Raw genomic sequence first — 57,671 nt, 5'->3', positions numbered from 1 at the left:
TGTCCTTGGCCATTATGGAAGCTATGGCGTATAAGCGAGCAGTGGTTGCTAGTAAAGTGGGCGGTAATGGAGTACTGGTACAAGAAGATCTAAACGGTTGGTTATTTGATTATGACGATAGCAAAAAACTAGCAGAGATAATTGAAAAAGCCTTAGCTCAGCCAGAGCGCTTAATCGAGTTTGGGCGAGCTGGACGACAACGCGTGTTAGAGGAGTTTTCGCTGCAACGAACTCAGCAGCAATATCAGAAGATTTATGAGGATTTTGGTACCAGCATATAGCATTGGCTCATTTACGCTATTGGCCTAGCTCGATACTATTTTTATTGGAGTTTTTCTAGCAACTTGCTCTGTAGGCTAATGGCTAGGCAAGCTATTTGGTAAGAGCGCGTTTAGCGCCTTTATTTTACAGATTACCCATAAGCAAAATACTGCTGTAGCGAGCAGTGATAAAGCCATGGCCAGTGATTCCCATTAGTTTAGGTTCTCTGAGCTGGGATCTGTATTTGCTATGGCACTGCTGCTAACTAAGCTAGATAAAAGACATAAGCGATTCATAAAGTACCCAAATTAAACGATAATCATTATCATTTGTCTGGGTGCTTTTGTTTTTGTATGCAAGCCTATTAGTTACATATCGCGATGGTGGACTTTAAACATGCGCTTCGCTTCAGTAATCACTAAGTCGCGAAGTGGATTCTCAGGTGTGTCATTACGCCAGACAAATGATAACGACCGTTCAATGTTGAGCTCTGGTACGTTTAGCCTGACCAGCTCACCTAACTCCAGTGCTTTGATTACATCTAGGTAAGGCAGGCAGCTTAAATAGTTATTGTTAGCAACCATAGAGCGCAACACTGGCACGTGTTCGTATTCTCGGTGAACCTTTAGTGAGTCAATAGTGCCCTGAATAGCGCTATCAAATACTCTCCGGGTGCCTGCTCCTTGCTCGCGCAGTACCCAACGAGCTTGCTCGAGCTGGGCAATGCTCACCCGCTCTAACTTTGCGTAAGGGTGGTGGGCGGCGGCCACAATCACTAAGTGGTCGTTACACCATACTTGGTGAGCAATTCGGTCATCGTCACAGCGCCCTTCAATCACTCCTAGTTGGTAATCGTAGTTAATTAAGCCATTAATTACCTCTGCGGTATTTTCTACGGAAAAGCTGATACGTAGCTGGGGAAAGTTATTATCAATATTACTGATGAGATCTGGGATTAAGTGTTCTGCCGCGGTTTGGCTAGCGCAAAGCTGCAGTTCGCCACTTACTAGTTGCTGCTCGGCAAACCCTTCTTCAATTTGCATGGCGTCTAACAATAACTGTTTGGCCTTTGGCCGCAGCCACAGGCCCCACTGGCTTAGTACCATCCGCTTGCCACGCCTATCAAATAGTGGCTTTCCTAATAGTTTTTCAAGTTGAGCCAACGACATGCTCGCGGCAGATTGAGTGAGCGCGAGCTTGTCGGCGGCTGCACTTACGCTGCCGTGGGTTGCAACGGCTTCAAATACGGTAAGTTGCTTTAAAGAATAGCGCATCGCTTACTCCAGAAATGTTTTTAAGAGGCTGTATTAGCTGCTAAGTATAGTAAACATAGGTGCTATAAGAAGTTTTGATATAGCTCATAAAAATTATCCGCTTACCAGCCCAATGCTTTATCGATATTGTAATAACACGTTCAGTCATTAGCGACTCTAGTTGCTTGTTATTACAGGTTTTAGTGTAGATGAATCATATTCAAGTGGAGCGATTGCCAGCTCCTACAGTAGTAAGCAGTGAAAAGCCTAAAGAGAGCCTTTCATCCGCCGCGCTAAGCCCCGATCAAATGACCCAGTTTGCCGAACAGTATGCTTATAAAAAGGCAACTAATACTACTGCTAAAACCTTGAGTTTAGCGCTTAGTGCTGGCGTGTTTATTGGTTTAGCTTTTGTTTTTTACATCACGGTAACTACTGGCTCTTCAGGAGTGGGTTGGGGAGTTAGTCGCCTACTTGGTGGCTTGGCCTTTAGCTTAGGTTTAGTGATGTTGGTGGTATGTGGCGGTGAGCTATTCACTAGTAGCGTGTTGTCAATTATTCCGCGGGCCAATGGGCAGCTTAATACACGCGCCATGCTAGCTAACTGGAGCAAAGTATACCTAGGAAACTTTGTTGGCGCCTTACTGCTAGTACTGGTGGTGAGTGGCGCAAAGCTCTACCAGCTGGATCACGGCCAATGGGGGCTTAATGCTCTATCTATAGCGCAACACAAATTAGAACATGGCTTTATGCAAGCGGTGATGCTGGGCATGTTATGTAACTTATTGGTGTGCTTAGCAGTATGGATGACCTTTAGTGCTAAAACCAGTGCCGCTAAAGCTGCCTTGGTGATATTACCCGTTGCCATGTTTGTTAGTACCGGCTTTGAACACGTAGTGGCAAACATGTTCATGGTACCGCTCGGCATTGCGATTAAAGCCTGGGCTGAACCGACCTTTTGGGCACAGGTTGGCGTTCAAGCAAGTGCATTTGAGCACCTAACTTGGGCAAATTTTGCCTCACACAATTTATTACCAGTCACTATCGGCAACATTATTGGCGGCGCAGTGATTGTAGGCTTGGGCTACTGGTCGGTATATAGCCGCGGTAGTCAGCTTGAGCCGGTACGTCCTAAATTTTCTGTTTTATCAAATCAATATTCTGGTCCTGTTGGAGAACCTACTATGCAAAACTTAAAAACAATTACAGTCGCTGACATCATGTCTCCTGCCGACAATGCACTTAGCCCTGACATGACCATTGCAAGTGCTTGTGACGCGCTGGTAGCTCAAGAGTTATCTGGGGCGGTTGTGGTAAACGAAAACAACGAGCTGCAAGGCTTTGTTTCAGAGTTAGAAATTTTAAGAAAACTGTGGCTAGAAGATTACAGCAAACCAAGTACAACAACCGTAGCAAGCATTATGCAAAAGGATATTATGACCGTGGCACCTAATCACAACTTATTAAAATTAGCTGAGTACATGAGTGTTGATGTTGCCCAAGTTTACCCAGTATCTGAGTCAGGTGTTTTGTTAAGCTCTACTCACCAGCCTTTAGAAGAGCGTTTACGTAACAGTAGTGTTTACCGTCCGAAGATTTTCCCTGTGGTAGATAGTGGCAAACTAGTTGGCGTGGTTACACGTCACCAAGTACTTAAAGCCTTACGCCCAGCTTTAGGCGCTCCGGTAAAGTTAGAAGAGCCACAAGCTGAGGTGGCTGAATCAGTCGCGTAAGCTTTATCGCTAGGCTAGTGATGCTAGCTTGATATAAATTACTCTTATGAGCAGTTGCCCTTACGCAGCTGCTTTTTTTATGGGCGAAAATCAACAAATCTAGCTTTTAGAACAAGCTTTAATCACCATTTTACAGATAGTTAATGCAACTACAGTCCTATACTCATGCTGCTTTGCTTGTAAAGCCTACTTCTTTAATTATCTTTTACAAACTGAGTTATCGCTTACCTAGCTAACAAGTAAGACCTTAAAACTGAATTTGCTATTTTCCAATAGAGGTAACTAAGGAATAGAAGTTATTTTTATTAAAAAAAAGAAGTTTAACTAGATTATGGCTAGCCGGAAAAGCGTGTTTTAGCGAGCTTTGTGGCGATATCAATGTTCGCTAGCTTGGCTGATTGTTTTGAATGTGCTGCCAGGATAGGGCTGTTTATTTCGGTATCATAAAAAATGATGGTATGGCTAAGCTTTTGTTTTTGTGGGGATTGTTTTCTATTTTTCAGGGTGAGACTCTTGGCTTAAGTATTCTCATGTTTGATTGACACAGTGTTTGAGCAAGTGCTGTTTTGCCCTAAGGGCTGCTTTTTCGGTTTAGCTTAGCCCCAAAAAGGGTTTGTTAAGCAACAAATGGGGCGAATTTGGCTGTATCTAAGCAGTTTTAAAATACTTAGCTTGGTTTCAATTAGCTAATAAATGCACTTTTGTTAAGCTTTCGATATCTATCAGATTTATTGATTCAAATGTAGGGTGCTATTTAAGGTGCTTGATGCCACATAGCTGCGAATAGTTTTAACCAAATTTTATCTGCAAAAGACTAAATAAGTGTCTTAAATCTTTGGGCTGTGAGCTACTTAAGTTGAGCTTAAATACATAGCGCTAAAAGTGCTTGCTCAATTAATCGTTGTTTTTGCAAAAATTAACTCATATATGGGTGAATATCATGTAAAATCGGCGTTTGTTTTTTAACATGTCTGGCTCAAGGATGAATCGGCGGATCTCTCTACGTTATATTTTGTTTGTTATTTGCATGTTTGCGGCTTTGCTACCGACCTTAATGGTTAGCTCTTGGGTTCAGCATCAAGTTCAACAAAATGAAACCGCCACAGTGCATGAAAAGCACTTACTTATCGCGCGCAATCTAAGCACTGCACTGGCTCGTTATGCCAACGATACAGCGGCTATTTTTAGCAGTGCTAATCAACAAATCAGCCTTGAACATTTTCATAATGACTTATCACCACTACTTAAAGAAATAAACTTATACGCCTTGTTTGAGTGGCAGCAAGGGCGAGGCCAACGCTTCTTTTATGGCGAATCAACCTTAAGCATTTTCAACAGTGTGCCAGCGCAGGTTCAAGTAGCTATGGAGCAAGCTCGAGCAAACAAAAACCAAGTGTATTTTAGTGGGGTAGTGGTAGAAGGGGTGCCTCAGCCGACCATCTTTTTGGCCGTTTATCAGGGGCAAGATCGTTTCTTGATGGGTGCGTTGGGTACCCAATACCTGCTAGAAAGCCAGTCTGAAGTGCGCTTTGGTGAGCTAGGACATGTGGCGATTTTTGATCAGTATGGGCGAGTTCTCGCTCATCCCAATAAACAATGGAGCATTCGAGCGAAAGATCTTTCTGGCTTAGCTCCAGTTGTGTTGATGCGAGATAACAACTTTGGAGTGAGCGAGTTTTATTCACCCGCATTGCAAGCCGATATGATCGCAGGTTATGCCAAAGTAGAAAACACTGGCTGGGGGATTATTGTTCCTCAACCCCTCACTGAGCTTCAGGCCTACTCGTTAAAACTGCAGCGCTATGCATTTTTTGTCAGCCTGCTTTGTGTATTTGTAGTGGGTGTAATTAGCTGGTATTTGGCCTGTATGATTGTGCGGCCAATTAGCCAAGTAGTAGATACTGCTCAAGGGATTTCTCATGGTGAGATGGGCAAATTTGTAAACCCTAAACGCTGGTTTATACCGGTTGAGATTGCCGCGTTAATTGCCAAGTTTAATGCCATGGCTGGTGAGGTTTATACCAGCAGAACCTTGTTGGAGCAGCGGGTTAAACAGCGTACTGCGGCACTGAGTAAAGAAGTAGCGGTACGTAAAAAGGCCGAAGAACAAGTATGGCAGCAAGCAAACTTTGACCCACTTACCGGCTTACCAAATCGGCGTATGCTCAATCGGCTTCTTAGTGATGCTCTTGCCACGCGTTTAGAAACCGAACGTGTGAGTTTAATGCTGTTGGATTTAGACCAATTTAAAGGCATTAACGATACTCTGGGTCACGACATGGGCGATATGTTGCTGCAAATTGCTGCTCAGCGTATTCAGCATTGTATATTGCAAGGTGAACATGTCGCCCGCTTAGGTGGCGACGAGTTTATTATTTTGCTCAAAGAATCCGGTGACGGTAGCAGGGTAGCAGAACTGGGTGAGGCGGTGCTTAAGACCTTGAGCACCCCGTTCCAGCTGGGCATTGAGCGGGTGTATATTTCAACCAGTATCGGTGTGGCGTTTTCGCCAAATGACGGTGAGAAAATTGATGATCTTCTAAAACATGCCGACCAAGCAATGTATGTGGCCAAACAAGAAGGGCGTAACCGTTTAAGTTACTTCACTGCATCCTTGCAGGAGCAGGCTCAAGTTCGCCGTTTGTTAGCAAACGATTTGCGCCAAGCGGTCGCTAAAAAGCAGCTGCATTTGCACTATCAACCCATTGTGGATTTGAATACCGGAGAGCTGCTTAAGGCAGAAGTCCTGGTTCGCTGGTTACACCCTAGCCAAGGCTGGATTAGCCCTAGTGACTTTATTCATGTTGCTGAAGAAACTGGAGTGGTTGTAGAAATCGGCAATTGGGTATTTAGCACTGCGGTTGCTCAACTAAAAGCCTGGAAAGAACGCGGCTTAAGCCCAATTCAATTGAGTATTAATACTTCTCCCAAACAATATTATGAAGCTGAGTGCGATGTTAATCAGTGGCTAAACGAATTGTCGGAAGCGGGTTTATCTAGCGCTGATGTGGTAATGGAAATTACCGAAGGTTTGCTGATGGAAAACAGCCCAATAGTGAATGAAAAGCTATTAGCCTTTAGCAAGGCTGGCGTTGAGGTAGCCTTAGACGACTTTGGTACCGGCTATTCTTCACTGGCTTACCTGCAAAAATTTGATATTGAATATCTCAAGATTGATCGCATGTTCATTCATAACCTTGAGCAAGACGGTGATGACTTAATTGTGTGTAAAGCGATTGTGGTGATGGCGCACAAACTGGGGATTCATGTTATTGCAGAAGGCATTGAAACAGAGCACCAAGCTAACTTGTTGCGTGAAGCCGGATGTGATTTTGCCCAAGGATACTGGTTTGCTAAACCCTTGCCTCATGATGAGTTTCAACTCATGCTTAGTGAAAACTCCGCTTGTTTGCTGCCACAAAAGCGCTAATTGCCGTTCAACATTTGGTGGCCATTAAGGCTTGATACTTTGGTATTGCCCTTTGCTGCAGTTTGTTACAATGACCACTTCTAGGCGCACAGGCTACTAATAAATTATGCTGGAAATATCTAATACCGTTAGTTTAGGTGAATGGGAAATTGAGCTTAGCGCCATTCGTGCTCAAGGTGCTGGCGGGCAAAATGTAAATAAAGTCTCTAGCGCGGTACATTTACGCTTTGATATTCCCCATTCAAGCTTGCCTGCATTTTATAAAGAGCGCCTGCTTAAGCTCAATGATCAGCGCATAAGCAAAGACGGTGTATTAATCATTAAGGCGCAAAGTCATCGTACTCAAGAGCGCAATAAAGAAGATGCCTTACAACGCTTAAAAGAGTTGATCTTAAGCGCGGCTGTTGTACAAAAAAAACGCCGTCCCACCAAGGCTACTTATGGCTCTCAGCGTCGCCGCATGGACAAAAAAACGCAGCGTGGTCAAACCAAGCAGCTACGTGGGAAAATTTCTTACTAGACGCGCATTTCTGCTATTTCATTTCGTGAGTTTTTTCAGCTCGTGACCTCGCTCGGAAAATCTTGGGAAACTGCCACAATCTTTTCCTTAGCGGCTGACGTCTGCAGTTTTTATGTGTAACGTTATCTAGCCATTTTCAACGAGGACACACTATGCCGCGCTTACTGGCTTTTGGTGAAGTATTGGTGGATTGGATCCCTTTGGAGTTTCAACGCCAAGGTAAAATAGATATTCCTATTTGTGGGCAATATCCTGGTGGCGCGCCAGCCAATGTAGCAGTGGCCGTTGCTGGCTTAGGCCATCAAGCCTTAATGCTAGGGCAGGTGGGAGACGATGCCGCAGGGCACTACCTGCGAGATTGCCTAGTACGCCAAGCGGTAGATTGTGACTACCTGTTAAGCAGCAAACACTACGCCACTCCTATGGCCTTTGTGAGTTTGGACGCAGAAGGGGAGCGCAGCTTTAGCTTTCAACGCAGTGAGACTGCCGATCTAAAAGTGCGCCTAAATGATTTCCCACAACAGGTGCTAGAAGAGGAGGGTATTTTACATGTTTGCTCTAATACCCTTACTGAAAATGATATTGCAGAAACCACCTCTAGTATTTTGTCGGCAGCTAAACAAGCTGGTTTGCTGATAAGCTTTGATGTGAATATACGCTTGCCGCTTTGGGTAAGCACCGAGCAGCTTTTTCAGCGGGTGATAGATACGGCCGCTGCTAGCGATATGCTTAAGCTCAGTCAAGAAGAGTGGGATTACCTTAGCAAACTTGGCCAGGTAGATGATTTAGCAGCATTTCTTTTTGAGCGAGGGGTAAGCCTTATTCTGTTAACCGATGGTGCCGAAGATGTGCAACTTCTAACGGCTAAATGGCAGACAAGCCTTGCTACACCCAAGGTTACTGTGGTGGATACCACTGGGGCAGGGGATGCCTTTACCGGGGCTTGGCTAGCTTCACTTTTGCAGCAAAACATTTGTAAGCGGGAGTCGTTAACTCAGGCTATTGATTCACAAACTCCACTGCTAGATGCCTTACAAGCCGCAGTGGTCGCAGGGGCGCTAGCCGTAACCAAACGCGGTGCATGGAGCGCCTTACCCAGCGCTGCAGACATTCACGCATTCATTCAAAGCAAGGAGTAGTCATGCTTCCGGTTTTTCGTAGTTCTCAGTTTTTAGAGCAGCATGTAAGTGCGCTTAGTCAGTTTTATCAACAGCATGCCATTGACCCGCAAGGGGGATATTTTCAAGCCATTGCCGCTAATGGCGAGGCGCAGGAAAAAGGCCTTAAGCAGTTGGTGAGCTCAACACGACTCGCTTACATATTCGCCCATGTTGGTTTATTGGAAAATAATACCGAGTATTTGCAGCTGGCAGAACATGGCTTTAAGTTTGTTGAGCAACAGCATTTTGACCCGCAACGCCAAGCTTACAATTGGGTACTTGATGGTGATAGCCCAATAGATAAAAGTAACCTTTGTTATGGTTTGGCATTTGTAGTGCTGATGTATTCGGCCGCCGTGAAGCTGGGGCGGGCAGGTGCCAAACAACAGTTAGCCGCTACCTTTGATTTAATGGAGCAACGCTTTTGGCAAGCAGAATGGGGCTTGTACGCCGATGAAGCCAGTGCCGATTGGCGCGAATTAAGCGATTATCGTGGCCAAAATGCCAATATGCATGCTTGTGAAGCGATGATTGCTGCCTATGAGGCTACTCAAGAACAACCTTATTTGCATCGCGCTATCACGATTGCACAAAACATTTGTTTACGCCAAGGCTATATCACAGACGGTTTGATTTGGGAGCATTATCAAGCAGATTGGCAGGTCGATTGGGACTTTAATCGCGACGATCCTAAAAACCTTTATCGCCCTTGGGGCTTCCAGCCTGGCCACCAAACCGAGTGGGCAAAATTGTTGGTGATGTTATCTCGTCATCATAAGGCCGCGTGGTTACTCCCTTGTGCAGAGAAACTGTTTGGCTTTGCCATGGAGAAAGCCTGGGATCACCAATATGGTGGCTTATATTACGGCATAGCCCCAGACGGCAGTGTTTGTGATGATGAAAAATACTTTTGGGTTCAAGCTGAATCATTTGCTGCCGCCGCGCTGTTAGCAACCGCAACCGGTAAGCAGGAATATTGGAGCGCTTATGACAGCCTGTGGAAGTATAGTTGGCAGTTTTTCTGCGAGGCTCAACATAAGCCTTGGTGGCGAGTATTAAGTCGAGAAGGGCAGGTGCAAGATCCACTTGTTGCAAGACCCGGTGCAAAGATTGACTACCACACCATAGGTGCTTGCTTAGAAGTATTACGTGCCATGCAAGCTTAATCTTTAATAGCCAACTAAGTTTGGTTGGCTAATGTTGTTGACTTACTATTTGAACTTTAAGCCTTTTAGTTAAAAATATCGCCTGCCAGCCCAAGATTTGCTGTAATGTGATTAAGCGATAATCAATTGCAGATTCGGCTAAGCTTTCACCTATACTGAAAGAAAGCTTAATTGGCGCTAAGTGCCGTCACTTCAATAGGAACCTCGGGTTTGGAAACGTATTACAGTCTTTGTTATTTGGCCGCCTTGGCGATGCTCATTGCCTATGTAAATAGCAGAGTTGGTTCTATGCAATCAACCATTACCATAACCGCTGCCTCTATTGTTTTGTCACTGATAATGATGGTGTTGGGAACGGCGGGTTTATTAAAAAGCTACCCACATATTATTGAATCAATCTATGCGATTAACTTTAAGAACGTTTTACTGCATGGCATGTTGGGCTTCTTGTTGTTTGCTGGTGGTTTGGGAATTAACTTGAAAAACTTGGCTAGCCAAGGCGCAGAGATTGCCATATTAGCGTTGTTTTCAACGCTGTTATCAAGCTTCTTAGTTGCAACCTTGTTATGGTGGTTATTGCCTTTTATTGGTTTGCCGTTGAACTTTATTTACTGTCTGTTATTTGGTGCGCTAATTTCACCCACCGACCCCATTGCAGTACTCGCCATTGTTAAAAAAATGAATGCCCCAGAGCAAATTGCGATTCAGGTGGAAGGCGAGTCATTATTTAACGATGGGTTTGGTTTGGTGATATTTGTTTCGGTATTCGGTATTGCATTTTCACAGGAAACCATGAGTGCTGCCGCTATTTCGGGATTATTCTTACAAGAAGCTGGCGGTGGAGTGCTTTACGGCCTTGTTTTGGGGCTGGTTGCCAATTATTTGATTAAAAATACAGAGGATGACTCGCTAGAGCTATTAGTTAGCTTGGCTATCCCTACTGCTGGCTTTGTATTTGCTGAGCAATTAGGGGTGTCTGGGGCATTAGCAATGGTTGTGGCAGGTATATTCATAGGCAATATTACTCGAGAACAGCATTTTACCGAAGCCAGTAAACAAGGTTTTGATAATTTATGGCATGTACTTGAAGAGTTTCTAAATAATCTGTTGTTTTTACTGATTGGCTTAGTGTTAATTGGTTTTGTATTTCATCTGGAAGATTTATGGTTGATGTTATTGGCTATTCCTTTGGTATTGCTAAGCCGTTTATTAAGTGTGGCCATCCCATATATAGGGTTTTCTGCGTTTAAAAAATACAATCCTATGTCAGTAGCCATCTTAACTTGGGGGGGATTACGAGGTGGTTTGGCTTTGGCAATGGCTATGTCTGTGCCCGCAGGAGTGATGGTATTACCGGAAAAAAATATTGATGTACGAGAGATTATATTAGTGATGACCTATGCTGTTGTGGTCTTTTCTATTTTGGTGCAGGGGACTAGCATTGTTCCTTTAATTAATAAGTCTAAATCTTATGATGCTTAGTTGTGAAATATCCAGTACAGCTTTTTACTGTGGCTGCAAATAATGCTGTTTGGTTTTTTCAACAAAACCTTCGTCGTGTAAAAGCTGGATCTGAATCGCGATTTGCTGAACCAGTGTGGGGTCTGTTTTTTTTGATGCAGCTAAAAACAACAAATTAGTGACAACAGAATCGCCAATCACTAATTGCCGCTCCGCAAATTGCTGATTCCAATACCAAATAGACTCGGGTGTACCGTTAAACCAAGCGTCAATACGGCCCAATTGAAGCATTTTAGCAACGCTTGGGCCTATTTTTAATTCTACTATTTGGCTATCAGAGAAGTTTTTGTCTTTGAGCCTGCGCCGAGCCTTGGCCCACACCTATTTTTTTCAGCATTTCTCGAGCTTGTTGATAGCTATTAATGCGCTGTTGGGTAGTGGCAAAACTGCGTTCTAAGTCCATAATGTAGGCGACCCAAGTAAAGTGCTCTTCGCGGCTAGGCAATAAAGCTAGCGGCATAATAAATATGTTTTCGCCTTCACTGGTAATGCGTTGGGCACGTTTCCAAGGAGCCTCTTCCAGTAACACGTGATGTCCTAAACGAGTGAACGCTTCTATCACTATATCCCCTACAATACCTGCTTGTTTAGCATTAAGCATGGTTAATGGTGGTGCATCGATGCTGTAAACAGTATAGGTGTCGGCCTGCAGGGCTCGACTTTGCAGCAAATAAAATGATAGTAATAATGCCAACACTAGGCGCATTGATTAGTGTTCCTCAACGATCTAAGATTGTTCATATTAAAATAGCCTATGCTTTTAAAAACAGCGAGTTATTAAGATTTTATGTCTTTGTTTTAGGTGATGAAATCCGTTAATTTTTAGTTGCATGAGTATTGTAAGCTGATTAACTTGAGAAATGGGTTTTATCGATCTTTAATCGCTAAGTTGATGTCTTAATACAACAGGAAGTTACTAATGATGAAAAAGGCTTGCTTAGTACTTGTAGCGTTTATGCTGCAAGCCTGTTCGGCCCAAATTACTGTGCCAGACTATGCAATTAATGATTCATGGACCAGCCAGCAATTAGAGGATAGGCGTTGGCGCGCTGCGGATGAATTAGACCAAGATTACTTAAAGCTCGCTTCAGAAACGGAGTTGCCCAGCCAACCTGCAACAGTTAAAGTCGTTGGCTCTGCTACTGAAGAAGCCATTAAAAGTTTAGCTGTTAAAATTCACCTTATTGAACATGCGCAGCATAGTGTAGATCTTGCTTATTATATTTTCACACCTGACCTGTCTGGTAATGCAATTCTAGGGGCGCTTTGTGAGGCTGTAATGCGTGGTGTTGATGTGCGTATTATGGTCGATAGTTTAGGGTCGCTAAGTATGGAACATGGTGATCTAAAAGGCCTTATTGAATGTGCTAAAAGCGCTGGCTTTGTAAAAGCCCGAAATGGAGAAGTGACAAACAATCGAGCGCGGGTTCAGGCTGTAGTATTTAACGCACTAACCAATGTTAGCTCTGACGCTAACCGTCGCTCGCACGATAAACTGCTGATTGTTGATGGTGCCTATCCTGATAAAGCATGGGTGATGACCGGCGGGCGTAACGTCTCGCTGCATTATTACGGTTTAGATCATCATGGCAAGGTTGATCCTAATGCTTTCAAGGATTTAGAAGTTCTTATTCGCCCTTTAGCTGATGCCAATAAAGATAGCTCTCCAGCACAATTAAGTGAATATTACTATTCGGTACTTTTTTCAAAGCCTGGTAATAAGCGCTTATCGACTCTATTCCCTTATACCGCAAAGATGAAGCAGTCTTTAGATACCCTCGCAAAACTAAAAACAAACACCGAATTTGCCACGGCCTATCAAACTGTTGCTCAATATTTACAGGAAGACTTCTCTCCCGTTGATACGCGTTTCGCTCACGAGCTTGATAACTTAAGTTCAACGGATTTAGTCAGTAATTACAGCACCAATAAAAAAGCCAATGCCAATTCGATTAGTGGCATTTTGGCGCGAGTGGCATTCGGTGACATTGATGTAACCACTATTCGTGTGGTTTCCCCCTATCTGTTCTTACAGTCTGATCTCTTAAAAGAAGAAGGTGTATTAGCTAAGGATGTAAATACAACTTTAGAATGGTTAGAAAAAGACCCTGAGCGTAGGATTGAAGTGATTACTAATTCAGTACTTACTAGTGATAATTTCTTTACTCAAGCGGTTATTGATATGCACACCGTGCCGTCAATGTTAATGAGCAGCGAGATGAGAGAAATCTGGTTAGACTCTGATTTAGATTTACATGAAAATAATTCAGCGTTTATCGAATCTGCTGAATGGCAAGCCTTAGTTAATCACCCTCGGATTTTCTTTTATCAGTTAGGTAAACCTGATGCGGTGTCTCTAGGTGGCAATACCTATTATGGCAAGTTGCATGCGAAATTTATTGTCGTCGACGAGTTTGCTTTTGTGGGAACCACCAATCTTGATTTCCGTTCGTTACTTTACAATAACGAAGTGGGTTTCTTTTTCCAGGGAGAGGCCTTCGTGGGGCGCTTAATTCAAGAGTTTGAAAAACTTAAATCGCAGTCTTCTCGTTGGGGCAGCAGTGAATGGCTTGAGATGCGCGAAAAGCTCCGAGAGCAAGGCGGTATGAAGGGCATTACCACCAATAATCAGCGGAGTATTTATAAGGTATTAGATAAAACTGGGCTGAAATATCAGTTTTAATTGAAATAGAAAACGGCCTTAATAGCCGCTTTTTATATGGGTGTTTATGGCTGCTTAGTAAGAATATAGCGGCCGTCACTGCTTACTACAAAGCCATTGCGTAAGTAGTTCTTACCTAAAATCATGCTATAGCTAAAGTTTTCTCGGTTTTGCAAGTTAACCCGTACTGTCTCTGTTACGTTTCCTAGTTTAACTTCCATCATTACAACCGGACGAGAATCCGCTTTTTCGCCTACCCGCGCCTTAATGGTCATTTCGTCAACCACTTCTCGGGTGAACTTCTGCTCTAGACCGTCGCTATTGCGATAGGTGAACGTCACCATGGGTTTGCCATTTTTATCAAAGCGTTTTACTTGCTCAGCATGCATAGAACTGACATCAGCGCCGGTGTCTAGTTTCACTGGAATTGATAAACCTTCAACAGTGGCTTGCTCGACATAACCGGCGCGAATAAGCGCTCTTTTAGAAAAAATATTATTAGTTCGAGTATTTACCCATAAAGGGCCATCAACAAACTTTTCACCAATTAATAGCCTTTCAGGGTCTTCTTCGGTGGCTAACTCTAGTGCTATATCGGGTTGGTAGTTATTGCCAGCTAATACTATTTGGGGCCTGATTACTGGGCGGGTGACATCGCCTACCACAATGCTCCGGTAAATGGGCTGCTCGAATACATAAACTTGGTTGTGGATGTCACTGGAAGAAAATGCTGCTATTGGTTTTTTAAGTTCACTTCTTTCTAGCGTTCTTAAGCTTTTAACACGCAACAGGGAGGTGTTAACAGCAAAAGAAGGCTCTGCATTAAAGGTCACGTCATTAATCTGAATTTGCTCTTCAGCGCTCATCATTAGTGGTGGATTTGGGGCAAAATCAAGGGCTGACTTAAGTGGTTGGTCTGATAAGTGTTCTGCGCTTAAATCAACTAAGAAGTATTGATTGAGTGCTTCGGTGCCAAGGCGTAATTGGCTAGAGCGTGTAGAACGATCACGCAGCAGTAATTCTATATGTTTTACATCTTGGCCAATGCTGATTGGCATGTTTACCATTGGGTGGTGGTTCTCACCTATTTTTAACATTTTGATTAGTGGCACACTGTAGGCTTTAGATTTACCGTTTTTGTCTATCGCATCAAAGCTAACGGTTTGCTGGCCTTCGTCTATCTTTATATTTGTTGCATTTAAGCTGGTTCGGCGATTGGCCAAAGATACACTCATTGCTAGCGCTAGGTCGTCTAAATAGGCGATTTCCTTATTGCTAATAATTTGTGCTTTTGGCTCTTGTTGCAGGTAATCATAGCTGGAGTCTACCCAAGCTTGCTCTCTCAAAAATGTTTTCCCAATTAAAATAGGGTAGGAAAATGCACTTCGATCGGTAAGGTTTACCGCAGTGTTTACAGTAATGTCACCCGAGGATAAGGCAAGCTCAACTACTGGGCGGTAGAGTATGCCGTGGTCTCCGCGCCCTTGAATACCACTGAGCCTAGCAAGTGGTCGCTCTAATGAAATTGTTTCACCGGTATGCGGGTGAACTAAATCAAACTTTACTGTGGCATTGATGTTGCGCTCAGGTGTATCAAAACTGTCTAACCACCATTCGGTATCTGGGTCTCCAAAGTGCTCTGCGATGCTTTTTAGTAAGGCTTCACCTTGTAGGTCGACAAATTTTGGATTGCTGCTACGAATGCTAATGTTAACAGCGTGAATAGAGGTTGTATCGGCTCCGGTATCGATTTTTGCAGGAATTCCAACTCCCTTCAATGGCGCAATATTGGAGTAGTAAATAAACTCAATCCGCCCCATTACTAGTTTGTTATCTAGGTGGTAATGCGGTCCGTTATTGTAGAAAGGGCTTTGCTCTAGCGAGGTGGCAACGCTGTTAGATTGAGCAGCGATTAAACACAGTAATGAGAGGAGTATTCTGGAGAACAGTTTCATTATTGACCTTTGTTTCAATAAACTTATTAATTGTTATGGTACTAAATGTCTTTAATCATAGCGCCAAGTGATTCATAAGGTGAGATTTTTAACTCAGGTGTTGCACGTTGAGTAAAATTTAGGCTGTAAATTCCATGCTTAAACTGTTGTTCAATGTTGTAACGACTATTCACTGAGGTCTATGTATAGATGACTTTTAGGGCAAGGTTTGGTTGGGGAACTACGGGAATGCAGGTTGAATTGGCTTTGTGCTTGGTTCAATCGAGAGTCAAAAAAACTAACTTGCTCAGCAAGCTTTTCTAAGGGTTTGGGTGGGGCTTGTAGCATGGCTTTTTGTGCATGGTTTATCGCTTGTTGGCTATTGCTAGCGTCAATGCCCATTACTGATACGCCCATTTGGCTTTGCATTGTTCCAATGTTGGCTTGGTCGTTTGGTTTTAACAATTGGCTGATTGCTTGATTTAAGCGTTGTTGAATAAGCTGTAGCTTTTTGGGAACACTTAAGAAACCAGAAATGGCGCCTTTACTCAAAAAACCAATTGATATGGCATGGTTAAGCTTTTTCAAATTATTCAACAATAGCTGCTTAAGCCGCATTGTGGCTTCTTCATCTTGATTCTCTAGCTTAAGTGCAAAGACAATCAGGGTTTCTTGTTTAGACAGTTTTCGTTGCGCTAATGCTAGCTGTTGGGCAAATTTAGCTTCACTATTCCAAACTTGTGGCTGAGGTTCTAGCTCAGCCGCGAGTTGATAAAGGGTAAAGCGTTGCTTAGGAGCGTTAGTGTGGATACTTTTTAAACGAGCATCTAGTGGTATTCGTTGGCCACTAAGACTTTTTATATGGTGTCGAATTTTGCTTTTTTCGACGGAGTCGGAGTGAATAATTTTACTGGCAAGTAACTGGTAGCTGGATTGTTGTAACACGTTACAAGCTGCGTGATTGAGCCAAACAATCATGTCATTTTGGTTGCAAATAATTGCCGGTATACACTCAGAGCTTAGGTGCTCTTGAATTAACGCTCGTTCATCACTTTTGCTCAGCAATGGCAGAATAAATTCGATCGACCCATTAATTTGATTTACTTGTTCTCGCCAAATTAATACTTGGCCAATATAACGCTTTCCTTTGATGCTAAATATAAGGTTGAGTTCTAAGGTTTGTTGCTGGTTTTGGGTATCAAAAATGGCACGTTGTAAATAGCTTACTTGCGCAGCCTCTAAACGGCTAATCAGTTGCCTTAAGCTCAACTGCTGTTGACCCGAGTAGTCTAAAGCATCAATTAACGTTCTATCGCAATATATTTGGTTGCTATTTCGCATCCAGTGCCAAGCCAGAGGAAAGCCCTGCAATTTATTAATGAGATCTTTTTCAGTCATACCAGCACCTTAGAATCACCTTTAGGTTAACTGTTGATCTTGTTTTTAAATGGATAACTCAATATGAACGTTTCTGTTTAAATATTAGGTGATGAATTTGTAAATACAAATAATTGCTGCAATTTTAAGTTCTTTTAAGCACGAATTTTTGCTGGATGAGCATCGTTTCATGTACAGAGTTCCCACAATAGTATGATTACCTTAACTGTTTTAACGCCTGCTGATTGCACCCTTGAATAGCTGATTGATATAGTGCCACTAATCAATAGTGATAGGTGGTTATGATGCCATCAAAAGTAGCAGTGTTGAGTTTATTGTAATAAAACTCAATAGGGAAAAGTCATGGACGCTGAAAATATCGATATCTTGGTTCACCAAATGCTCGCCGAAGGAGGCTCATTTGATGAGGCATTCTTGGTGGATTTTTTAACCGAGCATAATGGAGAGTCCCCTTCTCCGAAGCTTGTAGAGCAGGTGCAAGCCAGTGCAAAAAAACAGCTAAGTAAAACCTATCAGCAACAACATGCGATTGCTCAACTACCGAATGGTTTCGCTAATTCACTAAATGATTGGTTTATGCAGTTGGCGCAATCAACAGAAGCTAAGATCGAGCGAATCAGCCAAGAGAAGCAACAGCACTGGGAAGAAGGGCGTGCAGCACTTATGCTTGCACATCGAAAGCAACTTGATGAAGCGGCTGCCTTACAAAAAAGTGCCGAGCAAGAATGTCAAGAACTACGTGCAAAATTAGAGCAAGCAGCAGCCCAAACTAGCGAGCTTTTTGGTGAGCTAGATAAATCAAAACAACAAAGTGAAGAGCAGGTACAGCAGCTAGAAGACGCCCAGCTAGCCCTACATGATAGCCAGCAAAACACTCACCGCTACCAAGAGCAGTCTCAGCAACTTGAGCAACAAGTTCAACGCCTTCAAGCTGAGTTACAAGTGGCTCAAAATGACCAACAAACCTTACAAAGCCTGCAAGTAGAAAAGCTAGAGCTTGAGCAGCAGCTTCAAGAGAATCAACAAGAGTTAGAGGCTTACCAGCAAAATGGTAAAGAAGCCCAGCAGCAACAAACTGAAGTAGAACAGGCTTTGCGCAAGCAATTGGGAGAAATGAGTGAAGCTCTAGACAAAGAGTTAGCCTTAACCAAGCAGCTTACCGAAGAGCATTGTGATGTTAGCGAACGTATGACTAGCTTGGTTAAAACTAAACAAGGCTTAGAGACGACCAATCAAGAGTTACAAAATAGGCTCGAGCAACAGCAGATAAAATTGCAAGAGCAGGATACGCAAAGCCAAGCATTACAGCTGCAAAGTGACGAATTGCGCAAAGAGCAGCAGCAACTCACCGAGCAAGTTGAGCAACTAAGCCAAGAGCTAGTTGCTGCTAAAAAAGCCCATTCAGAGCTGCAAGAGCAAGCTGCTGATGGCAGCAAATTAGCAGCTGCAGCAGAACGTGAAGAAGAGCTTTCTCAAAAGCTGATTAGATTAGAGCAGCGTTGTTTAGAGGATGCTCACACTATCCAAGAATTAACCCAGCAACAACAGGTTGTTAATCAAGAATTAGACGAGTTACGTGGTGAAAAACAGGCCTTAGATACAGTGAGTCGAAGTGCCGAAGCTCAGTTAGAACAAGTACTGCCAGAGCTTGAGAAATCCCAACGGCAAGAACAAGAGCTGCGTGAGCGAGTAGAAAAAGTAGAATCTAAATACCTAGAAGCCACTTCCGAATTAGATCTGATTCGCAAGCAACTTACAGCGGCAAACTCTCAGCTTGAGTTAAGCAATAGCATGGCAGATACCGATAGCCGCTTACTGGATAAGGAACATCAACTGAAAGAGCTTAAGCAGCAATTGGGGGCGCTCGAATCTAGCTATCGAAAGGAGCAGCATGGGCACTCGCTAACTAAACAAGCTTTGAGTCAGTTAGATGAACAAATTCTAGATGCCCAAATTGACAGCGGTAATTTGCAGGGCCGATTAAAAGAACTAGAGGACAAGCTTAAAGCCAGTGAATTAGCCAATCGTCTGCTTCAACGAGAGATTGCTGAGGCACATCAAGATATCAGCCAGCTTACTCAAAATAACGGAATGCTCAATGGCAAGTTAGAATTAGCGCTAAAGGCAAAAGCTAAATCTCCCGCTTAGCTCGTTTTCTTGAAATAGGAATGCTAGTCGTTTGCTAAATGGCACTTACTTAAGTGTGAGGCTGTTTTTGTTAGATAGCTTTGAGGCTGTAACAGATTCTGTGTATCTGCCATCTAGTTAATGTGTTTTTCTAGACGTTCCTCGAACTCGATAATAAACCGACTCATAGCTTGGCGCCAGTTTTGAATGGGCATTGTCCATTTCTTGCTGGCGTCTTTGATTGCTAAGTACACCATCTTGGTTGCGGCCTCATCGTTTGGGAAGAGTTTCCGCTTCTTTAGTGCCTTGCGTATTACGCTGTTGAGAGACTCAATCGCATTGGTGGTGTAAATGGCCCGACGGATATCTTCAGGGTAGTTAAAGAGCGTATTGAGGTTCTGCCAGTGATTGCGCCAAGATTTGGAGATTTGCGGATACTGGCTATCCCAGACTTCGCTAAAGCGCTCCAGCTCAAGTAAAGCTTCATCTTCTGTAGCTGAGCGATACACACGCTTCAGGTCGGCTGTAACCGCCTTGTAGTCTTTCCAGGATACATACTTCAATGAGTTTCGCACCATATGGACTATGCAAAGCTGGATATGTGTTTGGGGGAAGACGGTATTGATCGCATCAGGGAAGCCCTTCAGGCCATCTACACAGGCGATAAGTATATCTTCAACACCACGTTGATTGAGTTCAGTTAGAACACTCAGCCAAAACTTAGCACCCTCGTTTTCGGCTATCCACATGCCCATTAACTCTTTCTGGCCGTCGGTGTTAATGCCCAAAGCAAGGAAGATAGATTTATTGATAATGCGTTTGTCTTGGCGGATTTTGACCACGATGCAGTCGAGATAGACGATAGGATAAATGGCATCGAGTGGTCTAGATTGCCACTCCACAATTTCCTCCATCACCGCATTTGTGACACGCGAAACTAGGCTGGGTGATATCTCGGCCCCGTACCACTCATCGAAAGCATTCACGATGTCACGCGTACTCATACCTTGCGCATAGAGCCACAAGATCTTGTCATCCATGGAGGTAAATCGTGTTTGATGTTTTTTGACCAGCTTGGGGTCAAAAGAGCCAAGGCGATCCCTAGGAGTATCAAGCTCAAACTCTCCGTCTTCGGTTTTTACGCGCTTAGTGCTCTTTCCATTGCGGGTATTATTCGACTTGGAAGGTTTGTGTTTTTCATAACCAAGATGCTCATCCATTTCAGCGTTGAGTGCCGCTTCAACAGTGATTTTTTTGAGCATCTGGCTGAATTCAGTTAAATCATCGGGAGTTTTGATTCCCTTTGCAGCTTCTATAGCAAAAGCTTCAAGTGCTTTCTTATCCATGTGCCTATCCTTAGCCATTACGGCTTTAAGTTTAGACAGTTACACAGAATTTAGGACAGGCTCATAGCTTTTCCTTTCAATAACCTGTGATAACTACCTGGAACTTATATAGGCGAGTTTATTACGTTTTTTCTCTTCTTGGGGTGAATGAAGCCTTTGTCGTTATCCCTAGGTGCTTTTTAACTCTTACTTAAAGCCTTAACTACGGTAAGCCAGCTAAATAGTAGTTTTGTTATACGCAAAGAAAAAATCATCAGACCTTGCCTGTTTAAAGGTGCCTTGGCACATTTTAACTCTTGCTCAATATAGGCCTTTTTTTAAATTCCTCCCATTTTGAATATATGTGTAATGTATTGATTATTGCTAAAGCAGAGTGTGTTTACTTGCAGATACAGTTTAGTAAGCGCTTTCCATTTTTTCTGTCTGAAACATTAACTTTTCCTTTTTGATTTTGTCCTAGATAAAGAATTAACTTTAACTTTAAGTGGTTGTTAAATGTGAGTTTGTGCGCATATATGTAGAGAAGTTAGGCTGGAGTTATTTGTATGGTTTTAAGCCGATATCAACAATGCTATAAAGAAAGCGCTTTCAAAAATTAACAAGACAAGGATGACAAAATGAGTGTTAAGTTTTGTTGTAAGGTAGCGGTGCTTCCTGTGCCGTTGTTGTTGCTTGCCTGTGGGGCTACGGAGCAAGCCAAACAATCGGCAGAGGCTTTACCACAGTCAGTAGGTAGCCCGGCTGCGTATTGGCAATTGGTATGGAATGATGAGTTTGATGCTGATGAGATTGATCAGCGTAAGTGGCATGTAGAAGAACATTGTTGGGGTGGTGGAGGCGCTAGCCAGCAATGTTATACCAAACGAAAAGCCAATATTCAGGTATCTGAAGGTAGCCTCAAATTGCTGGCAAAAAAGGGCAGTTTTACTGGGCCGAGCTTACCCAGTGGTGATAAACGAATAACTAAAACACAAGCTTATACCTCGGCAAAACTGAGCACTAAAGGTAAGGTTGATTGGCGTTATGGCCGAGTTGAAGTGCGCGCCAAACTACCACAAGGACAAGGTACCTGGCCTGCTATCTGGATGTTACCCTCTGAAGAAAAATACGGGCAATGGCCCGCATCTGGTGAGATTGATATTGTAGAGGCCGTAAATTTAAAAACGCCTAGCGATGCTAAGGGAGCAGATAGCGCTGCTTTAGAGAATCGTGTATATGGCAGCTTGCATTATGGTCGAGCGGTGCCTGAAAACTTGCGTTCTGGAAAAGACTATCAGTTACCTAATGGCATTAACCCGGCTGATGGTTTTCATACTTATACAATAGAGTGGGAAGAAGGAGAAATCCGCTGGTTTATCGATAATGTTCACTATGCGACTCAACGGCAAGATGAGTGGTATAGCCAATACCGCAACAATGGTCAATTGGTGACCGCCGAAGGAGCCGCACCTTTCGACCAAGCATTTTACTTGGGCGTAAACTTAGATGTGGGAGGTTCTTGGTCTGAGCATGCCAATGCCACTGGAGTGGATGGTGATATTTTCCCACAGGCATTGGAAGTGGACTATGTGCGGGTGTATCAATGCACTGTGGAGAGAAGTAGTGGTAAAGGCTGTAATAGCGTGCCGCAAGAAGCAAACCTAGTTGAAGGGTTTAGGCCTCCGATTACCGAAGCTTTGGATATGCAATTTGCGGCTGGGCCTCGTTTCACCTTATTTGATGATGAGCTGGACTACAGCTTAATGTTAAACAGTTATGACCCTAGAAATGCGATGCGCTATCGGCTAATTGCCGATCCTCACCGCGGACAGGTGATTGAGATTAGTAAAGCAGGTAAAGCGGGTAATGTGCATTTTACCGCACCAGAGACCAACATGAACCATTGGCAGGAGGGTGGACAACTCATCTTTGATTTAAAGCTGCTTAGTCACGATAAAGGCGCTAAATTATTGGTGAAAATGGATAGTGGTTGGCCTAATGCTAGTGATTATGAAGTTGACTTACCGGCGCTAAATGCGTGGACTGAAGTGAGGATAAACGTGGCAGATCTAGCTGTTCGTGGAAACAGCTTAGTGTCTGGCAAGTCGGTAGATTTGACCAAGGTGGTTAATCTGTTTGTTATCGAGCCAACAGCCAGTATGGATTTGCAAATTGACAAACTACGCTTTGAATACCCGGAAGCAAGTTTACCCTTTAATTTTAGCCAACGAGGTTTGGCTTACTACTTCTCAGATTTCGGCGGCAATAATAGCCAATTAATCCAAGATCCTAGCAAGCAGCGCAGCCGAGTAGCGCTTACTCGTAAATCAGCCAATGCGGCTAGTTGGGCGGGAACCAGCCTAGGAGAGGGAGCCGGTTTTTCCCAGGCTATCCAATTAGATGAGCTTAAGCCAACCATGAGCTTATGGTTGTACTCTCCCGCTGCAGCAACGCCAGTAAGGTTAAAGATAACCGATAGCAAGCAACCGGATAATTTTGCCGAAGTTGAAGTAAAAACTAAAAGCCAGGGACAATGGGAGCAGTTAGTTTTTGATTTTAACCAAGCCACCCCAAGCTGGAAGAGTGATACTCGTTACAACAAAGTGACGTTGTTTTTTAACTATGGGGGGCGAGGCGAAGACACTGGAGAGCAGCAGTATTATTGGGATCAGTTACAAGTAGGTGAGTAGGCACTGTTGAGTGATGATTAACAAAAAGGGAGAAGTATAAGCTTCTCCCTTTTTAATTACTGGCCTAGTGACTTATTACTTTTCAAATCGAATATTATCTAATTTGAAGGTCATTTTGTCGCTTGGTTCAAATACCAATAGATTACGAATTGCTGTAATGTCGGCTTTTTTACCTGCTGCATAGCTATTTCCGCCAGCGAGAATGTCTTTGATATTTAGGCGAACTTCTTTCCATTCACCCGCTGCTGGCAATGGTACTTCAACATCACTGGTCTGTGGCCAGCCGCTATCGAGTTTCACAAGCAGTTTGGCGTTGCTAGCTTGCTCTTCAATTTTAACATCAAAGATCAGTTGGCCGCTTTCTAACCAGTGGCTTAAGTCGGTAAGAGGCGCTCTAAAGTATATATTTCCGGCTCCACCACTTTTAACTACTTTAATCACTTTACCGCGGCTTGCTTCGTCAACTTCCGTATATTTAACAGAGTCTACCGGGTTGTAGCTTTCAAACGCTAGAGACTCGTTTAGGCTATCGCTGTAAATGTCTAGTTGTGGACCATCTGCGTAGGCATCATCTACCGCTAAAATAGCAGGAGGAGTTAAACCTGCAACCATTACCGCATCGTTGGATTTTGCTGCACAACCTTTACCTTTCCAGCGGTCAACACTGCAGCGGTATACTTTTACTGAATCAATAGAAAAGGTTTGTGGGAAGATGGACTCATCAATGCCGCCTTCATTGGCTTTTGCTGCCCAGTTACCGCCAACAGCAAGGTTAAGTAGCAAGTGGAATTTTTGGTTAAATGGCGCTTCTGATTCTGCATTTACTAAGATGCCATCTTTCTCATATTGGCTATACCAACCCTCGTGAGTTTGTGTTGCGTAGTGGTAGTTATCTACATACCAGCGGATTTCACCTTCTTCCCATTCTATGGCGTAGGTATGGTAGTCATCAGCAGGGTTAATGCCATTCGGCAACTTTACACCTTGGCCGGTATGAACGTTGTCTGGCCACTTTTTACCGTAGTGTAAAGAGCCGTGAATACGTGCTTCTGGCTCGCCTATAGCACCGCTCTCATCTGACTTGGTTTTTAGATTTACGGCTTCCATAATGTCGATTTCGCCCGAGGCTGCCCAGCCACCATACACCCAATCAGAGGGTAACATCCAAATAGCAGGCCATGTTCCTTGACCTGATGGCAATTTAGCCCGGATCTCAAAGCGCCCATACTTCCAGTCTTTCTTATTTAAGGTTCGTAAACGGGCAGAGGTGAATGGAAGGGTTTTATTTAAGCCTTTTTTGCCATCGGGGTTGTCTGGCCCGGTGAAGTTTCCTTTCTTGGCAACAATGTTAAGTTTGCCGTCTTCTACAAAGGCATTTACTTTGCGGTCGGTATAACACTGCTGTTCGTTGTTACCGCCGCCCCAACAGTTTTCCTCAAAGCCCCATTTGCGGGTGTCAATTTCATCACCGTCAAATTCGTCGCTCCAAATCAGTTTCCATTTATCACTTGGAGTGACCGGTTCGCCGGTAATTTGTTTAGCGGGTTTTGTTTGAACTAAGCCATTACTTCCGTCTGTAGACGACGAAGTGGAACCACAGGCTGTAAGTGTGGTGGCTAGCGCTAGTGCTGAGAGTTTTCCAACAGAACTCGGCTTAATCATCATTATTCTTCCTTGCTAAGCTAAAAGTTTTTGTAAGCGCTTTCTTTATAGCATTTGTGGCTGTAGCTTTAAATATAGACGTTTTGGATCCACTTAACTGTCATCCATATTTGCGCATCGTCTCACAAAAGCCTTTATTTTAGAGGTTTGTGGGTGAATTTGGCATAAGGGCTGTTAACTATTAGTTCATGGGTTTTTTAGTGGTTTAAACGCTTTTACTCTTTACTTTTTAGCAAGCGCTTTCTTTTTTTTGTGGGCGCTCATTAGCTATTAAAGTGACTATTGATGATTGATTAGTTGATTTGAGCAATGTACAAACCTAGTAAACATAGGGGATGATGCCGCTTGGCACTTTTGATATTGTGGTGTTTTGTTTAAAATATGTACGGCTTGATTTTGTTAGCGTTTACTTTGTCGACTATCTCGCCGTTTGCGCGCATATTACTAGCAAGCTGTGGCGATATTTAGTAAAAAGTAACAAGCATTGCGTCATGCGCATTAGTACGCAAGTATTCGAATAATAGGGTTAATGAGTTGATTACAATAAAGGAAGTGTCTGAGTTAGCTAAAGTATCTCAGGCTACCGTATCTAGAGCGATTAACGGTCACTCTTCGGTAAAGGAAAAAAACCGCATCAAAGTGTTTAATGCGATAGAGCAACTCGGTTATAAGCCTAATACTTTCGCTCAGGCTTTAGCGTCTAATCGCTCTAACAGTATTGGTATGCTGGTGGGTAGTTTAGATGGGCCGTATTTTGGCCCCTTAATGCACAACACTGAAAATATTATTCGCGAAGAACGTTTGCATCTTATTGTTACTAGTGGTCAGGAATCCAAAACCAAAGAAGTCGATTCGATTGAGTTTTTGGCTTCGAAAAAGGTAGATGGATTAATCATCCATTCAGACAAATTGTCAGACAACGAGCTAATTAAAATTGCCGAAGATACACCTGCGTCGATTATCTTAAATCGCAATATCCCTGAACTAGCAGGGCGCTGTATTTGGATTGATAATGAGTTGGGTGGCTACTTAGCGACTAAGCATTTAATCGACTCTGGTCATACAAAAATCGCCTGTATTACGGGGCAAATGAGTAAGGTGGAAAGCCGCGATCGTTTACAGGGCTACCGCAACGCTTTAACCGAGGCCGGTATTGCTTATGATGCAAATTTGGTGATTGAAGGCCGCTTTGATCACGAAGGTAATCACGAAACCGTGCAGCGTTTAATGTCTCGCAATAAAGGCTTTACCGCTATTTTTTGTCAAAACGACAACATTGCTCTAGCTGTGTATAACGTATGCAGTGATGCTAAGCTAACCATTGGTGAAGATATTTCTATAGTGGGTTTTGATAACGACACTTACAGTCAACATATACGCCCTCGCTTAACTACGGTTAGTTTCCCCATCGAACAGCTAAGTTACGAAGCTGCTCATGGTGTGCTTGCGTTAATTAATGACCGGGAGCATGCATTAACTGAGAAACTGGCTCCAGAGTTAATCATTCGTAACTCAGTTAAGCAGTTAAAAGGTGATAATGCGGAGTAATCACTTAGCCTCGCTGCTAAGTGATTAATAGGCGCTTAGCTGCCCCAAAGCTGGGCTTTTAATTGACTAAGCTGTTGCTGAATATCAGCCGATACAGCGATTTTGGGTGAGTTATTATCGCTAGTATCTTGGTTTTCTACAATCAGCACTTTGGCGTCTTGGCTTAGCGTATGAGTGTGGTAAACCCCTTGCTTGATGTTGTAAATTTTTCCGGCTTGCATATCGGTTGCAACAATCTGTCCTAGCTTTCCTTGAGACGTTTCGGCACAAAACAAAATGCACTTTCCTTCAAGTAAAACAAATACTTCATCGGTTTTTAAGTGACACTGAAAATTGTTGATGAGCTCGGTTTCGAGCTCATCTATGTAGTTTAGTATGGCGACTCGCCAGGTCTGAAAATCCACGACGGGAGAATATCCCGCCGCGTTGTAATCAGACACCTCTACTAGGTGGCTGCTCACTGCTTTTCCTTTTGTTTAACTGAGTAACATTTGGTTTGGCACCAACACAAATACCTTGGCGATTTCACCAGTACGTTCGAAGATTTGCTTACTGATCTCCTCACTCATCTCTAAGGACTCGCTTGACCACTGTTCACCGTTTTTAAAACTCACCACTAGCTGGCCTTGGCTTTGCTCTGTGCTGGCGTAAATAAACGGCACTTGGCAATAGGTAAAGGCTAATTGTTTGGCCTCTAACGCTAGCTTTTGAGTATTGCCCTGTGGGTCAATATATTGGTATTCATCGGCAGTATTTAAGAACTCACTGCTTTTAAGTAGAGAAGGTTTAATGCTAATTTTGCCCTGTTCTACCAAAACGCCCAACTCGCCGAAGCGGGTTAAAATTTCTTCCTTCACTTGCCCTGTCATGCCTGGTTGCTGCGCACCGGCTTGTTTAGGAGTATGTGAGTAAGGGTCGGTAGGGAAGGCACCATACACCTCTGGTGACTTGTTAAAGCCAATGCCAGCGCGTACTTTATAGTAGTACTCTGCCAATTGTTGAGTGGCTAGGGAGTGGGGGTCAGCATTGTAGGCCGCAAAGTAGTTTTCTTGCACCGCTAACAATAGTTTTGACACCATGTGCCAGTAAATTGAGCCTAAGCCTTCGTAGCCAAACATTGTGCCAGAGCGACCAGTAAAGGCCTGGTGGTTAAACACTTCTTCATAAATGGCAAAGATGTCTTGCCATGCCGTGTCGACAATTTCTGGGTAATCCGCTTTAGCGACTGCAATGGCTGAGGCTAAAGCGCCAGCATTTTCGAAGTCCGCATTAAAATGGTAGTGACCTTGATTGTCTTGCTCAACAATACGTGGGTCATTTTTCTCAAGCATGATTTGCAGTCCAGGGTTAGCCGCAACACGCGCTGCTACAATTCGGTTTTTATCGGCAAAGCCGGCTAACTCACGATCAGGATATAGCATAAACGTATTTTGATCGGCGCGGAACATGCTGCTGTTGTATAACTTATCGAGTAAGTGAACCGCTTCGTCTGGCGTGAGTACACCGGCAGATAATACCGCTACTTGGCCTTCTAGCATTGGGTAGAGGTAATCTACAGCCACTTCATCTTGTTTATAGTTAATGATGTTGTAAGCGTTGTACAAACCGTCGTTACGGTAGTTGCTGGCAATACTCTTGTCCATAATCTCAAGACTTGGAGCAAGTAGCGCTTGAATGTCTGCTGAAGCTACAGTTACTTTGCCAGAGAAGCCATTTTGGTAAACATATTTGCGATAATCTGCTGCTGCCTTGGCTAAATCACGTAATACTTGGTTACGTTGGCTGTTACTTACTGGCGCAGTCGCGACGAGGCGGTTAGCCTCTTGTAAAATTTTACTACTCGCACTTAACCATTCGGCGAGCTCTTTAGACATGGCGTATTGCTTGTTGTCGGCAAATAGTTTTTGCATAAAGGCCACATAACGGCGCATGTAATAAAGGGTTACCATGGACAAACCAGTACCTACAATCGCATTGTTGGCATCGTTCCATTCTGGGCGTTGGGTATTTAACCAAATACCGCCGTCTAGTACTAAGTTTCCTAGCTTAGCGAGCAGTGGAACTAATAGTTTTTCAGCCAAGTTTGCTAAGTAGACTTCTTGGTTTTGATCAAGCAATAAGCGAGCATCACTGCCCATTACGCTTTGGCGGCTTTCAATAATTTTTTGTTTGTTTTCGTTAAATTCGACAGTGTTTTTGGCGTCGGCAAAAATGGCTTCTGCTGAAGAAATTTCGTAAGGCACATTGGCGTAGCTAAAGATCTCTGTATCTAACAGCGCTTTTAGCTCAGCGGGTTGGTACTTGTCTGACTGCTCCAAGAACTTAAGCAAATAGATGATTTGGTGATCGCCCCAGTAACCAATGTTGCTCCATGGATCGTCAGATTCCAATAGCTCCCAATCAACCCCGGCTTTAGTGATGCGGTAAGGGTTGTAGCCGTCAATGGTAGAGGCATTCACAAACTTGGCAATAAAGCTCTTAATAAAACTTGGGTAACTTACACCTAGTGCTTCCCAGTTTTGGAAAATGTCACGCCAGTTACCTTGGTAAGACAGTAAACGATTGCCTTGATTATCTTTTAGCTTTATCTCGAAATGGTTCCAAGGGCGGCTTGGGTCGCCGTGGCGACGGCCAAAAGTAAGCGGTAAATACTCGTGGCACAAACGTAATAATTGCGGGCTATTTTGTTGAGCTGCTAACGACAGTAGCTCGTCGTAATTAATTTTGGCCGGTAAGCTATTTAAGAAGCTTGCTTGGTCTAGTGCAACTTGGGTGTTGGCGTTTTTTAGGGTTTTCACAAAATCAGCACTTTCTACCCAGTACTGGTCAACGACTACGCCGCCGCGCATGTTGTTAAATAAAACGTTGGCATAGTGGTGTACGCTGGTCTCATCTTCTGCGGTTTTTTGGTAAGCGTCGCTGCCCGCCATAAGCTTAAGCAGCTCTTGGTGGTTTTGCTCAACCGACGCCATAACCGCTTGCTCTAGTTGTTGCGGCTTGCTGATTTGCTGCTGTAACTCTGCTAACTGGGCGTGTGATTGGTCAACATCGGCGACAATGCTCCAGCTATCTTGAGCTGCGGCGGCAAGAGTTAGTTTCCTATGAACGAAATAAGAGCCTCTTACTCCTCGTGTTAGTTGCTCGTCTTCTACTGAGCTGCCACGGCGAAATGCCGCTAACTGTTGGCTAGACAACAGAATAGATTGGCAGTTTTCCGCCAGCGAAAATACGCTAGTGGCTAACAGGGATTCTGCAGGCTCGGCGCGGTCGCTTAATTTAGCGTATAAGCTGTAGGTGGCTAAGCTCGAGTTAGCTTCGCGCTCATTCCATTTGTAGGCGTCCAGCAGGGCACTACTGCCTTGCATAATTGAGAACGGCGTATTCGATGGTAATAAGTTTTGAATACCATCCACTAGCTCTATTTCACGCGTTTTATGGGTGGTGTTGGTGAGTGTTGCTTGACGAACAAAACCAAACTTTTCGCTGCTGCTCCATTGGTACTTAAAGCTTAAACCTAAATCAAAGTTGAGTTCTTCAAAGATGATTTTGTCACCTGCAATATTTTTATAAATATTGCGGCGCAGTTGGTACAAGCTATCGTGGTGTTGGTTGAAGGGTTCCCACTGTTGGATACCGGCTTCGCTAGTCACTTTTACAATGGTTTTACTGCCGGTATTTTCAGCATTCTCATGTATGTAATCTACTGATTTATAGGGAAACAAAGCATTCTCAGGGCGAATGCGCCCTGCTGATAAACAACCGGTTGATGAGATGAACAACCAATGGTCGCTGGCTGAAACCACACTGATAAAAAATGGAGCCATCTGATCAACGTTTTTAATTTGGTAGTATTTGTCACCATCAATGAAGACAAACTTTCCGGTGATGTCTTTTGTTAATGTGTCCATATTCTCTTCTTTCATTAGCTTAAAGTCCGTGTAAGCGCTTACTTTGCAGCGCAAAAAAAATCTTATTAAACGTTAAAACAACGTATGAAGTGATCGTCGGCAATTTGAGTCACTTCTGGGAATGCCTGATTACACTTGTCCAGGGCATTTGGACAACGTGCTGCAAAAGGACAACCCACTGAGTTAGGGTGCCACATAGGAATGTCTCCTTTTTTGGCGCCTAGTTCACGACGACCACTTTTGCTTGCCTCTGGCACCGCCGACAGTAATAGTTTGGTGTAAGGGTGCTGGGGCGTTTGGGTTACTTTGTCACTGTTACCCCATTCCACCATGTGGCCTACGTACATAACAGCAGTCTTTTCTGCAAAGTAGCGCGCGGTAGCAATATCATGAGTGATGTACATGAAACTGATGCCACGTTTGTCTTTTAAATCGGCCATAAGGTTCAAAATGCCCAAGCGTACCGATACGTCTAACATCGAAATCGGCTCATCAGCTAAGATGACTTCTGGGTCAACCGCCAGTGCGCGGGCTATAGCAACCCGTTGGCGTTGACCACCACTTAGCTCATGTGGGTATTTCTCGGCGGTTTCTACCACTGGCGAAAGACCAACTAAATCCAGCAACTCGTAAACTTTGTTGCGCAGTTCTTTTTTGCTGGCGCGCTTGTGGATCTGCAAGGGGCGAGCAATGTGGTGGTAGATTGAATGCACTGGGTTAAGTGAGCCGAAGGGGTCTTGGAAGATCATTTGCACTTGGCGAGCATATTCTAGCGAACCATGTTGTTTTACATACTCATCCAAAGGCAGGCCTTTAAAAAGGATGTCTCCGCCATTTTTCTCATAGATGCGTGTTAGCACTCGAGCACCGGTACTTTTGCCGGAACCAGACTCACCAACAATGGCTAAGGCTTGGCCCTTTTTAAGCTCAAAAGATACATCGTTAACTGCCCGCATTAGGTTATTTGGGTTAGACGATAAACCAATCGGAAAGTCTTTAATTAAGTTTTCTACCGCAAGTACGGTTTGATTTTCGCTTACTACGCTCATTTTTGAACCTCCAAAATATGACAAGCAGCATGAACACCGTTAGCTTGTGCGCGCAAAATAGGTTCATCGCTTTTACAGTTCTCTACACAATCGTTACAGCGGGTCTGGAAGTTACAACCGCTAGGCAATTTGAGCAGGTTTACTGGGTCGCCGGGGATCCCATATAAGCGCTCTTTTGGCCCATGAATGGTAGGGAACGACGATACCAACCCTTTGGTGTAAGGGTGGCTAGGTTGGTTAAATACCGTTTTAGCGTCGCCAATTTCAATTAAGTTACCGGCGTACATCACACCAATGCGGTCGGCAATTTCGCCCATTAAGCTTAAGTCATGGCTAATGAATAAAATCGAGAAGCCAAACTTTTCTTTTAAGTCGTAAAGCTCATTAAGGATCTCTCGCTCTACCACTACGTCTAGAGCCGTGGTTGGTTCATCCATAATGATTAACTTTGGTTCTAGCGCTAAGGCGATAGCGATAACCACCCGTTGGCGCATGCCACCACTTAATTGATGCGGAAAGCTTTTTAAGCGATCGCCATGAATGCCCACTACCGATAGCAACTCCGCGGCTTTTTCGTTGGCCTGTTTAAGGCTTACTTGCTTGTGAGCTAAAATAACATCGGTTAGCTGTTCACCAATGGTGATAACCGGGTTAAGTGAGTTCATGGCACTTTGGAATACCACCGAGGTGTCGTTCCAGCGAAAAGCCCGTAGCTGTTTGTCGTTCATTTTCAGCACGTCTTGGCCTTTGTAAAGGATCTCTCCTTCAGGGATCAGCGCGGGTGCTTTATGCAAACGCGAGATGGCGAAGGCCAAGGTGCTTTTACCACAACCTGATTCGCCAGCTAGGCCAAGGGTTTCGCCTGGGGCAATGCTTAGGCTTACATTGTTTACCGCGCGAGCAATGCCATTGGGTGAAACATAATCAACACTTAGGTTGTTAATCTCTAATAATGCTTGGCTCATGCTAAACCTCGACGTTGATTGGCTGCTTTTTGCAGTTTTTTCCATACTTTTAGGTGCGGACCAGTTTTAAGTTTTGGATTACTTACTTGGTCAATCGACATGTTAATTAGCGCTAGTGCGCCGCCGGTAAAGGCCAGTGCTAAAGCCGGTACTAACATCTCCCACCATGCGCCGGTGTAGAGAGAAGAAGAAACCTGCGCCCAGTAGAGCATGGAGCCCCAGCTAACTTCGGTGGCGTCGCCTAAACCTAATATGCCTAAGCCTGCTTCAGAACCCATGGCGTAAATGACGGTACCCAAAAAGCCACCAAATACGATAGAAACTAAGTTAGGAAGAATTTCTACTAAGATGATGCGCAGCTTGGACTCGCCCATTACCTCGGCCGAGATGATGAACTCTTTGTTTCGTATTGCCATGGTTTGGGCTCTGATAACCCTAGCGCCCCATGGCCAGGAGGTGACCCCCAGCAGCACGGTTATCACTAAGGAGCCCACTTGCCCAAGAAAGGCGGCTAATACAATCAATAGCGGCAGTTGCGGAAAAACCAAAAATACGTTGGTGATGAAGTTTAACCATTCATCAATTTTGCCACCAAAGTAACCAGAACTAACGCCAACGGCTACCGCAATGCTCATGGCAATAATTCCGGCAGTGATGGCAACAGTGAGTGACTTGCGCGCGCCATAAAGCACTTGGCTAAATACGTCGCGACCATTACGGGTGGTGCCCATAATATATTCGGCGCTAGGTGCTTGGTGGGGTCTTGATACCCGCTTTTGCGGGTCATGCGTAGCAAATACGGGGGCAAATAACGCACCGCACAAAATAATGGTGGCTAGTAATCCGCCAATAATTGCCGGTGGATTACCATGAAAAAAGGCTAAACATTTGGCTAATATTTGGCGCCACTTAGCTGAGTTGTGATGATGTTCCATAGTAAAACCTACTTCGAAATACGGGGATCAAGCCAGACATACAACAGGTCGGCAATGAAGTTAGCAGTAAGTACCGCAGTAACAAGAATGAGCAAAATAGCCTGAATAAGTGGGTAGTCTCGTGCCACAATGCCTTTAAGCAAGATGTTGCCTAAGCCTTGGTAGTTAAATACCACTTCGGTCATGATTGAGCCGGCAAATGAGAAACCAATGGCCATGGCAATAGCGGTAGCTACCGGTAAGATCGCGTTACGCCCAGCGTAGCGATACATTACCCGAAAGCTCGATAGGCCTTTGGCTTCGGCCATTGTCACATAGTCCTCCCCCAGCACATTAATCATGGCGTTACGCATGTTAAATACCCAGGTGGCAATGCCCACCACTACCATCGAGCCCATGGGTAATATGGCGTGTTTTAGTACGCTACCGATAAACTCCCAACTAAAGGCAGGGTCTAGAGTAGGGTCGTAGGTATAAGCCAGCGGTAGCAGTTCTAACTGCAAACCAAAAAAGTAGAACAGCAATAATGCGGTTACGATGTACGGGAAATTACTAATAAAGGCGAGTACTGGCGGGAATACCTGACCAAAGAAACCTTCACGACGATAAGAAGCGTAGGTGCCAATTGATACCCCAATAATTAGCGCTACAATCAGTGAACCTAGAGCTAGGAACATGGTCCATGGCAGGGCCATACCTATCACTTCAGTCACTCCCACCGGGAACATTAATACTGAAGGACCTAAATCCAAGGTAAATACACTTTTAATGTAGGCAATGTATTGCTCAAAAACCGAGCCATCCATAAACCCATACATTTCTCTTACCGCGTCCATTTGCGCGGGATCCATTCTGCCTTGAGCTGCTGCAAATAATGCGTCAACTGGATCGCCAGGCATTAACCGGGGTAACAAAAAGTTAAAGGAGATGGCGATCAGGAAGGCTGTAAAGTAAAAGCCCAGTCGGCGTAATAAAAAACTCATAATATTTTCCAAAGTAAGAGAGCCACCGTGTGGCTCTCTTCAGTTGTGTTACTTAAGGTGAAGATTGTTAATGATTAACACTCGTTTACCACCGTCGTACCATACTGGCTGTACATATGGGTTTTCTGCGTTTGGCCAACCAACAATTTTAGAGCTGTTGTATTGGAACCAAGTTGGGTTAGAAAATAGCGGAATAAAAGGTAGGTTTTCAGCGGTAAATACTTGTAGCTGTTTAATAATTTCAGCTTGTTCTGCGGTGTCGTTAGTTTTACCAAAACCTTCAATTAGGGCATCAATTTCTGGTGAGTGAACACCATGACCGCCATGCCATGTTTTACCTATGCGCGAACTTGAGTAGTAGTCTTGGTAAGCCAAAATAGGGTGGGTAGCTACTAGCGACCAGTTAATCGACATCTTGTATTTGCTGTCTTTTAATGACGAGTCATAGACAGCCCAATCAACGGTTTTTACATTGGCTTTAATGCCTACTTCCTCGAAGTATTCGGTGACCATTTGTACTACTTGGATCCAATCGGTCCAGCCATTTACCACTTCAATATCAAATTCGATGCGCTTACCGTCTTTGGTTTGGCGGAAGCCATCGCCATTTTTATCTACATAGCCAGCCGCATCTAACATTTGATTAGCTTTATCTGGGTTATAGGTGGTTAAGTCCTTATATTTGGCTGTTACGTCAGCATCAATGTAGGTGCTGTAAAGCTCTCCAATACCACCAACGTTAAAGTTAACTGTTGGGTAGCCGTAGGCTGCAATATCTACTATCGCTTCGCGGTCTAAAGCCATTGATAAGGCTTTACGCAATTCTAAATCGCTAAAAGGCGCTTCCTTGGTATTTACGTATAAGTGAATGGCGTCGTTTGCCGGGTACCAGTAGTGGTGATTTTCTGGGCTTGCTGCAACAAAGGTATTGTCGATGTCAGCAATAAAGTTTGAACCCCAATCAATTTCGCCTTTCATCAAGGCCGGTTGAATTTGCGAGTTGTCGTTGTAAGAGCGGTAGGTAATACAATCTAGGTGAGGCAAACCTTCTAGGTAGTAGTTAGGGTTGCGGCACAACTCCATTTGCTGGGTTTTTACATATTTCACCTCGGTCATTGGACCGCTACCAATCGGGTTAGGGTTAGTGAAAGTGGTTAAGTCACTTACCTTGCTCCATACCTTTTCTGGAATGATGTGGTATTTTTCTAGGTTCCAGATAAAGGTTGAGTCGGCTTGGTTTAATTTGAACTCTACCGTTGTGTCATTTGTTGCTTCAATGCTAATTAGGTTGCCGTCTGTCCAAATACCACGTTGATCAAATGCACCATTTTCTTTGGTCATGGTGAAGCTATAAGCTACATCTTTAGCAGTTAGAGGGCTGCCATCTGACCACGTTAAACCATCACGAAGGGTGAGCTTAATGGTTTTAAGATCGTCGGAATATTCAGCTGATTTAGCCAGGCGCCATTCAGTTTTACCGGTCATATTGTTGAAAACCATTAATGGTTCAAACATCACACCGTGTAATAAGTCTTTAGAAGTATAAGGGTTGTAGTTTTCTACAAAACCAGTACCAATGATCGGTACGGTCAGGGTTCCGCCTTGTTTTATGTCGTTGGCTATTGCGCTTCCTGATGACAACATTAAACCGCAAATAATTGAAGATAAAACCGTTTTACTCTGCATTAGATAATCCTTTTTTATCGGCACTCTCGCTAGGTACGCTTTCCTATTAATGCTTAAGGCCCTTACTGTAAGTCTTAAAAATCAAAAAGAAAGCGCTTTCTTTTGGTGCACTCTATTTGAGAATAGAGATACAGGCAATCTAAAGGCGATTGTTTTTCTACTTAGGTCACACTTAGCTTGTTTTTTACCTGTTTATGGGTGGTTTTAGGCTTGTTTTTATCATTACTGTTGCCATCTGACTTGTGTGGAGTGGTCTTGATATCCTTTTCAAGGTATTTGTATTAGTAAATATTTTGAAAACGCTTACTTTTCGTGATGAGCCTCTATATTTTGATTTAAGCCTTGCGGTAACGCTGTACAGATTTGAATGGCTGTTGTTAATTTATAGCTGTAATGGCGATGTAGCATTGCGCTCTAAACAAATTCATGGACAAAAACATTGGCTGAAAAGTCATTTTTTTAGCAATAAAAAGTAAGCGCTTTCTTTTTTATGAAAGGCAAAATAATCCGTTTTTTAGTTAAAACATGATGTTAATAACTATCAAGGACACATGGAATGACAGTGACAAATAGCAAATTCAAACTAACCAATGCAGCCTTAGTTGCTGCTCTCGCTTTGGCGTTATCCGGGTGTGGAGATACAGTAGAGACTGAATCTCCAGTTACCCCTCCGCCGGTGGTTATACCGCCAGAACCAGCGGATCCCGGCATTGACGGGTCAGCACAAGGCATTTTTGATAATGCTGCAAGCGAAGGATGGGCAATTTATAACAGCTCTGACGCTGGTTTAGCTACGATTGTTAGTGATGCCGACTATGGTGATGTAGTGCAATTTACCATTGCCGACAATGGTGAAACCGTTGCAGGCTTTACGGCTAGAACAACCGATGATGGCCACAATGCGGTCGACGGATCTCCATACGATGCAAGCGGTATCGTTGATACGGGCACCTTTGAGTTTGATCTTAAAATTGTAACTACTGCTAATGCAGACAGTTCTGCGCGCGCAGAAATGGTTCCATGGTCAATAAAATTTGAAGATACAAATGGAAACTTTGCAGAAGTTCCATTCAAAATCCTTCCCTCAACCGAGTGGCAGCACTTTCGCTTTACCCTAGCCGAAATCGCAGCAACATTACCTCCAGAGTGGTCAGACACTGAGCAAGTTGACTTAAGCATTGTTGATTTAATGATGATGTATCCTAACTGGCAAACTGCAGGTGGCCTAGTTTACGTTGTCGACAACGTGGCTATATACGCAAATTCAGATCCAGTGGACGATACAGAGGCTCCCGTTATTAGCTTATTGGGTGATGCTGTTATAAACCTCACAAACGGCACCGCTTTTGTTGACCCAGGCTATAACGTAACAGATAACGTTGACACTGATATTACCGTTATTGTGGCCGGAGACACTGTAGATACAGCTGTTGATGGTAGCTATGTAATTACTTACAACGCTTCGGATGCTGCCGGAAATGCCGCCGAACAAGTAACACGTACAGTAAACGTTAGCTCTGTCGACAACATTGCTCCGATTATTAGCTTGGTTGGAGCCGCTACTATCACTGTTGAGGTCGGTGACGACTATGTTGATCCTGGCGCAACAGCAATGGATAACGTTGATGGTGATATCACCGCCAATATCGTGGTTGACGATTCGGCTGTGGATACTTCAACAGCAGGCAATTATGTTGTTACCTACAACGTACTTGATGACGCTGGAAATGAAGCGGACGAAGTAACCCGCCAAGTGCAAGTGGTTGAGCCGGGAGTAAGCATTGTTCGTAATGGCGACTTTTCTTCTGCCATTGGTGCTGAATGGGTTATGGATCAGGGAAGTGCCGATTTAACCATCGTAAACGAAGAACTCGTAATCAGTAACTTTGTTCCTGGTGGCGCTAGTTGGCAGCCAAGGATGGTACAAGATCAAATCAGTGTAACGCCTGGTGCTCAATATGCGATCCGTTTTGATGCCAAAGCCGAACAAGCGCGCAGTATTGTTATTCAAGCTGGTGAGTTACTAACCGCAGATCCTTGGTTTAAACCATTTATGAATGACCAAGCAGTAAGCTTAACCACCGACATGACGTCTTATGAGCTGTTATTTACCGCAAGCGATAATGCTGCGCAAGCAGGACACCTCATCTTTGCTTTAGGCGCTGGGGTTGCAACAACTATTACTCTAGATAATGTATCCATTGATGAAGTTATGCCTTCAGAGGTTGCTCCAGTATTAACTCTGGTTGGTGAAGCTTCTATGCGCCTAACCGTAGGAGATGGTTTTACTGACCCAGGGGTAAATGCAACCGATAACCTAGACGGTGACATTAGCGCTAACGTGGTGGTTACAGGAGCGGTAGATACTGCTGTCGAAGGTGTATATACGCTTACTTACAATGTAATGGATAGCGATGGCAACGAAGCTCAGCCTATTAGTCGCACCGTAACGGTTGTTGCTGGTGGTAGTAACGATAGTTTGGTCGCTAACGGTGACTTCTCGAGCGGTGCGCTAACACCTTGGTTCCAGGTTGGCGGTGGCACTGTTACTGTTGAAAATGGCGCAGTTAAAACTTTTGCTGGAGTTGGTGGCGAAGCACGAATTAAACAAGACCGTATTGGTGAGGGAGTATTAACTGCTAGCCAAGTTGTTACCGTAAGTTTTGATATGAAAGGTTCTATGACGGACGGCGGTGCAATTAACGGTATTTTGACTACCGAAGCCTCTGCTGGTGTGTCGGGTACCGAAGTTCTTGCTTTACCCGCACCAACAGCAGATTGGGTAAATCATTCATTTGATGTGACCATTGGCAACAACCCAGAGTGGGGACTTGCGTTAAGTATTGGTTCGGTTTGTGGCGCGGTAGTTGGCTGTGAAGTAACCGCATATTTCGACAACTTTAGTATTGCTGTAAAAGAGTAAAAAAACCTAGCCTTTTGGGAGTTAACCCAAAAGGCTTTTTTGTTTCAGCGTAAGTGTTTTTTGAAGAGAAATCTTAATGTGCTGTCGGTGACTGGCTTGGTCATAAGACATTAAGAATAAGGAAAGAAAATGAAAATGTGTAAATTTAAAACAAGCATGCTGGCGGCAGTGACATTGGCCATGGTCGGTTGTGCTGACGAGCCTCTTGTGGGCGGTGAGACGCCACCGGTTACTCCACCCCCTTCTTATGATTTAGCACCACAACCGATACCGGCTAGTTATCCTGCGGCTCATAATGGCGACATGCTGTTAGGCAACCCAGATTACTTGGCTATCTCTTATGGTGCATGGCGTACAACCACTCGAGAGTCTGGCGCCAACGTTCCTAGCGTTGATCAACAAAAAGAAGATATGCTGATTTTGGCTGAAATGGGTATAAAAGTAATACGTACCTATAATACCCAAGGGTTTATTGGCTTAGATGGAAAAAGCAATACCGAGAATCTCCTTCAGGCGATTAAAGAGCTAAGAGAAGAAGATTCAAACTTTGAAATGTATGTGATGTTAGGTGTTTGGATTGATGCACTTAACTCGTGGACAGATCTAGATGTTATTCATGACCAAGAAAACCCAGCTAATGCGCTAGAAATAGCGAAAGCTAAAGAACTTGCCTTAGCTTATCCAGATATTGTTAAAGTTATAGCGGTAGGCAACGAAGCCATGGTGGATTGGGCAGAGTACCATGTAGTACCAAAAATTATTTTGGACCATGTAACTGATCTACAGTCATGGAAGCTAGCCGATGAAGGCACTGCAGATATTTGGATTACTAGTTCGGATAACCATGCTGTATGGGCAGGCCAGGATCCAAATGGTAATACTGGCGATCAAGCAGATTTAAAAGCGCTTATTGCAGCCATGGACTATGTCTCTCTGCATACTTATGCTCATCATGATACCTATTATGATCCCGAATTTTCAGCTGCTTGGAAGGTGCCAGAGAGCCAACAAAATGCACCGAAGAAAGAGCAGATTGATTCGGCCATGGAAAAAGCTCTAGACAGAACCATTGATCAATTCGCTGCGGCACAAGTTTTTGTAAATAGTGTCGACAATACCAAGCCTATTCATCTTGGTGAAACTGGCTGGTCTACAGTGTCTACGGATTATTTTGGCGCTGGTGGTACGCAAGCTGCCGACGAGTACAAGCAGAAGGTATTTTACGATGACATGCGCGAGTTTAGTAATAACTTTGGCGCGTCGCTATTCTTTTTCCAAGCATTTGACGAGCCTTGGAAAGGAGACCCGAACAATCCTTCTCATTCAGAAAAACACTTTGGCTTAATCGATATTAACGGCAATGTTAAACATCTCGCATGGGACAAAGTTGACGCCTTGAACAGTGCAGGTTTAACCCGTGGTAATGTTGCTTCATTTAATGCTAGTTATGGTGGTGACGAAGTAACACTTATGGATGATGTATTAGCACCACCCTACGCACCAGTTGAAACTCCACCGGTAGAAGGTGAATTTAAAGTATTGGGAAGTACTTTGTATGCTGGAGCTACCGCTTATGGTTGGGACAACCCCATAACAGCATGGGCGGGCGTTGATGATGCTAGTGGTGTTCTAACCATTGTGGCTGATCCAGCATTAGCCGCCAATTGGGGCTGGGGCGCTGGTGTAGGTATTGCTGGGCAAACAACTAACTTGTCAAGCTCTACCCAAATGACCTTTGAAATTCGCGGTGTAAACAGCGCTGAGAGCACCTTAGCTGAATTTGGCTTTTGGTTAGGTTATCAGTCTACTGGTGGCGATCATTGGCTACGTTTCAACGAGGGGCAATACACCTTAACTGACCAGTGGCAGAGAATTACCGTAGATTTGAATCAGTTTAGTAGTTTTGGTTCGGCAAACCTCGGTCAAATTGTGTCTCCGTTTACTATTGCTGATGTTTATTCTGAATCTGGTGGCAGTGCGCCAACTAAGAGCAGTATTGAAGTACGTAATATTTCTTGGCTTGAGTGATTGGCCATCCAGCCTTAGTCACTAAATAGCTAAGGCTTACTATGTTCAAGGCGACAAGCTTTTGTCGCCTTTTGTAAATTTGAAGTTGCCAGCATAGTCCTGCTACTCAGCGCGTTAGAGGCAACGGTGCAATAAGGATTTTGACCTAATGTCGAAGATGTCTTCTTTATTTCAGTTATCCAATGCTTGGTCTCTCTTGAGTAAACCTTTAATTTTTGTCTCGTTTAGCCTTAGTTTGTCAGTGCCTGCGCAGGCGGGCTGGGAGGTTCAATGGATTGATAAGTTTGATGGCAGTGGAGTTGATTGGGCGAACTGGACAGCTCAAACTAAAGCTAACTACAACAATGAAGTTCAATGCTATACCGCGGATGATTACTCAGATGAGCGTAACTACGAGGTGTCTGAAGGAACCTTAAAAATCATCGCGCGTAAAAAGTTCAATAGTTGTTCAACACTTGGTGGTGCGACAAAATATTGGACCTCTGGACGTTTAAACTCTAAAGACAAACAAGAGTTTTTGTATGGGCGTATCGAAGCAAGAATTAGGTTTCACAATTTAGAAGCAGGTACTTGGCCAGCTTTCTGGATGCTGGAGAATCGGATTGCAGAGCAACCGATAAAAGGTGATAACGACAATATTAATTGGCCCAATTTAGGGGCCGGCGAAATTGATGTATGGGAATGGTTTTCCAATCAGCCTTATAGCTACATAACTAATTTTTATAATCAAATTAAATATGCGCCTAATTCTTCTGATTGCGGTGCAGAGTATCGCTACAACTACCCAAATGGTTCAGCCGATGTCATGCAATGGCATAAGTATGCGGTAGAGTGGACGGAAGATAAAATTGATTTTTATGTAAATGATACTTTAGTTAACAGCAACGATGTAAGCAATTGTGCTCAGTACAAAGAGCCGATGTTTGTTTTGTTAAACGTTGCTATGGGGGGCAATCTCGGTGGAGCTATTGATCCAAACCTAGAGCTAGCCACCATGGAAGTAGATTACATTGCCCATTGCCAGCCAAGTGATACCAGTGACGCTGCTTACTGTGACGAATCGGCGCCTATTGCAGGTGAGCAGTCTCCAATAACGACTCCCGTAATTAATATCGAGATGACCCAAGCTGGCCGGTTAATTAATGAGGTTCAGCCTTTATCAGGAGAGGTGCAGGTGAGCGCCTCTTTTGAATTTGAGGGTGAATATTCGGATTATGTTGTTGAGTGGGATGTTTCTGAACTTCCTGATCCAATCATCGTTGATTTGCCTCATCCCGAAGAAAGCATTCAGCAGGTGACCTTCGACCCAAGTTCTATGCTCGATGGCGATTATTCCATCGGCGTAACAATGACCCATCTAGCCAATGATACCGTAAGCCAAACCCAGCCAATTAGCCTTTTTGTGCGGTCGGTTTCTGAGCCACAAAACCCCAATAGTGGAGGTGGTAGTGGTGGCTGGATATTACTGGCTAGCTTACTTGTCTTGGCTTTAGTTCGCCGTAGCAATTTTACTCACTTTCTGTTTAGCGGCCCCAAAGCCGTTAAGCCCTAACACCTTATAAAACCAAAAGTACTTACCAAGGATATGGCTAATGAATAACTTACTAAAAAGTTTATCACTGGCGCTGCTTAGTGCCACATTGTTTGCTTGTGGGGGAGGGGGAAGTGATAGCTCTCCTCCAGAACCTCCGGTGGATAGTAAATACCCCCTTACTGTTGAAGTGAAAGATGCTAACTCACAACTGGCGCTGGCGAGTGTACAAGTTGTTATTGGCAGTGAAACGAAAACAACCAATGCTCAGGGCATGGTTAGTTTTGATCTAGTAAACGGTACCTATAGTGTATCAGCTAGCTTGAGTGGATACAGTGATGGTCAGTCTACCGCTACAATTAATGGTGCGGCTAGTGCTTTGAGCATTGAGCTTGACGAAGTAGTGATTACTCCACCTCCAGAAGAAATGTTTATCTTTCACTCTGATAATGATGACTCCTATTACATGCAGTATTGGGGAGATACGTGGGGTTCTGGTGCGGGGATCGACGACACTATTGTTGATCCAGACTTTAGCAAAGTGATACAAGTAACTAGTGGCACTAATTGGGGGCAAGGAGCAGGTATTGCTTGGGGTAACGAGCAAGAGAATGCGATTGATGCATCTGCTTATAACTATGCACGCTTCAATTTAAAATCGAATGGATTTACCAATGTAGAAGTTAATGTGCAGGGCTTTAACATTCCAGACTTTAGTATTTCTATTCCGGTTGCATCAGGTACACCATTGTCAGATGGTTGGATGCAGTATGAAGTTGCGATACCAAGCACCACTCAGCTTCGTTGGTTTGCCTTTGTATTCCCTAGTGATACACCTTCTAGTGTTCAAATAAGCAATGTATCGTTGATTACCAAAGATGTAGAGCGCAGCCAGCCTTCAACGGCGGCTCCTGAACCAAGTGTGTCAAACGAACAGGCCTTTTCAATTTTTAGTGACGCTTTAACCGAAGATAAGTTTGTTTCACTATGGAATGAAAATTGGTGGAACGCACCATTTTACTCGCCAGGTAGCATTGACGGTGATAACTATGCACGTTACGAAATAGTTGGCGCGGGTGCTGAGGGCGGTGTGGTTGGCATTCAATATGGTATTGAATATGGCAGCATTGATGTATCTAACCACAATACTTGGAATATTGATATCTATGTAGAGCCTGGTATCAGCCGAATTTTATTGCAGTTGGTGTCCACCGATGGTTCAGCAAGTTATACGATTGACAATCCTCCAGCGGGTCAATGGGTAAGCTACGCTATTCCGTTTTTAAGCATGGCGCTTAATGGTGATAGCGCCTTGAATTCAGCGCAAATGCAAATGGCTGGAATTCAGCTTTGGGGCGAGGCGGGTAAAGCTATTTTTGTTGATAACTTTTACTTTTCTGGCGATGCCAATAAATATGACTTAGATGTATTAGTCCAGAGTCAGCAGGGGGCGCCGTTGGCTAACGCTACTGTTTATGTTGGCGCTGAAGGTGAGTTTGACACCCCTTATGAGGTGGCGACAAACGCTTCAGGCATGGCGAGATTAAATCTGGCTGAAGGTAAGCAGAAAGTGAAAGCGGCTGCCGATGGTTTTGGCATAGGTCAAGCGGTTAGTGATATTGCGAATGGTGCCAATAACCTTACCATTTCTTTAGTGCCGATCAATGCTGGCCCTACAGAGGCAGCACCTGTGCCAACGGTATCAAATGACGATGTGATCGCCATATTTAGTGATACTTTGTCTAGTGAACACTGGGTTACTTACTGGTCTGATCCATGGTGGAACCCACCTACGCACTCATTTGTTAGCTTAGGTGGTAATAATACCGCTAAATTCCAAATTACCCCTGAAGGTACCAACGGTGGGGTAACCGGAATTCAATATGGCATTACTAACCCTGTAGATGGCTCACAAATGACCGGCATGCGCTTCGATTTTTATGCTACTAGTGGTATTACTCGAGCTCAATTCCAAGTGCTGTCTTCCACTGGGCCTGCTATTTTGGATGTCGCTGGCATTGAAACTGGGCGTTGGATAACCGTTGAGATCCCATTCGATTCTGCGGCTGGCAATTTTAATCGCGGTGAGTTAACCCAAATGGGTCTTCAACTATGGGGTTCAACAAGCGATAGTGCTTATGTTGACAACATTTACTTCTATTAAGTAGATTTAACTGCAACTTAGCTAAAAGGAAGCTTATGCTTCCTTTTTTAGTTTTGTAGCTTGCTGGCTTAATCCTTGGGGGAAGTAAGTATGATTACGCTCGCTGGAGCAAGTTCATTGAGTTTGTCCCAGCCTTGCTTAAAGTCACTTTCGCTAAAAAATAGCTGGTTATAGCTGCCGTCGTTTAAAGCTAGATAAAGCCCTTTTTCTAAGCGTTCTGCGAGCTCTATATCGTCTTTGTTTACGTAGAAAAAATAGCGACTAGAGTATTTGAGTACTACGTTATCCAGTAATTCAAACTGATTGGCGTGGGCTGCAAGCTCAGACCACACCTCATGAGCGCCGCGTGAGACGTAATCAAAGCGACCTGCGGCCAGCATAGGTAGTAAGCTATGGTTTACCGAGGTAACTGGCTCAATACCGTTATGTCGCATTACCTTAGTATCGCTCCAGTAGGTGCCTGAACCTGCAGTAAATTTACGTAACTGGGGTAAGCTTTTTATCTCGTCAAAACGCTTACTATCACCCGCTTTTACTAACAAAAACCGATATTGGCCAAGGCCTTGTAACAAGTCGAACTTAACTGGGCGTAGTGTTTGATTGCGTTGCTGAGTAGCCGTTGACCACATTACGTCTATGTGTTGTTTGTCCTGCAAATAGCGGCGTAAGCGCTCATTACTTAACTCTCGCTCATAGGCTTGAATATTGGCTGTGCCATATTCTTGCTCTGTTTTAGCTAGGGCTAGACTAAGAACCTTGGCAAAATATTCGGAGCGCTGACTAAACTTGGGATAACTAACCGTTTGCAGGCTATCTGCCATAGCGTCATGGGGTAGCAATATTCCTGCAAATAGTGCGGTGGCTATTGTTGTCTGTGCCCAAGAGAGTAGTGGTTTCGGTATCATATTTAATTAAACTCAATTTTATTTCGGCCACCCATTTTGGCCTTATATAGCGCCTCGTCTGCCCGCTTAAACCAAGTATCAATGTTGGCGGAGTTAAGCTGTGCAACACCAAAAGAGCTGGTTACTTGTTGTTGTTCTATTAGCGGGCTGTTAGCGATAAGGGCTCTAATGTTTTCGGCCAGTACACACGCGCCTTTTAACTGGGTATTAGGACAAACAATGACAAACTCTTCGCCGCCCCAGCGGGCAAATACATCTTCGCCTCTAATTATCTCAGAGACCCGCTGACTGATAGAGACTAATACTTGGTCACCCACATCATGACCATGTTGGTCATTGATCTGTTTGAAGTGGTCAATATCAAACATGATTAAGCTGGCCGTTTTAGATGAAAGAGAAAACTCACTCATTAATGTAGAAAGGGTGCCACTTAAGCCGGCTCGATTAAGCAATTTAGTCAGCGGATCATGCTTGGCCATGGTTTTATATTTGTCACGTTCAATGCTTAAAAAGCTATTTATTTTATTCAGCTCTTCAGAATGAGTCTTTGATTGTAAGTATTTATTTCGCATTTTCCCTGCAAGGAAAATCGCATGTAGCACAATGCTGGCGATCCATAGCGAAAGCAGCAAAAAATATAGGTCTCTAGCTTTTATCCATTTTCCGCTAAAGCTAAAAGCATGCAGGGTGATCTCTAGATCTTTAAGTGCGCGATTGTCGCCAGTGGCAATTTGTAAATACTCTACATTGTCTAACCTAGCACCAGTGTCTATGCCATAAGGCTTGGTGAATACCCACCACGAAGGTACATAAAACTGATTTAGCGCTAGCTTATATTGTGAGCGACCTATCATCGGATTAATGGTTTGAATATTGGCCCGCGTACGGCTAATTTTGTTGTTTCCATGGGGTAAGTCTTGCTCATTGTTGAGTAGGTAAATCAGTACCGTGTCGCGCTTTAAGTCAATAGTGGTTAAGTCTACGGTTAAGCTATCAAACTTAGACAAGTCGGCAAATTTGTTTTGCTTGGTTTGGAGTGGAACTAACATGCTGCAAAATGGGAAGGTATGAGAGTCCACCGTTTTGCAGTGCAACGTAACATCGGTATCGTTAACCTCAAGAGTGCCAATGGATGCCCCACCATTTATGTCATCGTTAAGTAGTTTCGCGTTTACGTGCTGATCAATCGGGTAGTTGAGCGTTATATTCATGCCAAACTTTTGCCAAAACATAAGGCTTATGGTGAATACCACCAACAAGGGATAGTAGATTTCTTGTCGACAATACTTCATTACTATTGTTACCTCTTGGTGTTACTCGCGTACGGATGTTATCTGGTAGGCATCTCACAAAACGCGTTATTGATTAATATTTGCCTTGTATTTGGCAGTAGAATTATTACATTGATAAAAAGAAAGCGCTTACTTTGCTGTGTTGAACGTGAAGTCTGTCGGTGTTTTTACAAGGAAATGCCAAGCAGAACACATTTATAAATGCTATGTGATAAGGGCTGTAAGGCTCGTAAGGCAGGTAGCACTAGGCGTGGTGCGCATTGCTAGACATAAAGGGAAATGTTATGAAAACAATTTTGGCCGCAAGTATAGTGTTAGCCTTGACCGCCTGTAGTAATAACCAAAGTATGATTGTTGACTACGGAACCGACGATACCAAAGATATTCAAAAAATTGCGCCAGAAGAAGGTTATGCCGCCTTACAGCAGGCAACAATATGCTGTAATTCTTTAAAGCAGCTTGATTACCAGTTAGTGACCGCGCCAGGCAAGTTAGACTTTACTATTACCACCAGCGACCCAGTTTTTAACTTTAGTTCTGGCCGTTCCTTTGTGAAGGCTTTTGAACTCCCTAATGCTGAAGGTGCGACTAATATTGATGTATCGGCACCGATAGTAAATAGTGTGTTTGTACCATCGATTTTAGTGCTAGATGAAGATCATCAACCATTGCAGTTATTCGACGACAATACGATTAACTACGATCCCAGCTCGATTGTTAGCGTAGATCGTTATTACGGCAACATACTGCTGCCAAGCCATTACGGAGACCAGCAAAGAGCAAAATACTTATTGGTATTTACAACTGCTGAGGCAATGCAGCAGCAAACTAAGTTGAACCCACCAGACAGTAAGGCCGCAGAAACTGGCAGGGTAGATGTAAATATGAAAATTTATATGAACAAGCCAATACCTCATACTGCCATTGGCGCAGCTCGTCTTGCTTTCGATTATGTGCCGGCAGAGCAGAAAAGTGCAGACGCGCTTGCTGCAGCAGCAGTAGTGGGCACCAGCACTAGCGCAGTAAAGGTTGAAGCTAGTCAATCTAGCGTAGATAGTATTTCTGCCAATTCGGCTGTAAGCAATGCTCAACTCTCTAACATTGAGCCAGAAGTAGCAGCCATGTTTGAGCAACTTATTCAGCAAGCAGTTGCCAATGGGAACTATGACAAAGCCTTAAAAATTGTTAAAGACGCTGAGCAAGCTGGCTTAGTAAATGCCAATGAGGTTTTTGTTAAAGCTATAAAAGCACAGTAAAGCTTAGTTATACCCTTCCTCACACTTTAATTAACTGCAGCCGTTAGTGAGTTAGAGTGTGAGTTTGATAGCAAATTCTTAGTTTTTCTCCGATAAATTTAATGCGCCTTCATTTAAATATCTGATTTTATTAATTTAATTTTCAGATTACACAAATAGAAAGCGCTTTCTTTTTGTGTGGGGGAGGTCACATTATGTTATTTCCTAAATATTTATACTAAAAATGAAAGTTTTTTAATGTGTTTTTACTAGTCTTTGCCTCATTAAGCCACTTGCGGCTGTTTTGTGAGCTTTGCGCATTAGAGATTTTCATTTTTTTAGCCAAGAAAAGAAAGCGCTTACTTTTTGATGGTTGTTTTATATGGAAAATACTGACTTTTAATGGAGTTAAAATGAAATTGTCTAAACTATCGCTCGCTTGCATAGCAGCAGTGTCTAGCTTGTCTCTCTCTGGTGGTGCTTATGCGTCTGCCGAAGGTTTTGAGTTTCATGGTTACTTTCGTGCAGGGCTATTAACCAGTGCTGAAAATGATTTTAAAAAATCTAATTTTGCTGGCCAAAAAGAAACCTTAGGCCGCTTAGGTTTAGAGGCGGATAATGACGCTAGCCTTAACTTTGCTAATACCTGGGTGTTTGATGATGGCCGAGCGGTTAGTGTAAATGTTGGTCTAGGCGATTATGGCCAGGAAAGCTCGTTAAGCGCCAGCGCTGACGCCTTCCAAATGGGTTTTGGCCAGTTATTCGTAGAGTTTGATGGCGTATCTTCAAGTGGCGTATTCTGGGGTGGGAAAAGAGAGTACGGTAAAGATAACTACATTTTTATGACCGACTTTTTCTACAGTGATATGTCGGGTACTGGTTTAGGTGTTTACGGTTATGAAGTAGGAGATGCTCTATTAGATTTTGCTTATATTGCGAGTGACCGCGTAGACCCAGAGATTGATCGTTGGGCCACAGATAATGCAGGTAACCTAGATAACCTAAATAATATCATGCATGCCTTTCAGTTTGCGGTGACTTACGGAGCTTTAGAGTTGTCCGCGATGTATAAGACTATGCCTGATAACTGGGATTACGATGGTAAGGAATGGGCCGAAACGGGCTATGACTTAACCGCAATTTACACCCTTAATAGTTTTTTTGGCATTCCTGGTAATGGTTTCTCTAAGATTATTGCTCAAGCCGGTAGAGGTTTAGGCTCGGGCAACTTACTGGCAGGTACTATTACCGATTATAATGCTTACCACCCTGGTTCGCAGTTCCAAGGTGAACACCCAGATTGGAGCTGGAGCACAGCTTCGCGTGGCGGCGATGCTACTCGCTTGCTCACCATGGTGGACAAGAAAGATACGTCTGCACGCTTATTATTGTGGGGCGGTTACACACTAGATAATGGCATTGGCTTTTTCCCTTCTATTCAAGGTCAATACAACGACCATCACGAAAATGACCTAGGTAGTTACGACTACTGGATTTCTGCGATGGTTCGCCCAACCTTCCCTGTAAGCGACCATTTTTACGTACAAGGTGAATTAGGGTATGTGCACAACAACTGGAGTGGTGTTACGTCTAACCAGTCTAAAATTACCGTTGCGCCAACCTTTATCTTACCTACCGGTATGGGGCCTGCACCAGAAATTCGTTTGTTAGCCACCTACTTACCTAAGTCGTGGACCCACACTAACGAATCTGGTGACTTAGATAGTGATTTTATTTTGGGCTTCCAAGCAGACGTTTGGTGGTAAGCCCTTTAGAGCCTCTAGTTGCTAGAGGCTCTAACTAGTTCTTAACGTTTCCTTTCGTTCTTTACCTTTTTATTGGGGTAGGCGAGGCAACAACGCGGTTTACTAGGCAGTAAGCAATAGATAGCTGAACAAGAGCTGGCTTGCCTAAATAACCACTAATACTGTTTGTGTAGGATTGTATTTAGTCGCGTTTTTGTTTCGTCCTTTTTTTAGCGACTTGCCAACTTAGGAGTCAGATCATGGTCTTGATAGGAGTATTCATATTACTGGTAATTAGTTATGTCGTGGTTGTGGATATTGTCAATATAGTAAACTCTCGGTGATGTATGATTAGATTGTTCTCAAATAAAAAAGCCCGCAGTACTTCTTTGGTAAGACGAATGTACTTAGGCTTTGCAGTAATGGTGTCGCTATTTATTGTTACTGTGGTTTTAATGCTAAATGGCACTAGTCGGGTTCACCAGCAACTGCTGATGGTTAACTCCGATGCTCTTCCTTTAGTCACCTATTCCAACCTCACCAGCGTAAATTTGCTGATTGCCGATAAAACCTTTAAAGATTTTCTTACCACAGAAAACAATGCCAAACAGCAAGAGTTTGCCGACAAATTCGAGCAAGACCATCATGCTTTTTTAGCGGCACTGGCACAGCTTAAACAAGCCACACCTCAAGGTTCTTCACTAACTGAGCAACTGTTTGCATTAGAAGAGCTTGAGCAGCGCTATTTTGCCGAATCAAAACTGGCCATGGCCAACTACCGTAATCAGCTTAATGCTCAAAGCGAGCGAAGAATAACCGCCCGCCGCTTTCAGCAACTGCAAACCGAATTGCGTTTAGGTATGAGTGAATTTGTAAATAGCCAAGATGACCTAGCCGTAAAACTGATGGCTAAAAGCTATTTTGAAAAACTACAACAAACCGAAACTATTACTTCAGATGCCTTGGCCAGTGATGATGTGAAAGCCATCGCCGAGGCAATAAAAAACAATAAACGAAGTGTTACCCAGCTAAATTTTGCTTATCAAGGTTTAGTTACCCAATTACCAGAGTTAAGCCAACACTTTGACCAAGCGACTAAGCAATTTATTCAAGATGTTGGCAAAAAGGGCGGGGTATTAGATTTACATCACCGCTCGGTTAAATCACGCAACTTACTGTATCAAAATATTGCAGTGCTGGCCGAAGAAGTGGATAGCGCTCTAGCTATTTTAGGCGAGTTTAGACAAGCGGCTAATGTTCTAAAAGATAGCGCCATTGATAGCGCCGAAACTATCTACCATGACAGTTACCAACATGCTTTTGTTATTGGTGGCGTGGTGAGTGCCTTCTTACTATTTTTGGCGTGGATCCTCTCTCGTAACGTGCGCAAACCACTAGCCAGCATGCTGCAAACTTTAGAAGCGCTTACCGCTGGTGATATGCGCCAGCGCGTGGACAACCATAGCTTTATCGAATTTGAGCAATTGGGCGCACACATTAATACCTTAGCGAGTCACTTGCAGAGCATTTTGCAAAAGCTTGGAGTCACTTCGACGAACTTGGCCGAGGTGTCTGCGCAAAACCAGTCTGCTATGTCGGAATCAAGTGTTCGTCTTGGCGAGCAGCGCCATCAAACTGCCACTGTTGCGACCGCCATGACCGAAATGGAGCACTCAGTTAAAGATGTAGAGGCAAGTGCGAGAAGCTCGATGCAAAAGGTGGGCGATGTAGAGTCAGCAGTGCGCACCGGTAGTTTAGTAATGAGCAACAACACCGCCACTATTAATACCCTATCTGGTCAACTTAATGAGTCGGTAGACGCAGTGTCGGCTGTGCAACAAATGAGTGTAGATATTGGTTCTATTCTCGACGTAATTCAGCAAATAGCTATGCAAACCAACTTATTAGCGCTAAATGCTGCCATTGAAGCTGCCAGGGCCGGTGAGCAAGGGCGCGGGTTCTCGGTTGTGGCCGACGAAGTGAGAGTGTTGGCAAAACGCACCACTGATGCAACCAGCGAAATAGAAGAAATGATCCAAGCTTTACAAGATAAATCTCAAGATGCCAATGCCGTTATTCAACGCTGTGTGAGTGAAATGCAAAACAGCGTGGAGCATTCAGAGCAAGCCAATAAAGCCATGAATGATATTCAAACTAGCATCGCCGAAATTAGCCAAATGAGCTACCAAATTGCTCATGCTGCTGAAGAGCAAACGACTACCGCCAATATGATTGCTCGTAGCTTGGAGGATATAAACAATGTTGCCGACTCCAATACTCACTCAATGAAGCTTGTAGCCAAAGTGAGTAATAAGCTCGACGAATTAGCTCATCAGCAAAATGAGTTGGTATTGGGTTTTAAAGTGTAACTAGCGTCAGATAAGCACACGGATGTGCTGCGTTAAATAAAGCAAGGCTCAGTTTAACTTCGCTTTTTTAGCGGTAATTAGTAGCTATTAGGGAGAACCATCATGTATTTAGTTAGTTGTAAAAGAGAGCTGATTTGGAGAACTGTTTTTTGCGTAGGCTTATTTGCTTTGTTGGTATCCCCAAAATTATTTGCTTACAACAGTTTCCGCGTTAAAACCCAACCAAGTGAAATAATAAGTAACAATGCCCAAATTAGCTATAAAGAGCTGTTCACTAGTGCGGGAGTGCTTAAATCGAACATTCATGGCTTAGTCGGTTTGGTTAAGCACTACGGCATATTCAAACTTAGTTGTGCTGCCGACGGAGGGGTAAGGGTTGATCACAATATCTTAAGTGCCCAACATAAAACCTTGTACCTCGATGGTAAAGCTTTTGTGGCGGATTTAAGCTACGGCTTGCCTGAGCCAGTTATTGCCAATTTAAAAGTCGCTAATTCTGTTAGCTTTGCTCAAGAGATCACCAATACAGCGGGAGAGATTATTCCAGCTAATCAGGCTATTTCACTAGTCGGGTTTGAGGCATCCTATTATCGGGTAAGTTATTTGTGCAATGAGCAACAAAAAGTGACGGCAGCGCTACGTTTATAAATGTTGCTTAATGATAAGCAATAAGTTGTCGAGGCTGTAACTGTTATTTTAACCTTCGGGAACATGAGCTGGATAATTGCCAGTAGCCCCCAAATGAGTATTTCCTCAAGTGTTGCTATAAATTAAGCAATGTTAAGTTTTGCCCATAAGTGACAATACTTCGCCAATAAAGCGTGGGATGCCAAGGGTATATGGACACCCCTCACGACCGAGTTGATTAGGCAATAGAATAGCAATGAAAAGGCGTAGCGGTTACTAACCTTCTACGCCTTTGTATATGGTGGCCCTTCACAGACTTGAACTGTGGACCTAACGATTATGAGTCGTGTGCTCTAACCAGCTGAGCTAAAGGGCCAAATTGGGTGTTGCGAGCTTAGCTCAAACAACGAGGCTGGATTATAAAAAATCATTGTAGCCTTGTCTATGCGTTTGAAACTAAGCGCTTATTTATTCACCGTTTAGCGGCTTATTCGTCTAAGAAACTGCGAAGTTGCTCTGAACGAGAAGGGTGACGAAGCTTGCGTAGTGCTTTTGCTTCAATTTGACGAATACGCTCACGGGTTACGTCAAACTGTTTACCTACTTCTTCTAGCGTGTGGTCGGTGTTCATACCAATACCAAAACGCATGCGTAGTACTTTGGCTTCACGTGGGGTTAGGCCTGCGAGAACTTCTTGAGTGGCAAACTTGAGGTTTTCACCTGTTGCAGCATCTACTGGCATCGACAGGGTAGTATCCTCAATAAAGTCACCTAAGTGCGAATCTTCATCATCACCAATTGGTGTTTCCATGGAGATTGGCTCTTTAGCAATTTTAAGTACCTTACGGATCTTGTCTTCTGGCATTAACATGCGCTCTGCCAATTCTTCTGGGGTAGGCTCGCGACCCATTTCTTGAAGCATTTGACGGCTAATGCGGTTTAGCTTGTTAATGGTTTCGATCATGTGAACAGGGATACGAATAGTACGTGCCTGGTCCGCAATAGAACGAGTAATAGCCTGACGGATCCACCAAGTCGCGTAAGTAGAGAATTTGTAACCACGACGGTATTCAAATTTATCTACAGCCTTCATTAGGCCAATGTTACCTTCTTGGATTAGGTCTAAGAACTGTAAACCACGATTGGTGTATTTCTTCGCAATAGAAATTACCAAACGTAGGTTAGCTTCAACCATTTCTTTCTTCGCACGGCGAGCTTTTGCTTCACCAATGCTCATACGACGGTTGATGTCTTTAATATTGTTAATGGTTAAGCCGGTTTCTTCTTCAACACTTTTTAGTTTGAAGATACAACGGCGCACTTCTTCGTCTACTTCCATTAACGCTGGGGCGTAATCTTTAGCAGAGGTTTTGTGCTCGTTAAACCATTCTTCACTGGTTTCGTCTTTAGAGAAGGCTTTAACAAATGCTTGTTTTGGCATTTTACCTTGTTCTACACACAGCTTAAGAATTAGCCGTTCTTGAGTGCGTACTCGTTCCATCATGGTGCGCATGCTGGCTACTAGCTTGTCGAACAATTTTGGTACTAGGCGGAAAGTATGGAAAATTTCGCTTAGTTCAAAAATTTCTTTAGTAGCACGGGCAGACATACGGCCGTGTTTTTCGATAGCGGCATGCGTTTTTTCGTATTGCTCGCGTAAGGCATCGAAGCGCTCTTTTACCACTTCTGGATCAAGACCGGTGTCTTCTTCTTCCTCGTCTTCATCTTCATCTTCGTCATCAAGATCTTTTTCTTCAAGCTCTGAGCCGATGTGCGTGGCAGTTGGTGCGGCTTCGGCTACTTCGTCTTCGTCGATGAAGCTGTTTACAATATCGCCAATTTTTAGCTCTTCTGCTTGGTACTGGTCGTACATTTCAAGCAAGATAGAGATGGTTTCTGGATACTCAGAAACACTACGTTGAACTTCGTTAATACCTTCTTCAATGCGCTTGGCAATGTCGATCTCGCCTTCGCGGGTAAGTAGTTCAACGGTGCCCATTTCACGCATGTACATGCGCACTGGGTCGGTGGTGCGGCCTAATTCTGATTCTACCGTAGCAAGTGCTTGGGCGGCCGCTTCGGCGGCGTCTTCGTCGGTAGTATTTTCGGCCAACAATAAGTCATCGGCATCGGGTGCATTTTCGTGTACCTGAATACCCATGTCGTTGATCATTTGAATGATATCTTCAACTTGATCGGAATCTACGATATCAGCAGGTAAATGGTCGTTTACCTCTGCATAAGTTAAGTAGCCTTGCTCTTTACCTTTTGCGAGAAGGAGTTTGAGTTGAGACTGTGGGGTTTGTTCCATAGATGTCATCCGAAGTAGATTAAGCTAGCAAAACCATAAACGTAAGCGCTGCAAGCGCAAACGAAGAATTATATCAAGTATGGGTTAAAATTTCTATATCAAGGGCATTTAACCAAAAACTTTTTGTTTATTCCTTAAACAGGCCACTTAAGGCTTTAATTCCACTACCAATTGCTGCATTTCATATTTCTCTTCTGTGCTAAGTGAGCCTTTCAGTGATTTAACATTGAGTTGCTCGTAACGCTGTAATAGTAGTTGCTCCACAAAGCTGGCAATAATATCTTTCAGCTCGTCTGGGTAGCCTGACTCGTCAATTTCTAAATTGTAGCCTGCTAAAGCGCTAAGGTGCTTTTGTTCAGGCTTTTCGCGCCAGCGTTCAATCAGCTGGCCGGTGGTAATCTCGGGTTTGTTATGTATTTCACTAATTAGTGCCAATAACAGCGGCATCCCTTTAATGCTAACTTGCTCAAGTTGCTCTGAAGGCGGTAATTCATTGGCAATTTCAGGGCGTTGCAAAATCATTGCTATCGCTTTGCGCATAGGCGTGAGCTTGAGAGCGGCCGCTTGCTTGCTTTGAGGCTTGGGCTCGCTTTGGGCAAAAAATTTATTTAGGCGATTACTGTCCCAGCGTAACCATTTGGCTAATTCTCCCTTGAGCATTTCGCGGTAAAATTCAGCTTGAACTGGCTTAATTAGCTCTGAAGCACGCGCCGCTAAGTGGCTTTTGCCCGCGTCGGTAGTGACATCTATTTCTTGGCTAAGACGCTCAAATAAGAATTGCGATAACGGCATGGCGTTGCGCATGCGTTGTTCAAAGCCGTCTTTTCCTTCTTGGCGAACCAAAGTATCTGGATCTTCGCCATCGGGTAAAAACATAAACTTAAGCTCTACGTTATCGCGCAAATGCGGTAGGGCATTTTCTAAGGCGCGCCATGCTGCGTCGCGGCCTGCACGGTCACCATCGTAGCAACAGATAATTTGGTTGCTGGTTCTAAATAGCGTTTGTAGGTGCTCTGGAGTGGTCGAAGTCCCTAGTGAGGCAACCGCGTAGTCAATCTCAAATTGGGCTAAAGACACCACATCCATATAGCCTTCTACCACCAGTATTTGTGGTATTTGCTTATGCGCTTGGCGCACTTCGTAAAGGCCGTAGAGCTCGCGCCCTTTATGGAATACGCTGGTCTCTGGTGAGTTTAGATACTTTGGAGTACCGTCGCCAAACACACGCCCGCCAAAGCCAATATAGCGGCCACGTTTATCACGAATTGGAAACATCACTCTATCGCGAAAACGGTCGTAGCGGCGGCCTTTGTCGTTTTCTATCGATAATCCGGCATCGACAAGTTGTTGGCTGGCCTGCATAGAGCCACCAAGGGCTTTGCCTAGCGCATCCCACTCATCTGGCGCATAACCAATGGAGAAGCGTTGTACTACCTCGCCACTTAAGCCACGGCCTTTTAGGTAGTCGATAACCTGTTGTTTGTTAGGGTTAGTACGTAGTTGCTGCTGAAAAAAGCGGCTGGCGTGGCCAATCAGTTCATATAAGTCTTTACTGGCTTGGCGTTGTTGTTGGCTTTTTTCTTTATCAAATTTACTGTTGTTGCTGTTTTCTCGCTCTACTTCTACACCCATTTGGCTGGCTAAGTCTTCAATGGCATCTACAAACTCCAGTTTGTCGTATTCCATTAAAAAGCTGATGGCATTGCCGTGGGCACCACAACCAAAGCAGTGATAAAACTGTTTGTCTTGGCTTACGGTAAAAGAGGGGGATTTTTCATTATGAAAAGGACAGCACGCTGAGTAGTTTTTGCCGGCTTTTTTTAAACGCACACGTTGGTCGATAAGGCTTACGATATCGGTACGAGCCAATAAATCATCGATAAACTGTTGCGGTATTCTTCCAGCCATTCACTACCATCTTCAGCGAAAATTAAAAACAAACAAGCCGTGAACTCAATGAGAACACGGCTTGTTCGAGTATTCTAAGGGACGAGCTTAGGCTAGTTTACTGCGGACAGCGGCGCTAATAGCACCCATGTCTGCACGGCCTTGTACCTGAGGTTTCAGGATGCCCATCACTTTACCCATATCTTGCATTCCAGCAGCGCCTGTTTGAGCAATAGCAGCTTCGATTAACGAGGCTACTTCTTGTTCGCTAAGCGCTTGAGGAAGGAACGCTTCCAAGATTTCAATCTCGGCAAGTTCTTTATCAGCTAAGTCTTGACGCTCGGCAGCTGTAAATTGTTCAGCTGCGTCTTTACGCTGTTTTACTTGTTTAACAATGATGCTCAGGATCTGGTCATCATCTAAAGTAATGCGCTCGTCAATTTCTACCTGTTTAACAGCCGCAAGCAACATACGCAGTGTGCCAAGACGAAACTTGTCTTTGGCACGCATTGCTGCTTTTTGCTCATCTTGTAAGGTTGCTTTTAATGACATAGGTTATTAACAGCGCTTAGTACAAGCGAACGCGACGTGCGTTTTCACGAGCCAATTTCTTAGCGTGACGTTTAACAGCAGACGCTTTAGCACGTTTACGAGCTGTAGTTGGTTTTTCATAAAACTCGCGACGGCGAACTTCAGAAAGAATACCTGCTTTCTCGCAAGAGCGCTTGAAACGACGTA

Annotated in this window: 39 protein-coding genes and 1 tRNA gene (2 of these 40 running past the window's edge); 19 read left to right on the top strand and 21 right to left on the bottom strand. The window is 43.8% G+C overall.

Annotated features, from left to right (window positions below; all coding sequences use genetic code 11):
* Positions 1-281 carry the 3' portion of a glycosyltransferase family 4 protein gene (locus K5L93_RS06370; protein ID WP_220718964.1) on the top strand. It extends 775 nt beyond the left edge of the window, so 281 of the gene's 1,056 nt are visible here — the last part of the coding sequence; its start codon lies beyond the left edge, outside the window; it ends in the stop codon at positions 279-281.
* Between the two features lie 348 nt (positions 282-629).
* On the opposite strand, the gene K5L93_RS06365 is transcribed toward K5L93_RS06370, so the two are convergent.
* Positions 630-1,535 carry a LysR substrate-binding domain-containing protein gene (locus tag K5L93_RS06365; protein WP_220718963.1) on the bottom strand — a complete coding sequence of 302 codons (906 nt, stop codon included), beginning with the start codon at positions 1,533-1,535 and terminating at the stop codon, positions 630-632.
* A 188-nt stretch (positions 1,536-1,723) separates the two neighbouring features.
* Between K5L93_RS06365 and focA the strand changes: the two genes are divergently transcribed.
* From focA to K5L93_RS06335, 6 genes are all read left to right on the top strand, one after another.
* Complete coding sequence (focA, locus tag K5L93_RS06360) at positions 1,724-3,247, top strand: formate transporter FocA (protein WP_220718962.1); 1,524 nt, start codon at positions 1,724-1,726, stop codon at positions 3,245-3,247.
* A gap of 967 nt (positions 3,248-4,214) precedes the next feature.
* Positions 4,215-6,677 (top strand): EAL domain-containing protein, encoded by a 2,463-nt coding sequence (locus K5L93_RS06355; protein ID WP_220718961.1) that lies wholly within the window; start codon positions 4,215-4,217, stop codon positions 6,675-6,677.
* 106 nt (positions 6,678-6,783) lie between these two features.
* Positions 6,784-7,197 (top strand): alternative ribosome rescue aminoacyl-tRNA hydrolase ArfB, encoded by a 414-nt coding sequence (gene arfB / locus K5L93_RS06350; RefSeq protein WP_220718960.1) that lies wholly within the window; start codon positions 6,784-6,786, stop codon positions 7,195-7,197.
* Positions 7,198-7,349: 152 nt separating this feature from the next.
* Entirely contained in the window at positions 7,350-8,336 is a 987-nt protein-coding gene (locus K5L93_RS06345; protein ID WP_220718959.1) for a carbohydrate kinase family protein, read from the top strand.
* A 2-nt stretch (positions 8,337-8,338) separates the two neighbouring features.
* Positions 8,339-9,523: an AGE family epimerase/isomerase gene (locus K5L93_RS06340; RefSeq protein ID WP_220718958.1), complete on the top strand. Its 1,185-nt coding sequence runs from the start codon at positions 8,339-8,341 to the stop codon at positions 9,521-9,523.
* A gap of 210 nt (positions 9,524-9,733) precedes the next feature.
* Positions 9,734-11,005 (top strand): cation:proton antiporter, encoded by a 1,272-nt coding sequence (locus K5L93_RS06335; protein WP_220718957.1) that lies wholly within the window; start codon positions 9,734-9,736, stop codon positions 11,003-11,005.
* A 24-nt stretch (positions 11,006-11,029) separates the two neighbouring features.
* On the opposite strand, the gene K5L93_RS06330 is transcribed toward K5L93_RS06335, so the two are convergent.
* Both K5L93_RS06330 and K5L93_RS06325 read right to left on the bottom strand, forming a co-directional pair.
* Positions 11,030-11,275 (bottom strand): transporter substrate-binding domain-containing protein, encoded by a 246-nt coding sequence (locus K5L93_RS06330; protein ID WP_220718956.1) that lies wholly within the window; start codon positions 11,273-11,275, stop codon positions 11,030-11,032.
* A 43-nt stretch (positions 11,276-11,318) separates the two neighbouring features.
* Positions 11,319-11,750 carry a transporter substrate-binding domain-containing protein gene (locus tag K5L93_RS06325; protein ID WP_220718955.1) on the bottom strand — a complete coding sequence of 144 codons (432 nt, stop codon included), beginning with the start codon at positions 11,748-11,750 and terminating at the stop codon, positions 11,319-11,321.
* Between the two features lie 213 nt (positions 11,751-11,963).
* On the opposite strand from K5L93_RS06325, the gene K5L93_RS06320 reads away from it, so the two are divergent.
* Positions 11,964-13,727 (top strand): phospholipase D-like domain-containing protein, encoded by a 1,764-nt coding sequence (locus tag K5L93_RS06320; protein ID WP_220718954.1) that lies wholly within the window; start codon positions 11,964-11,966, stop codon positions 13,725-13,727.
* A gap of 44 nt (positions 13,728-13,771) precedes the next feature.
* Here K5L93_RS06320 and K5L93_RS06315 read toward each other — a convergent pair whose 3' ends face one another.
* Together K5L93_RS06315 and K5L93_RS06310 are read right to left on the bottom strand one after the other, a co-directional pair.
* Positions 13,772-15,661: an ATP-dependent zinc protease family protein gene (locus K5L93_RS06315; protein ID WP_220718953.1), complete on the bottom strand. Its 1,890-nt coding sequence runs from the start codon at positions 15,659-15,661 to the stop codon at positions 13,772-13,774.
* Between the two features lie 165 nt (positions 15,662-15,826).
* Positions 15,827-17,038 (bottom strand): hypothetical protein, encoded by a 1,212-nt coding sequence (locus K5L93_RS06310; RefSeq protein ID WP_220718952.1) that lies wholly within the window; start codon positions 17,036-17,038, stop codon positions 15,827-15,829.
* Positions 17,039-17,380: 342 nt separating this feature from the next.
* On the opposite strand from K5L93_RS06310, the gene K5L93_RS06305 reads away from it, so the two are divergent.
* Entirely contained in the window at positions 17,381-19,186 is a 1,806-nt protein-coding gene (locus K5L93_RS06305) for a hypothetical protein (RefSeq protein WP_220718951.1), read from the top strand.
* Between the two features lie 113 nt (positions 19,187-19,299).
* Here the strand turns inward: K5L93_RS06305 and K5L93_RS06300 are convergent, their stop codons facing one another.
* Positions 19,300-20,511, bottom strand: a complete 1,212-nt coding sequence (locus K5L93_RS06300; protein WP_220718244.1) for an IS256 family transposase — start codon at positions 20,509-20,511, stop codon at positions 19,300-19,302.
* A 617-nt stretch (positions 20,512-21,128) separates the two neighbouring features.
* Between K5L93_RS06300 and K5L93_RS06295 the strand changes: the two genes are divergently transcribed.
* Positions 21,129-23,180, top strand: coding sequence for a glycoside hydrolase family 16 protein (locus tag K5L93_RS06295; protein WP_220718950.1), 2,052 nt, complete (start codon positions 21,129-21,131; stop codon positions 23,178-23,180).
* 75 nt (positions 23,181-23,255) lie between these two features.
* Here the strand turns inward: K5L93_RS06295 and K5L93_RS06290 are convergent, their stop codons facing one another.
* Entirely contained in the window at positions 23,256-24,845 is a 1,590-nt protein-coding gene (locus tag K5L93_RS06290) for a glycoside hydrolase family 16 protein (protein ID WP_246615004.1), read from the bottom strand.
* Positions 24,846-25,376: 531 nt separating this feature from the next.
* Between K5L93_RS06290 and K5L93_RS06285 the strand changes: the two genes are divergently transcribed.
* A complete protein-coding gene (locus tag K5L93_RS06285) occupies positions 25,377-26,390 on the top strand; it encodes a LacI family DNA-binding transcriptional regulator (RefSeq protein WP_220718949.1) in 1,014 nt (337 codons plus the stop codon).
* Between the two features lie 35 nt (positions 26,391-26,425).
* Here the strand turns inward: K5L93_RS06285 and K5L93_RS06280 are convergent, their stop codons facing one another.
* The 7 genes from K5L93_RS06280 to K5L93_RS06250 form a co-directional block, all read right to left on the bottom strand.
* Positions 26,426-26,851 carry a hypothetical protein gene (locus K5L93_RS06280; RefSeq protein ID WP_246615003.1) on the bottom strand — a complete coding sequence of 142 codons (426 nt, stop codon included), beginning with the start codon at positions 26,849-26,851 and terminating at the stop codon, positions 26,426-26,428.
* Positions 26,852-26,866: 15 nt separating this feature from the next.
* Positions 26,867-30,298, bottom strand: coding sequence for a 1,3-beta-D-glucan phosphorylase, GH149 family (locus K5L93_RS06275; protein ID WP_246615002.1), 3,432 nt, complete (start codon positions 30,296-30,298; stop codon positions 26,867-26,869).
* Positions 30,299-30,363: 65 nt separating this feature from the next.
* Complete coding sequence (locus K5L93_RS06270; protein WP_220718947.1) at positions 30,364-31,347, bottom strand: ABC transporter ATP-binding protein; 984 nt, start codon at positions 31,345-31,347, stop codon at positions 30,364-30,366.
* On the bottom strand, positions 31,344-32,312 hold the full coding sequence (locus K5L93_RS06265; protein WP_220718946.1) for an ABC transporter ATP-binding protein: 969 nt from the start codon (positions 32,310-32,312) through the stop codon (positions 31,344-31,346). The genes K5L93_RS06270 and K5L93_RS06265 overlap by 4 nt, the downstream gene beginning before the upstream one ends.
* Positions 32,309-33,247, bottom strand: a complete 939-nt coding sequence (locus tag K5L93_RS06260; RefSeq protein ID WP_220718945.1) for an ABC transporter permease — start codon at positions 33,245-33,247, stop codon at positions 32,309-32,311. The genes K5L93_RS06265 and K5L93_RS06260 overlap by 4 nt, the downstream gene beginning before the upstream one ends.
* A gap of 8 nt (positions 33,248-33,255) precedes the next feature.
* Positions 33,256-34,230, bottom strand: a complete 975-nt coding sequence (locus K5L93_RS06255; protein ID WP_016401631.1) for an ABC transporter permease — start codon at positions 34,228-34,230, stop codon at positions 33,256-33,258.
* Positions 34,231-34,278: 48 nt separating this feature from the next.
* Positions 34,279-35,916: an ABC transporter substrate-binding protein gene (locus K5L93_RS06250; RefSeq protein WP_220718944.1), complete on the bottom strand. Its 1,638-nt coding sequence runs from the start codon at positions 35,914-35,916 to the stop codon at positions 34,279-34,281.
* Positions 35,917-36,472: 556 nt separating this feature from the next.
* On the opposite strand from K5L93_RS06250, the gene K5L93_RS06245 reads away from it, so the two are divergent.
* From K5L93_RS06245 to K5L93_RS06230, 4 genes are all read left to right on the top strand, one after another.
* On the top strand, positions 36,473-38,839 hold the full coding sequence (locus K5L93_RS06245) for an immunoglobulin-like domain-containing protein (protein ID WP_220718943.1): 2,367 nt from the start codon (positions 36,473-36,475) through the stop codon (positions 38,837-38,839).
* A gap of 129 nt (positions 38,840-38,968) precedes the next feature.
* Complete coding sequence (locus K5L93_RS06240; RefSeq protein WP_220718942.1) at positions 38,969-40,867, top strand: glycoside hydrolase family 17 protein; 1,899 nt, start codon at positions 38,969-38,971, stop codon at positions 40,865-40,867.
* 148 nt (positions 40,868-41,015) lie between these two features.
* Complete coding sequence (locus tag K5L93_RS06235; RefSeq protein WP_246615001.1) at positions 41,016-42,419, top strand: glycoside hydrolase family 16 protein; 1,404 nt, start codon at positions 41,016-41,018, stop codon at positions 42,417-42,419.
* A 40-nt stretch (positions 42,420-42,459) separates the two neighbouring features.
* A complete protein-coding gene (locus K5L93_RS06230; protein WP_220718941.1) occupies positions 42,460-44,562 on the top strand; it encodes a carboxypeptidase-like regulatory domain-containing protein in 2,103 nt (700 codons plus the stop codon).
* A 68-nt stretch (positions 44,563-44,630) separates the two neighbouring features.
* On the opposite strand, the gene K5L93_RS06225 is transcribed toward K5L93_RS06230, so the two are convergent.
* Positions 44,631-45,467 (bottom strand): transporter substrate-binding domain-containing protein, encoded by an 837-nt coding sequence (locus K5L93_RS06225; protein ID WP_220718940.1) that lies wholly within the window; start codon positions 45,465-45,467, stop codon positions 44,631-44,633.
* 2 nt (positions 45,468-45,469) lie between these two features.
* Positions 45,470-46,759 (bottom strand): GGDEF domain-containing protein, encoded by a 1,290-nt coding sequence (locus K5L93_RS06220; protein ID WP_220718939.1) that lies wholly within the window; start codon positions 46,757-46,759, stop codon positions 45,470-45,472.
* A 284-nt stretch (positions 46,760-47,043) separates the two neighbouring features.
* Between K5L93_RS06220 and K5L93_RS06215 the strand changes: the two genes are divergently transcribed.
* From K5L93_RS06215 to K5L93_RS06200, 4 genes are all read left to right on the top strand, one after another.
* Complete coding sequence (locus K5L93_RS06215; RefSeq protein ID WP_220718938.1) at positions 47,044-48,015, top strand: MalM family protein; 972 nt, start codon at positions 47,044-47,046, stop codon at positions 48,013-48,015.
* A gap of 392 nt (positions 48,016-48,407) precedes the next feature.
* Positions 48,408-49,760: a carbohydrate porin gene (locus K5L93_RS06210; protein ID WP_220718937.1), complete on the top strand. Its 1,353-nt coding sequence runs from the start codon at positions 48,408-48,410 to the stop codon at positions 49,758-49,760.
* A gap of 326 nt (positions 49,761-50,086) precedes the next feature.
* Positions 50,087-52,108 carry a methyl-accepting chemotaxis protein gene (locus K5L93_RS06205; protein ID WP_220718936.1) on the top strand — a complete coding sequence of 674 codons (2,022 nt, stop codon included), beginning with the start codon at positions 50,087-50,089 and terminating at the stop codon, positions 52,106-52,108.
* A 102-nt stretch (positions 52,109-52,210) separates the two neighbouring features.
* Positions 52,211-52,756 (top strand): hypothetical protein, encoded by a 546-nt coding sequence (locus K5L93_RS06200; protein ID WP_220718935.1) that lies wholly within the window; start codon positions 52,211-52,213, stop codon positions 52,754-52,756.
* Between the two features lie 278 nt (positions 52,757-53,034).
* On the opposite strand, the gene K5L93_RS06195 is transcribed toward K5L93_RS06200, so the two are convergent.
* The 5 genes from K5L93_RS06195 to rpsU form a co-directional block, all read right to left on the bottom strand.
* A tRNA-Ile gene (locus K5L93_RS06195) sits at positions 53,035-53,111 on the bottom strand.
* 111 nt (positions 53,112-53,222) lie between these two features.
* Entirely contained in the window at positions 53,223-55,046 is a 1,824-nt protein-coding gene (gene rpoD / locus K5L93_RS06190; RefSeq protein WP_220718934.1) for an RNA polymerase sigma factor RpoD, read from the bottom strand.
* A gap of 147 nt (positions 55,047-55,193) precedes the next feature.
* The gene (dnaG, locus tag K5L93_RS06185; RefSeq protein WP_220718933.1) at positions 55,194-56,954 is read right to left on the bottom strand and encodes a DNA primase; all 1,761 of its coding nucleotides are present in this window, start codon (positions 56,952-56,954) and stop codon (positions 55,194-55,196) included.
* 87 nt (positions 56,955-57,041) lie between these two features.
* Positions 57,042-57,485 carry a GatB/YqeY domain-containing protein gene (locus K5L93_RS06180; protein WP_016403354.1) on the bottom strand — a complete coding sequence of 148 codons (444 nt, stop codon included), beginning with the start codon at positions 57,483-57,485 and terminating at the stop codon, positions 57,042-57,044.
* Between the two features lie 16 nt (positions 57,486-57,501).
* Positions 57,502-57,671: the 3' portion of a 30S ribosomal protein S21 gene (rpsU, locus tag K5L93_RS06175; RefSeq protein WP_016403353.1), read on the bottom strand. It continues 46 nt past the right edge of the window; 170 of the gene's 216 nt are visible here — the last part of the coding sequence; its start codon lies off the right edge, out of view — the gene reads right to left on this strand; it ends in the stop codon at positions 57,502-57,504.

This window comes from Agarivorans litoreus, assembly GCF_019649015.1.
GTDB classification, from domain to species: domain Bacteria; phylum Pseudomonadota; class Gammaproteobacteria; order Enterobacterales; family Celerinatantimonadaceae; genus Agarivorans; species Agarivorans litoreus.
The sequence above is the reverse complement of the archived record's forward strand: the minus strand, read 5'-3'. Positions and strand labels throughout refer to the sequence as shown.

What these genes read in the sequence shown, in the direction of transcription:
- K5L93_RS06215 (WP_220718938.1), top strand. Translation starts at nt 47,044, where the DNA reads ATGAAAACAATTTTGGCCGCAAGTATAGTGTTAGCCTTGACCGCCTGT.
- K5L93_RS06320 (WP_220718954.1), top strand. Translation starts at nt 11,964, where the DNA reads ATGATGAAAAAGGCTTGCTTAGTACTTGTAGCGTTTATGCTGCAAGCC.
- K5L93_RS06355 (WP_220718961.1), top strand. Translation starts at nt 4,215, where the DNA reads ATGTCTGGCTCAAGGATGAATCGGCGGATCTCTCTACGTTATATTTTG.
- K5L93_RS06240 (WP_220718942.1), top strand. Translation starts at nt 38,969, where the DNA reads ATGAAAATGTGTAAATTTAAAACAAGCATGCTGGCGGCAGTGACATTG.
- K5L93_RS06300 (WP_220718244.1), bottom strand. Translation starts at nt 20,511, where the DNA reads ATGGATAAGAAAGCACTTGAAGCTTTTGCTATAGAAGCTGCAAAGGGA.
- K5L93_RS06255 (WP_016401631.1), bottom strand. Translation starts at nt 34,230, where the DNA reads ATGAGTTTTTTATTACGCCGACTGGGCTTTTACTTTACAGCCTTCCTG.
- focA (WP_220718962.1), top strand. Translation starts at nt 1,724, where the DNA reads ATGAATCATATTCAAGTGGAGCGATTGCCAGCTCCTACAGTAGTAAGC.
- K5L93_RS06235 (WP_246615001.1), top strand. Translation starts at nt 41,016, where the DNA reads ATGTCGAAGATGTCTTCTTTATTTCAGTTATCCAATGCTTGGTCTCTC.
- K5L93_RS06295 (WP_220718950.1), top strand. Translation starts at nt 21,129, where the DNA reads ATGAGTGTTAAGTTTTGTTGTAAGGTAGCGGTGCTTCCTGTGCCGTTG.
- K5L93_RS06275 (WP_246615002.1), bottom strand. Translation starts at nt 30,298, where the DNA reads ATGGACACATTAACAAAAGACATCACCGGAAAGTTTGTCTTCATTGAT.
- K5L93_RS06340 (WP_220718958.1), top strand. Translation starts at nt 8,339, where the DNA reads ATGCTTCCGGTTTTTCGTAGTTCTCAGTTTTTAGAGCAGCATGTAAGT.
- K5L93_RS06225 (WP_220718940.1), bottom strand. Translation starts at nt 45,467, where the DNA reads ATGATACCGAAACCACTACTCTCTTGGGCACAGACAACAATAGCCACC.
- K5L93_RS06310 (WP_220718952.1), bottom strand. Translation starts at nt 17,038, where the DNA reads ATGACTGAAAAAGATCTCATTAATAAATTGCAGGGCTTTCCTCTGGCT.
- K5L93_RS06325 (WP_220718955.1), bottom strand. Translation starts at nt 11,750, where the DNA reads ATGCGCCTAGTGTTGGCATTATTACTATCATTTTATTTGCTGCAAAGT.
- K5L93_RS06260 (WP_220718945.1), bottom strand. Translation starts at nt 33,247, where the DNA reads ATGGAACATCATCACAACTCAGCTAAGTGGCGCCAAATATTAGCCAAA.
- K5L93_RS06330 (WP_220718956.1), bottom strand. Translation starts at nt 11,275, where the DNA reads ATGCTTCAATTGGGCCGTATTGACGCTTGGTTTAACGGTACACCCGAG.
- K5L93_RS06315 (WP_220718953.1), bottom strand. Translation starts at nt 15,661, where the DNA reads ATGAAACTGTTCTCCAGAATACTCCTCTCATTACTGTGTTTAATCGCT.
- K5L93_RS06210 (WP_220718937.1), top strand. Translation starts at nt 48,408, where the DNA reads ATGAAATTGTCTAAACTATCGCTCGCTTGCATAGCAGCAGTGTCTAGC.
- K5L93_RS06290 (WP_246615004.1), bottom strand. Translation starts at nt 24,845, where the DNA reads ATGATGATTAAGCCGAGTTCTGTTGGAAAACTCTCAGCACTAGCGCTA.
- K5L93_RS06365 (WP_220718963.1), bottom strand. Translation starts at nt 1,535, where the DNA reads ATGCGCTATTCTTTAAAGCAACTTACCGTATTTGAAGCCGTTGCAACC.
- K5L93_RS06200 (WP_220718935.1), top strand. Translation starts at nt 52,211, where the DNA reads ATGTATTTAGTTAGTTGTAAAAGAGAGCTGATTTGGAGAACTGTTTTT.
- rpoD (WP_220718934.1), bottom strand. Translation starts at nt 55,046, where the DNA reads ATGGAACAAACCCCACAGTCTCAACTCAAACTCCTTCTCGCAAAAGGT.
- K5L93_RS06345 (WP_220718959.1), top strand. Translation starts at nt 7,350, where the DNA reads ATGCCGCGCTTACTGGCTTTTGGTGAAGTATTGGTGGATTGGATCCCT.
- K5L93_RS06205 (WP_220718936.1), top strand. Translation starts at nt 50,087, where the DNA reads ATGATTAGATTGTTCTCAAATAAAAAAGCCCGCAGTACTTCTTTGGTA.
- K5L93_RS06180 (WP_016403354.1), bottom strand. Translation starts at nt 57,485, where the DNA reads ATGTCATTAAAAGCAACCTTACAAGATGAGCAAAAAGCAGCAATGCGT.
- arfB (WP_220718960.1), top strand. Translation starts at nt 6,784, where the DNA reads ATGCTGGAAATATCTAATACCGTTAGTTTAGGTGAATGGGAAATTGAG.
- K5L93_RS06245 (WP_220718943.1), top strand. Translation starts at nt 36,473, where the DNA reads ATGACAGTGACAAATAGCAAATTCAAACTAACCAATGCAGCCTTAGTT.
- dnaG (WP_220718933.1), bottom strand. Translation starts at nt 56,954, where the DNA reads ATGGCTGGAAGAATACCGCAACAGTTTATCGATGATTTATTGGCTCGT.
- K5L93_RS06305 (WP_220718951.1), top strand. Translation starts at nt 17,381, where the DNA reads ATGGACGCTGAAAATATCGATATCTTGGTTCACCAAATGCTCGCCGAA.
- K5L93_RS06265 (WP_220718946.1), bottom strand. Translation starts at nt 32,312, where the DNA reads ATGAGCCAAGCATTATTAGAGATTAACAACCTAAGTGTTGATTATGTT.
- K5L93_RS06270 (WP_220718947.1), bottom strand. Translation starts at nt 31,347, where the DNA reads ATGAGCGTAGTAAGCGAAAATCAAACCGTACTTGCGGTAGAAAACTTA.
- K5L93_RS06220 (WP_220718939.1), bottom strand. Translation starts at nt 46,759, where the DNA reads ATGAAGTATTGTCGACAAGAAATCTACTATCCCTTGTTGGTGGTATTC.
- K5L93_RS06230 (WP_220718941.1), top strand. Translation starts at nt 42,460, where the DNA reads ATGAATAACTTACTAAAAAGTTTATCACTGGCGCTGCTTAGTGCCACA.
- K5L93_RS06250 (WP_220718944.1), bottom strand. Translation starts at nt 35,916, where the DNA reads ATGCAGAGTAAAACGGTTTTATCTTCAATTATTTGCGGTTTAATGTTG.